Below are 57,191 nucleotides of genomic sequence, written 5' to 3'. Positions count from 1 at the left end.
AGGTCCGCCACCGCAGGTTTCGCCGCCGTAGTTCTCCAGCGTCGTGTCGGTGTCCGGCAAGGTGATCCGGGGGGCGGCGGTGAGCTGCTCGTCCGGGGTGGCGCCCTTGGCGAGCGCGGCCGCGGTGACCACCACCTTGAACGTCGAACCCGGTGGATAGGTCTGCGAAATCGCGCGATTGAGCATGGGTTTCTTGGGATCGGCCGACAGTTCGTCCCACGCCTCGGTGACCTTGGCGCCATCGTGACCGGTGAGCCGGTTCGGGTCGAAACTAGGCGTCGACACCATCGCGAGGATATTGCCGGTGCTCGGTTCGATGGCCACGACGGATCCGGTGTAGCCGTTCTTGGTGAGCTGGTCGTAGGCGACCTGCTGCATCACCGGGTTGATCGTGGTGATGACGTTTCCGCCGCGCGGGTCGCGGCCGGAGATGAGGTCGAAGAACCGTCGGCCGAAGAGCCGATTGTCGGAGCCGTTGAGGATCGAATCTTCGGCCCGCTCGAGACCGGTGCTGCCGTACTGCATCGAGTAGAAGCCGGTCACCGGTGCGTTGGCCAGCGGGCTCGACGGCGCCGACGGGTTGGCCGGGTAGGTGCGCAGGTACTTGTAGCGATCGTCGGTCGGCACAGAGATCGCGAGCACCTGGCCGCCGGCAGAAATCTGTCCGCGTTGGCGTGAGTACTCGTCGAGCAGAACACGGGAGTTGCGGGGATCGGCGCGCAGACTGTCGGCCTTGATGACCTGGACGTAGGTGGCGTTTGCCAACAGCGCGACGACCATCACCATGACGGCAACCGCGACACGACGAAGAGGAGTGTTCATGAGGCGGAGCCCTCCCGGAGCATCGCAGCGAGCACCGCAGCGGAGCGAGGAGCGCAGTGAGGAGCGGATGGGTGGGCGCAGCCGGAAAGCACAGTCATCCCACCGCACCCTTCGTCCGCTTCAGCATCTCGGTGGGCGCGTCAGCGATCGGCGCGGCGGCCTGGGTCTTCTTCGTTGGCGCCGGCGCGCGGGCTGAGTCGGAGATCTTGATCAGAATGGCCAGCAGCAAATAATTCGCAAGCAGCGATGAACCGCCGTACGAGATGAACGGTGTGGTCAGGCCGGTCAGCGGAATCAGCTTGGTGACACCACCGACGACGACGAACAACTGGATCGCGATGGTGAACGACAGACCGGCGGCGAGCAGCTTGCCAAAGCTGTCGCGCACCGCGAGGGCGGTGCGCAGCCCGCGTAGTACAAACACCAGGTAGAGCAGCAGAACGGCGGTGAGGCCGATGAGACCGAGCTCTTCGGCGATTGTCGCCACGATGAAGTCAGTCTTGGCGAAGGGAACTTGCGCAGGGCGCCCACTGCCGAGCCCGGTACCCGCCAACCCGCCGGTCGCCTCGCCGAACAAAGCCTGCGAGATCTGGTAACCAGTGTTGCTGTAGTCGTCGAACGGGTGCAGCCAGGTGTCGGTACGGACCCGCACGTGCTCGAACAACTGATTTGCGAACGCGTAACCAGCGACGAGCAGAACGCCACCGATGACCAGCCAGCCCACCCGTTCGGTGGCGATGTAGAGCATCACCAAAACGGTGCCGAAAATCAGCAATGACGTGCCCAGGTCAGTCTCGAAGACGAGCACGCCGAGCGAGATGATCCAGGCAAGCAGGATCGGACCGAGGTCGCGGGCACGCGGGAAGTCCATTCCCAGCATGTGTTTACCGGCCGAGGTGAACAGCTCACGTTTGGCCACGAGTACCGACGCGAAGAAGATGATCAGCAGGATCTTCGCGAACTCGCCGGGCTGCACACTGAAACCGGGCAGGCGAATCCAGATCTTGGCGCCGTTGGTCTGAGACAGGCTCGCCGGAAGAACGGCGGGGATGGCCAGCAGGACGATTCCGGCGAGGCCGAGTGTGTAGCTGTACCGGGCCAGCAGGCGGTAGTCGCGCAGGAACATGAGTACGCAGATGAAGCCGATCAGCGCGAGGCCGGTCCACAGCACCTGGTGGCTCGCGTCCGGCGAGGGGATCGGCTGGTGGTTGTACGCGGCGTCCTGGGCGTCGGCCAGATCCAACCGGTGGATCAGTACCAAACCGAGGCCGTTGAGCAGGGCGACGATCGGCAAGAGCAGCGGATCGGCGTAGCGGGCGAACCGGCGCACCGCCAGATGCGCGATCGCGAACAGCGCAAGGTAGGCGAGTGCGTATTTGCCGAGATCCCAGGTGATCTGCTGTTCCTGGCTGGCCTCGACCAGGATCAGCGACACCGTGGTGATCACCACGGCGAACGCCAGTAAGACCAATTCCACGTTGCGGCGGGTCGGCGGGACCGGGGCGGGAGCGAATCCGCCGGGCGGGTTGGGGAACGACTGCGCTTGTCCGACCGACATCAGCGTTCCGCCCTGCAGTTCTGGCCCGGAACCTGCATTGATGAGGTGGTCGGTGGCGCTGGCGTCGTTGTCGGCGAAGCCGGAGCTGCTGGTGACGACGTCTCCGGAGGCGGTGGTGCTGGCGGGCCCGGCGGAGGCAGCGGAGTGGTGGGCGCGGGTTCCGGCTTGCGGCACACCGGTAGCAGGTCGTATTTGGCCAGCCGATCCATCTGCGAACGGGCATCACTGTAGGAGCCGGACGGCAGGCCGGCGTTGACCTGCGCACGAGCGCTCGGCTGCAGATCCTCGACCTTGAACGTGGTGCATGACGCGTGCTGCTCGTCCGTCCCAACGAGCTCCAACGTGCCCGTCTTGCTGATGCAGCCGAGCTTGTCCACCGCCTGCAGCGAATATCCGAGAACCGATCCCGGAACGCCGCGCAGGATGGCGACGCGGCCGTTATCGGCGCCGACGTAGTAGTTGCTGCGAACCATTTTCGCGGTAATGAGTAGCCCCACGATCACCACGATGATGATCGCCAACGCAACCAAGGACCAGCGAAGTTTGTGGCTTTTGCGTTCCGGCGGTGGCGGAGCGGCGACGGCCCGCTGCGGCTGTGCGGCGGGCCTACGGAGTGCTGCGGCGCGACCGGCCGCCGTGTTGGGCGCAGGGGCGTGGTCGTCGCCGTCACCCGATGCCGCACCGGCGACGATGGGGTGGCTCTGGCCGTAGTCGAGGTCGATGACATCGGCGACGACCACTGTCACGTTGTCGGGACCGCCGCTGCGCAGCGCGAGTTCGATCAGCCGGTCCGCGCACTCGTCGGGAGTGTTCATGGACGCCATGGTGTTGGCGATCGTTTCGTCGCTCACCACATCGGAAAGGCCGTCGGAGCACAGCAGGTACCGGTCGCCGGCCCGGGCTTCGCGCAGGTTGAGGGTCGGCTCGATCTCGTTTCCGGTCAGGGCACGCATGATGAGCGAGCGCTGCGGATGCGAATGCGCCTGCTCAGGGGTGATCCGGCCCTCGTCGACGAGCGATTGGACGAACGTGTCGTCGCGAGTGATCTGGGTGAGTTCGTTGTCGCGCAACATGTACGCGCGCGAATCACCGATGTGGACCAGGCCCAGTTTGCTGCCGGCGAACAGGATGGCGGTGAGGGTGGTGCCCATCCCGTCAAGTTCCGGCTCGGCCTCGACATGGTCGGCGATTGCCGCGTTGCCCTCGCGGGTGGCGCGTTCGAGCTTGCCGAGCAGATCGACGCCCGGCTCGTCGTCGTCGAGGTGGGCCAGCGCGGCGATCATCAGCTGCGACGCGACCTCGCCGGCCGCGTGACCGCCCATTCCGTCGGCAAGTGCGAGCAGTCGGGCACCCGCGTATACCGAGTCTTCGTTGTTGGAGCGAACGAGGCCGCGGTCGCTGCGTGCGGCGTACCGGAGGACGAGGGTCACGAGGCGACGTCCTTCCGGAGCATCGCAGCAGGGTTCACTGTCACGAGCGCAACTCGATCACGGTCTTGCCCACCCGCACCGGGGTACCGAGCGGAACGCGGACGGCCGTTGTCACCTTGGAGCGATCCAGATAAGTGCCGTTTGTGGAGCCCAGATCCTCGACATACCAGTCGGACCCGCGTGGTGAAATTCGGGCGTGCCGGGTCGAGGCGTAGTCGTCGGTAAGTACCAGCGTGGAGTCGTCGGCCCGGCCGATGAGCACCGGCTGGGTGCCGAGCGAAATTCGAGTTCCCGCGAGCGATCCCTGGGTGACGACGAGGTAGCGCGCGCCCTTGACTTTATTGAAGGACGGCAGCATCGCCGCGCTGCGGGAGCTTCGTGGCGCGAGCCGGATGCCGGACGCCGCGTAGATGTCACTGCGCAGAGTGCGCAACACCGCCCAGACGAACAACCACAAAAGAAGGAGAAAGCCCGCACGGGTAAGTTGCAGAATCAACCCCTGCACGGCGATCCACCTCCTCCGGTGTCAGAACCTGCTTCGATGTCAGATCCAGCGTTGTCGGACAGCGCAACTCGGCAACGCGAGGCGATGATCCGGATAGCGAACTTGCTTGCTGAATCATAGGGCCCAGGCGTCGCCTTGCGATGAGGATAACTGTGCGCACACCACGCTACCGGCTGCGCGCCACCGGCCCGTCGCCTCAAGGGTGATTTGCTCCTGCTTATCCGGTGCGCGTCAGACGATTCTGATGAGAATCTCGGAGTGTCCGGCGCGGATGATGTCACCGTCGGCAAGCTGCCAATCCTGTACCGGCGCACCGTTGACGAGCGTGCCGTTGGTGGAGCCGAGGTCGGAGAGCATAGCGACCTGGCCGTCCCAGCGGATCTCGATGTGCCGACGCGACACCCCGGTATCGGGCAGCCGGAAGTGGGCGTCCTGACCGCGGCCGATGATGTTGGACCCCTCCCGTAACTGATAGGTCCGACCGGAACCGTCATCGAGTTGCAGCGTCGCGCTGTAGGTGGCGCCTGCCGGGGCGAAGTTGGGGTCGTAGCCGTCGCCGTAGGGCTGCCCGCCGTAGCGCGGGTCGGCGTAACCGGGCTGGGCACCGTAGTTGTCGTAGCTCGGCTGGTTGTAGCCCTGCTCGTAACCGCGCCCGTAGTTGGGGTCCGAATAGCCGTAGCCGCCCTGCTGCGGCGCGTGGCCGTAGTCCCGGTCGGAGTAGCCAGGTGGATAGCTGGCGGGCGGGTATCCCTGGTGCTGGTCTTGGTAGTTGGCGGAATACCCGCGGTTGTCGCCCCACTCGGGCGCGGCGGGGTATTGCGGCTCGTCGCGGCCGTTGCGGTATGGCGGGTAGTCCTGGGGCCGGCGAGGATCGCGACCCTGCGGCGCAAATCCAGCCTGCCGGTCGTTGTCGTCGGCGGGCTGCCCGGGCTCACGTGCCGGGTCGTAGCCGGGGTGCTGCGTCATGGGTCCAACTCCTGATCGAAACGAGGGACGGGCTTGGTGGGTCGGCTCGCCCCGACCGGCGTCCGGGTCTACGCGACCACGGGTGCGGAACTGGCCGGTGTGCAGAGTAGGTGACGCCTCGAATGCGACGTTTATCTCACCGTAGGTCTGCCAGCCCTGCTCGCGGATGTAGTCGGCGAGGTGGCGGGAGAACGCTCGGATGGTCAAGTCCTGGTCGGCGGCCAGCTGTTCGTGGTCCGACTCGTTGATGGTGATGATGTAGCTGTTCGGTGCCAGCAGGTGGCCGCCGTCGAGTTCCTGGATGTTGTCCGCGGCCTCGCGCTGCAGCGCTGATTCGACCTCCTGCGGAACGACGTTTCCGCCGAAAACCCTGGCAAACGCGTCACCAACCGCGCCCTGAAGCTTGCGCTCGAAACGGGAAACGATTCCCACGGCGTCCTCCTTTCGGCGGTTCGGTCCTTTGCGCTTCGTTGTATCTGGTCACGTCTATGTCAGCGTGTCTACCGCTGCACGCCTGCTCTGAATGATATCTACCAGTCTGCACACCCGTCACAATCCGTATAGAACGATCAGGTGACAGGTGCTTTCGCTGTGGGTGGGGAGTCGTGATAATGTCTGCGAGTCGCTCGGGCGAGTGGCGGAATGGCAGACGCGCTGGCTTCAGGTGCCAGTGTCCTTCGGGACGTGGGGGTTCAAGTCCCCCTTCGCCCACCAAATGGTTTCCCCTCAGTCAGCCTTTGTGGGTCCGAGGATCTGACTGGGCGTCCCCGTCGCGGGTCAGTCCGGCGCCCTGGCGAGCCAAGTAATCCTTTTCGGCGCCCTCGCCGTGGATCGACGCTTTTATCTGTTCGATGTTCTCGCGCACGAGATCAGAAACCAACTCGTTGGTGCGTTGATCGCGCAGGAGGTTGAGCACGATCCGATAGATCGTGTTTTCCATCAGCCTGACAAGCTCGTCGTGGAACGGCAGCAGCTTGATCTTTCCCGATGTGGGATCATTTCGGATCAACTCGAGAATCATTTCGTCGATCTGGGTTTTGTTCTCCTCGAGCGCCGCCGCGACGTTTCCGGTGTAATGCCCGTCCTTGAGCACAAGGGAGACCTGATCCAAAACGGCGATGGTGACCGGCCGTTTGATCACGTCGACAACGAACTCCGTAACGCCGCCCAGCACCTTGAGAACGAACTCGTCACCGAATATCCGGTTGACGACTCGAGCCAACCGGGCAAGGAGAATGACAACACCGATCGACCGCACGGAGTCAGGCAGGACGAGCGCAGGGATGAAGGCGGCGACATCGAAGAAGTTCCAGCCCAAGAACTGTAAACGCCACCTCGCTCCGCGCCAGCGCCACACGAAGTCGGCCACGAACAGGACACACACGGCAACGTCGGCGTACAGAACCGCGCGGAACCACGGATCCTGCAACGTCGGATAGCTGACCCAAATCGCCATGACGACAGCCGCGGCGATTGCAAGCGGCAACAACAGATAGTTCGACCGACCGAGTTTCATCTGGCGGTGACTCATTGCGGGCGCGAGCCTGGCCCGAAGGTCGGAATTTGCCGGCGTCGGCATGTGCGGATCTCTCACGGCAGCTATTCACTCACGAGCCGAAAAGGTCATCGTGGTGAATGACACATTGTTGTGGAATTCGAGTCCCGGCTGATGCCAAACACGTCCGACTTGTCGGACTCGACCCAATGCTGCCGCGTTGATCACGAATGAATGGCTCAAAATGTCGGCCGAAACGTGACCATTTATTCGGTGTCACGCGCGCGAGTTGCCGACGCGGCCCAGAGCGCAGCGAGGTTCACCGCTCGAAAATGTCTCCCCGCACTTTGCCCGGCTCGGCCGCCCGATCGACGAACCATTCGCGGCCCGCGAGCAAGCCGAACACCGGCGAAGGCAAGAGCGGCAACAGTTGTGGCGCGAACCTCGGGATCTGCGAGCGGTGTTGCGCCAGCGCCCGCTTCTTCTTGCCCAGAAATGGCCGCACGTCGATCCGATGCGTGATGGTCGCCTGCGGACTGTACGCGGTCGGGACAAGCGCGGGTTCATAGAAGTACGGCAGTCGCAGGCGATTCGCGACTCGCAGGCCGCGCATCAGCAACTCCCGCGGCATGGTCGCGTACAGCACCCTCGGAGTCGATGCCAACTGGGCGGCTCGTTCGCCGACCTCGTGGACCTTGACGTGATCGCGGTGACCGTAGCCGCCGTTGGCCTCATAGCTGAGCAAGACCTCCGCGTCCTCTTCGCGCAGAACCGCAGCGAGTCGTTGCGCGGCCTCCTCCGTGTCTGCGCGGGCGAAGCGCGTTCGGCCGGGCGGGTCGGGGTAGAACACCGGGCCGTATCCGCTATCGGCGTAGCCGAGGTGGACGACTCGGTGCACACCGAGCACTTCCGCGCTTGCCCGCAGCTCCGTCATCCGGTCGACCTCCGGTGCATAGTCCGGAGGTTCGCCGATGAACCCGTCCGTAGCGGAAACGACGACAACTCGGTGACCCTGGGCTGCGATGCCGGCAAGCGTTCCGCCGGTGAGGATCACCTCATCGTCCGGATGGGCATGGAATGCGACGACGGTGGCCATGGTGCACAGTAGCGCCGCGGCCCAGCAGCCGAAGATCAACTTGTGTTTTTACCAAATCTTTTGTTACACAAGGCCCGCACTAGACCATGCTCCCCAAGGACCAGCCCATGCCACGTTTCGCGCGCTTGACGCTCACTTCCGCCGCGGTCGCTTTCGTCTCGATCGGAGTCGTCGCGCCCGCTGTCGCGGCTCCCGTCGAGACCCCGTCGACACAATCTCAGTCGGAGGCCTACTACAAGAACTGCACAGCCGCTCGCCAGGCCGGTGTCGCGCCGCTGCACAGGGGCGACCCCGGTTACCGCAGCGCGCTCGATCGCGACGACGACGGAATCGCCTGCGAATAGGACTGAATTACTGCTCTACGTCGGCCAGGTGCGTTCCCTCGCCGCAGTTCGGGCAGTCGTCATAGCCGGTGAGGTTGTCGAACAGACAGCGGCAGTCGCCGCAAAGGGCGATGTGCGCGAGTTCGAAGGTTGCTTCGACGCTCATGCAATAGACCGTAACCTCTTGTGACACAACGACGGTGGCAGCGCTTGCGGCGTGTCGCAAAGCTACCGCGCGTGACGGACACGAGGCCGGCCTGAATCGGCGACCGCCGGCAGACCCGCCGACGGTGGCATCATGGCTGTGTGGACCAGGTGTTGCAGTTCGTCCAGCACTTCTGGTGGCTGATCTTTGTGTTCGGCGGCTCCATCGGCACCGGACTGAAGGCGGTGTCGGCGGCCCATCAGCGCCGTATCGAGCGCCGTCAGGAGCGGTTTCGGATCAAGCAGCAGACCAAGGTTGCGCTGGCGCAAGCCAAGGCGCGCAACGAAACCGACAAAACGACCCAACGGCGCGAGATCGGCAAGACGATCGATGAGCATGACCAGACCGACGCCCGCTGGTTCGCGTACGAATTGAACCCGGTGACACTGCTCGACTTCCCAATGATGACCGATATGCGCGAACCGCTGACGGTCGATTTCCATCGCGCCAAACGGCGCGCCGACCTCCTCCGGCCGTCGGATGTCGAGGCGCTCGTTGGCAATCGGCAAGCCCAGGCCGATTACCGGGAGGCCGTCCACGCCTACGCGATTGCCTTCGACGTAGCCGAGACGGAAGCGAAGCGGCGACGGCGACAAGGGTTTACCTGGGACGAGCAGCAGCGCCTCGTGCGCGCGCAAAGCCTGTTGCGGCTGGCGATGGATACCGGCGCCACGCCCGCCGAGCGTCAAAGTGCCTATCGGAAAGCGCAAAAGGAGCTCGAAGGACTCATCGTGCTCCCGACCAACGCCCGAATGGAGATCGAACGGCACATCGCCGGGCAGATCGAGGCGTAAGTCAGTACTGGCCGCGACGATGGACTGGTTGTGAGCGTGGTAGCCGTCCATCAGCAATCGGCCGAGCAGCTGCGGGCGCGCCGGGCACTGGGCGCACTGAACTTTTTCATGGCCGACGTGCAGGCCGGGATCGGGCCGTTTCTCGGCGTGTTCCTGCAGGCGCGTGGCTGGGCGACCGGCGCGATCGGCTCGGTGATGACGATCGGCGGCCTCACCGGCATGGCGGTGACCACTCCAGCCGGTGCCGTCGTCGACGCCACCACCCGCAAACGCGCGTGCGTAGTCGCTTCCGGCGTGTGCACGGTCGCCGCGTCCGGACTGATCTTTGTGTCCCAGCGGTTTTGGGTGGTGTCGGCTTCGCAGGTGGCCACCGCGGTGGCGGGTGCGCTGCTAGGTCCCGCGGTGCTCGGCATCACGTTGGGGGTGGTGCGCCAGAGCGGTTTCAACCGGCAGAACGGTCGAAACCAGGCGTTCAATCACGCCGGCAACATGTCGGGCGCGGCATTGTCGGGCGTGCTGGGCTGGCAATTCGGGTTCGCTGCCGTGTTCTGGCTGGCGGCTTTGTTCGCCGTGGTGTCGATAGTCTTCGTGCTGCGGATTCCCCGGTCCGCGATCGACGACAAGGTGGCCCGCGGCCTCGCCACGGGCGCTGACCACAAACAAGCCAGGGGCTTAGAGGTTCTCCTGCAATCGCGCCCACTGCTGGTACTGGCCCTGGCGTTGATGTTCTTCCACCTGGGAAACGGTGCAATGTTGCCGTTGTACGGCTTGGCGGTGGTGGCTGCCCACGGTGACCCCTTCCTCACGGTGGCGGCGACAATCGTGGTGGCGCAGGCGGTGATGGTGGTGACCGCACTCGTGGCGATGCGACTGGGCGAGCGGTACGGCTTTTGGGTGGTCATGCTGATCACGTTCGTGGTGCTACCGGTCCGCGGAGTGCTCGCGGCGAGCATCGTCACCGACTGGGGAGTGTTTCCGGTGCAGATTCTCGACGGCGTAGGCGCCGGAATGCAGAGCGTCGCCGTGCCAGGTCTGGTGGCACGGGTGCTGCACGGCACCGGCCGGGTCAACGCGGGGCAGGGCGCGGTGATGACCGTGCATGGTTTGGGTGCGGCGCTCAGTCCCGCGATCGGCGGCTATCTCGCGCAGGAGTTGGGCTACCACAGCGCATTCCTGGTCCTCGGCGCATTCCCGATCGTTTCCATCGTGGTGTGGTTGGCGTTTGGCAGCGTGGTGCGATCGGCCGACCACGTCGATCCCACCGGCCGCCCAGGCCAGCGCAACCGGTAGCTGATTTCGCCCCAGTTTCTCGATCGCTTCGCGGGGGAAACCACGCGGCAATTAGTCGGGGCGGGTTGCAACCGGTCGGGAGGTGTCGACGTGACATCGACGAAATCATCGAGCGGCCAGAACGTGCGAAGCCTGATCCCGGCGCGCATCGACCGGCTGCCGTGGTCACCGTTTCACACCAGGATGGTCGTCGCACTGGGCGTCGCCTGGATTCTCGACGGCTTGGAAATCACCATCGCCGGATCCGTCACGTCAGTGCTCACCAAGCCGGAGACTCTGCACCTGTCCTCGGCCGCGGCGGGATTCGTCGCAACCGTCTACCTCATCGGCGAGGTGGTCGGTGCGTTGTTCTTCGGCCGCATCTCCGACAGTCTGGGTCGCCGGAACTTGTTCATGGTGACGCTGGCCGTCTATCTGATAGGCAGCGGCCTAACGGCCGCGACCATCGGCAACAGCGGTGCCTGGGTGGGTTTTCTCTACCTCACGCGCTTCATCGCCGGCACCGGCATCGGTGGCGAGTACGCGGCGATCAACTCCGCCATCGATGAGTTGATCCCGGCTCGATACCGGGGACGGGTCGACATCGCTGTCAACGGCACGTACTGGGCCGGGGCGATTCTCGGCACGATCGGCAGTCTGATTTTCCTGCGGGTGTTGAGCCCGAGCCTCGGGTGGCGCCTCGCATTTTTGATCGGACCGGTGTTGGGCCTGGTGATCCTGTTCGTCCGCCGGCATTTGCCGGAGAGTCCGCGTTGGCAGGTGATGCACGGCCGTTCCGAAGCTGCCGAAAGCTCGATCAGTTACATCGAGGACGAGGTTCGGCAAAGCGGAAAGAAGCTCGGCAAGGTCGATGAGAGCAAGGCCATCGAGCTGCGCCCGACCAGCAACATCGGCTATGCCGCGCTACTGCGGGTGTTCTTCTCCGAATACCCCAGTCGGGCGATCTACGGGGCTACGTTGATGATCACCCAGTCATTTCTCTACAACGCGATCTTTTTCACCTACACCCTCGTTTTGACGAAGTTCTATGGGATCTCCACGGACAATGCGCCGCTGTTCCTGATCGCCTTCGCGGTCGGAAACCTGACCGGTCCCTTGACCCTGGGCCACCTTTTCGATACCTGGGGCCGCAAGCGGATGATCAGCGGAACCTACCTGCTGTCCGGCGTCCTACTCGCAATCACCGCGGTGCTTTTCGAGGCCGATGTGCTGAACGCCGTGACGCAGACCATCGCCTGGTGCATTATTTTCTACTTCGCCTCGGCGGGCGCGAGCGCCGCGTACTTGACCGTCAGCGAGATCTTCCCGCTCGAGGTTCGCGCCAAGGCGATCGCCGTGTTCTTTGCTATCGCCCAGTGCTTCGGCGCAATCGGTCCGGTGTTCTACGGCTGGCTGATCGGGTCCGGCGACCAACGCACACCGCTGTTTTACGGCTATCTGATCGGCGCGGCGGTCATGGCCTGTGGAGGGATAGTCGCAGCGATATTCGGCGTCGCGGCAGAAGGAAAATCATTGGAAGACATCGCGTTGCCGCTCTCGGCGCTGAACCGGTCAGAAGAATCGGCCAAATCGCCGACGTGACTGCCGCTCGGTGAACCCGACCGTGGCGGGCACGAGTTGGTGCCCGCACAGACCGCACTGGTCCGGTACCGATGGATCCATGGTGGCGTTGAGGGTTCCGCAGATCGGGCAGCGCCACTTGGTTGCGGCGGCAACACTTGGTTCGGGCACGACGAACGGGTCCTCCTTCCACCGGAAAGGTCCAATTTCGGCGAATTGTCTTGGGAGAAGCCAACTCCACGGCAGCTTCAGATTTCGACGGTAGCCGAAGATCACGGCCGGTGCCCGTGCCGGATGCTGTGAGTCCACGCACAGGCGTGCTCCATACTGGCGGGGTGCCCGCCTCGATGACATCGCCGCCAGGGAGTTCCGCTTGACCACTGCAGCGGAGCAATCGGGTGGTCGGGTGCTCGTCATCGAAGACAGCGAAGCGATGCGCCTGGCGGTGGAATCGGGCCTGCAGGAGGCAGGTCACCTGGTCTTGTCGCGTCCGGACGGGTCGTCCTTGGAGCGTGATGTGGGCGAATTCCGCCCGGACGTGGTGGTGCTGGATGTGATGCTGCCGGGGCGGGACGGGTTCGCGTTGTTGGAGGTGGTGCGCGCGCGGTCTCGCGCCGGGGTCGTGATGCTCACCGCTCGCGACGCCGTCGATGACCGGCTGCGCGGGCTGACCAGCGGTGCCGACGACTACGTGGTGAAGCCGTTCGTACTGGCCGAGTTGGTGGCGCGGGTGAGTGCACTGCTGCGCCGAATGGGCCGCATCCGCTCGACGCTCACGGTGGGCGATCTGATCGTGGAGCCCGACGCGGGTCTTGCCCAGCGCGGCAGCGAGACGCTCACCCTGACGGCCACCGAGTTCAAGCTGCTGTGCCACCTTGCCGAGCACCGCGGGCAGGTACTCACGAAGACGCAGATACTTTCTGCCGTCTGGGGGTTCGACGCCTACGACCCGAACTTGGTGGAGGTGTTCATCAGCGGGCTGCGGCGCAAACTCGAAGAACACGGCCCCCGGCTGTTGCACACGGTGCGAGGTCTCGGGTATGTGCTGCGAGCCGAGCCGTGACGACGCCGGCCCGGTTGGCGACGGGATCACTGCGTCGCCGGGTGACCATTGCCGCGGTCAGCGTGTTCGCCGTGGTGCTGGTCGCGGCGGTGTTCGCGGTCGGGGCCGCCTTCACGTTCATCACCAACAGCAGTATGACGTCGGTGCTCACCGACCATGTCCAGCTCGCCGAACAACTCGCTGCCGCCCACACGTCGCCTACCGAATTCGTGTCGCGGCTGGAGACGCACTCGGTGCGGTGTCGGCTCGTCCTGGCCGACGGCGAGGTGCTGGGCAATTTGCGACTGCACCCGGACGAGGGCGGCCCAACCAAGACGCGCCGAATTCTCCTACCTTCCAGTGACGGCGAGTTGGGCGATGCGCAGGTGACCCTCGAGGTCGATGGTCGCTTGCTGGCCGGTGCGCGGGCCCGGTTGGTCAAGGTGCTGCTCGTCGTCGCGCTGATCGCCGTCGCGGTCATCGCGCTCGGAATTCCGGTCGTGGTCCGGTACGCGCTCGCACCGCTGGACGCGATGACCAACCTCGCTCGCTCTATCGCCCGCGGCCGTCGCGGCCAACGCCTGATTCCAGCGCGTGGAGACACCGAGATCGGCCGAACTGCCAGCGCGTTCGACGAGATGCTCGACGCGCTCGAGGGCGCCGAACGCCATGCGCTCGAGGCCCAGGAAGCGATGCGGCGATTCATCGCCGACGCAGCGCACGAACTTCGTACGCCCATCGCCGGGATCAGCGCGGCCACCGAAGCGGTCCTGGCTCAGTCCGGCGATGACCCGCAGACGCAGCAACGACTCCTGTTGGTGCTCGGCCGCGAAGCACACCGCGCGGGCCGGCTGGTCGAGGATCTGCTGGATTTGGCGCGGCTCGACAGTGGCCTGCCGCTGCAGCCCGAACCCACCGATCTGCGCGAGTTGGCAGCAGCGCAACTGGAGCGGGCCCGATTGTTGCGCCCAGATCTGACCTTCGTGCTCGACGGGCCGGTGGTGCTGGTGACCGCCGATCCAGCGCGAATCGGGCAGGCGATCGCCAATCTGGTCAACAACGCCGCTGACGCCACGCCTGCGGGAGGGTCGGTGACCGTGACGGTGCGGCAGCTGATGGGCTTTGCGGAATTGGCGGTCGCCGACACCGGCCCGGGGGTCGACCCGGCCGACCGGGAACGCATCTTCGACCGGTTGGTGCGGCTCGACACCGCTCGGGGCCATGGCGCCGGTGCGGGGCTTGGCCTGCCCATCGCCCGAGGCATTGCCCGAGCTCATGGCGGAGATCTGACGTGCGAACCGCCGCCGGGGCAGGTCGGCGCGCTGTTCGTTTTGCGCCTGCCGACGAGCTGAGGATCGGCTGAAGAAGCGTGGTTCTTCAGCTTGGCTTCAGTTCCGCCGCTCACCGTAGTGATCATGAACGATCAACCCACCATGCCGATGCCCAACGGCGCGCCGCCGCCCATGCCTCCCGAGCCGAAGCGCCGGTACAGGCTCGGCAAACGCGGACGGATTGCGGCCGTTGGCGTCGCAGTCGTCGCGATAGTCGGCGCGGGAACCGGTATCGGATTGGCAGCCTCCTCCGGTGGCGGTTCGCAGGACACGCAGAACATGGCGATGTCGCAGCCCCAGCAGAAGCAGGCAACTACCAAGCATGCGTCCAAGAAGGGCGCCGCCGGTCGGGCGGCGCGACAAGCGTGGGCGCAGAAGTACGGCCAGGACTTCACGAAGATGCCGGATCTTCCCGATGTCGCCTCAGCGACACCGGAGCAGCAGGCGGCCGCTACCGACCTCCTCACGCGCACCGAGGCTGCCACGGCCGCCTATGCGGACACCAACAAGGCCCAAGCAGCTGGCTACGACATCGGTGCGGCCTTGAAGAAGGCCGAGGCCAAGCACCCCAAACTCGCCCAGGCGCTGGCCAATATCGATGCCGGGCACACGCCCAAGAAGATGCCGATGCTGCACGTCAGCAACGCGGCTACGCATCATGACGGCAAGGTGTTGGACCCCAGCGCGCCCGAAACGTTGATGTACGAATACACCGGGCACAACACGTGGAAGCTCGTCGGCGTGATGTACACAGCCAACGAGTCCTTCCCGCAGGCTCCGCCGGATCCCGGTGGCCCGATCACGCGCTGGCACTACCACGACCGCAATGGCGGAAGCGGGCTGATGATGCACATCTTCTTCGTGCCGGGCAACGACCTTGCGCACGCATACGCGCTGCGCATGACCTAGCTCGCGCGGGACATCAGGTGTCAATTTGTGAGCGGTTTTGACACCTGATGTCCCGTCAGCAGCTCAGATCGTCGGACGGAGTTCGGCGCTGTTGCGGAACAGCAGCCGACCGTCCTCGAGCGCGACGGCCCACCGTCGCGTCGTCGCCCAATCGCGGCCGAACGCCGACGGATCCGGGCCTTCACCGAAATCATCGACGATGTTGCCGGGAATCCATCGATTGTTGTCCAATACCGCGACGCGCATGCCGACCCGTAGTCGAGCTGGGTCGGACGGTTCTTCTGGCTCGGGACGCTTGCGCAGGGCCACTGTTTCACAGTAGCGAGCAATCGGTGAATCGTCTTGCTACGCGGGGAGTCCTTAACCAGATCGCGATGGGGCCGTGAGCATCTCGGTTTGCAAGGTAACGGTCAACGTGTTTCCGGCGACGTCCCGGTAGATCCGCTCTCGGAGGGAGTCGCCATGAAGGTCGGAATCGCGCTTGTGACCGCTGCCGCCGGAGCGGTCCTACTCGCCGGCGCGGCAACCGCGAGCGCGCTCCCGAATCCCTACGAGCCGGTGCCGGTCGATCCAAACCAGTACCTCGTCGGCGACACCGCTTACTTCGATCTCGGCGACGGCACCGAGTGCGCGATCTATCCCACCGGCAACGTCGGTTGCGCGTTTCCGCAGCCCATTGCGCTCACAATCACCGGCTCTCCGGTGCGGCCCATGGTGACAAACCTGGTGATCGACGTCCCGTGGCTCCCGGCACACCCGGAGCCGGGATTCACTGGTCGCTCCGGAAGTCGACAGCTAGGTGTGCCCGTGACCGATGCGAACGGGAACACGATCGGCTGGCGCGGGGCCGAAATCAGCTACGCCGGTGCCAGTTGCGGAAACGGTGGGGAGCGCGGCGGCTGGGGTTGCAGCTCCAAGGGCCACCATTTCGGCGGCGGCAATGGTTACTACTCCGCCAATTGACAATATCCTGTCATGATGACAGCATATTGACTATGGATAGGCGGGTCATCCACGTAGCGGTGTACGACGATTTCGCGGAACTCGAAGTCGGCCATCTCCTCACGGAATTGCGGACCGGACGGTTTACGGGTACGCCGTTCGAGATCGTGACAGTGGGTGAGTCGACGCACCCGATCACCACCATGGGCGGGTTGACGGTGGTGCCGGACGTAACCGTCGGCGATGTCGCGGACAGCGCCCTCCTGGTGCTGGCGGGTTCGACCATGTGGGACGCCGGCGGCGGCACCGCCTTTGTCGAACTGGCGCGGCGACTTCTGGATGCCGGGGTGCCGGTTGCGGCGATCTGCGGCGCCACCGCGGGCCTTGCCCGCGCTGGTTTGCTCAACGGCCGGCGCCACACCAGCGCCGCCACCGAATACCTTGCCGCCACCGGTTATTCGGGCGCGGACGAGTACGTCGATGAGCGCGCCGTTTCCGACGGGGACGTCATCACGGCAGGACCGCAGTCGCCGGTTCAGTTCGCCCGCACGACTTTGCAGACGCTGGGACTGATGTCCGCCGACGTCGCCGAGGCATACGAGGCCGTCTTCTACCGCGGCGATCCGACCGGCTTCCCGGTGCTGATGGCAACGCAGGCCAACGCGTGACACGCGTCCCGCCCCGTGAGCAATGGCCCGAGCCGCCGCCGCAGGACGACTCGGGGCGACTACTGACGGAACTGGTTATCGAAACGTTCCGGCTCAACGCGGCGCTGCTCGATGTCGCCCAGCAACTGGCATCGGCTGGCGGGTTGACGGCTGCGTGGTGGCAGGTGCTCGGCGGAGTGCTGGACCAGCCCCGATCGGTTGCCGACATCGGCCGGCGGATGGGCTTGACCCGCCAAGCCGTGCAGCGCATCGCTGACCTCTTGGTCGATCGCGGGCTCGCGGAGTACCGGCCCAATCCCGCGCACCGCCGGGCCAAGCTGCTGGCATGCACGGAGGCCGGATACTGGGCCGTGCGGCGGATCAGCGTCGCCCAGCATCCATGGTCGAATGCGCTCGGCAACGAGGTCGGGGCCGAGCATTTGCGCGCGGGACTGGCGGCCACGCGTCGGCTGTTGGCCACGCTGGAGACCGCGACTGCGCCAACGAAAGTTCCTGCTAGAGACGAGATTCCGTCTAAGGGGCAAGGACTTGTTCGTCGAGTCGCGGCGCATACCTGAGCTGTCGCAACAAGAGTGGCGTCGCCAACGCGAGCAACCCGGCAACCGCGACGGCGGTGCGCGGCCCGGTCACCGTCGCCAAAACTCCCCACAGCGCGGTGAACACCGCGATGGTCGCCTTGCTAGTCACCGACCAGGCCGCCAGCACGCGCGCGATGACGTCGTCGGCGGTGTGCTCGAGCCGGTAGGTCGCGAACACCGGATTGAACACGCCCGCGCAGGTGACCAGACCGAGTTCGACCAAGATCACCAGCACGATCCCAGCGGCGCCGGGCCGAACAAAGGCCAATCCGAGCAGCCAGCACGCGCGCAACGTTCCCGCGACGCGCAAGACGCGCTCAGTGCCGAACCGGGCGGTGAGTCCGCGAGCCAAACGTGAGCCGATCAAGCCGCCGACGCATGGCGCGCCGAACGCCAGGCCGTACTGCCAGGGCGCGAAGCCCAAGTCGCGCAACATCAGCACGGCCATCAGCGGAGCCGTCGCCATGATCAGCCCGTTGACGCTAATCGTGTTGGCCAGCAGCAGACGCAGCGACCGATGAGCAAGGATGTATCGCCAACCAGCGAGAACGTCTCGCGAATTCAACCGCTGCGAGTCTCGGGTAGGTACCGCTTCGCCATCCCGAATCGCTCGCAAGCCCAGGGCAGAGGCCAGGAAACTGCCGGCGTTGGCAAGCACGGTCGTGACCGGACCGAACATGCCGATGGCCGCCCCGCCCAGCGGTGGTCCCAGTGCGATCGAGGTCCACATGGTCGATTCGAAGCGGGCATTGGCCACCAGCAACTGGTCTTGGCGCACCAGCGATTTCACAAAGGCGCCGCTGGCCGCGTTGAACGCGATGTCGGCGGCGGCAACCACGATCGTGACCAACACCAACTGGACGAAGCTCAGCCAGCCGAAGGCGTACGCAATCGGCACACTGAGCATCGCGACACATCGGGTCACGTCCATCCAGATCATCACCGGGCGCTTGCGGCGGAATTCGATCCACGGCCCGAGCGGAATCGCCAGCAGAGCGCCCGCCGCCAGTCCGGCGGCCGCCAGCGCGGACACCGCGGCCGGTCCGGTATGCAGCACCAGCACCGCGATGAGGGGAAGAGCGTCGAAGGCCAGCCAGGTGCCCGCGGTGCTCACCGCATACGCACCCCACAGCCACCCGAACTGGCGGCCCAGCCTTGTCACTCTGCGATCCAAGCGGCCGGTGGCGGCCGGGACAAGCCGCCGCGCCGTCGGCGCAGCGCCGACTTCCCGGGCGCGTAACTGCGCGAACGAAAGTTCTTCCTACAGACTGGATCCCGTCGCGGCGACCAAGTTTTGTCGGCTCAGTACCGGTCCCGATACCGGGCGAGTCAGTGCGTAACGGCAACGTCCTCGGTATCCGACCCCCAGCCCACGTGCGATTCCTTTCGCATCCGCTCGACCATGTGCGGGTAGTGCAGCTCGAAGGCCGGCCGCTCGGAACGGATTCGCGGCAGCTCATAGAAGTTGTGCCGCGGGGGCGGGCAAGTCGTGGCCCACTCGAGTGAATTTCCGAAACCCCACGGATCGTCGACCGTCACCATCTCGCCATAGCGCCAGCTCCGGAAAAGATTCCATACGAACGGCAACAGCGATCCGCCGAGGACGAACGCGCCAATCGTCGACACGCTGTTCAGCACGGTGAAATTGTCGCTGGGCAGGTAGTCGGCGTAGCGCCTTGGCATTCCTTCGGCACCGAGCCAATGCTGGATCAGGAACGTGCTGTGGAAACCGATGAAGGTGGCCCAGAAATGCCACTTGCCCAGCCGCTCATCGAGCATGCGACCCGTCATCTTCGGGAACCAGAAATAGATTCCCGCATAGGTAGCGAACACGATGGTGCCGAACAGCACGTAGTGGAAGTGCGCCACCACGAAATAGGAGTCGGTCACGTGGAAGTCCAGCGGGGGGCTGGCCAAGATAACGCCGGTCAGCCCGCCGAACAGGAATGTCACCACGAAGCCGATAGAGAACAGCATGGGCGTTTCGAAAGTTAACTTGCCCTTCCACATGGTGCCGATCCAGTTGAAGAACTTCACCCCGGTCGGTACGGCGATCAGGAAGGTCATGAAACTGAAGAACGGGAGCAGCACCGCACCGGTCGCGTACATGTGGTGCGCCCACACCGCCACCGACAACGCCGCAATGCTGATCGTCGCGAAAACCAGTGCGGTGTAACCGAATACCGGCTTTCGGCTGAACACCGGGAACACTTCTGTCACGATGCCGAAGAAGGGCAGCGCGACGATGTACACCTCGGGATGACCGAAGAACCAGAACAGGTGCTGCCACAAAATCGCACCGCCGGAGGCCGGGGCATAGATGTGCCCACCAAGGCGGCGATCGTATTCGAGACCCATCAACGCGGCCGTCAGAATGGGGAACGCGAGCAGGACCAGGATGCTCGTGATGAAGATGTTCCAGGTGAAGATCGGCATCCGGAACATGGTCATGCCGGGGCAGCGCAGGCAAATCACCGTCGTGATCATGTTGACGCCGCCGAGGATGGTGCCGAGACCGGAGACGGCCAGTCCCATGACCCACAGGTCGGCGCCGACGCCGGGCGCGTGCATTGCGTCAGTAAGCGGCGAGTAGGCCGTCCAGCCGAAATCGGCGGCCCCGCCCGGCGTGATGAACCCTGCCGTGGCCATGGTGGCGCCGAACAGGTACAGCCAGTAGCTCAGGGCGTTCAGGCGGGGAAATGCAACGTCGGGAGCGCCGATCTGCAGCGGCAGAATGCAGTTGGCGAATCCGAACACGATCGGCGTCGCATAGAACAGCAGCATGATCGTGCCGTGCATGGTGAACAACTGGTTGTACTGCTCGTTGGACAGGAACTGCATTCCCGGCACGGCCAGTTCGGCGCGCATCAGCAGCGCCATCAGCCCGCCGATCAGGAAGAAGGCCAGCGACGAGGAAATATAGAGAATGCCGAGGGCCTTGGGATCGGTGGTGGTGATGTAGCTGTAGAGGTGGGAGCCTTTCGGCGCTATTCGGCGGGGATAGGGGCGTACCGGTTGCAACTCTTCGACGCGTTGCGTAGCTAGATCTGCCACAACCCCTCCTCACGCGAAACCCGTTAAGGCCGGTCGGCGAAACAGCCGCGACATACCCAACCGATAACGACTCAAACGTGTCGGCGGCCAACTCCGCTGCACGTAGTTTATACAAGTTGATGTTGTATAAATAGACCCGTGACATATGTGATCGGGGAAGCGTGCGTGGATGTCATGGACCGCAGCTGCGTCGAGGAGTGTCCGGTCGACTGCATCTACGAGGGTGGTCGAAGTCTCTACATCCATCCGGACGAGTGCGTCGACTGTGGTGCCTGCGTGCCGGTTTGCCCGGTTGATGCGATTTACTATGAAGACGACCTGCCCGCGGAGTGGGAGCAGTACCGCGACGACAACGCCGCCTTCTTCTTTCAGCCGCTGCCCGGTCACGACGAGCCGCTCGGGTCACCTGGCGGTGCAGCCAAACTCGGCCCGCTAGGGGTCGACGCCCCAGTGGTCGCGCGATTGGCGAAACGGAGCGTACAGACGTGAGTACTCCAGCGGAAAGTGGCGTGGAACTCGGTGGACGCCGCGCCGATGTCCTTGCCGTTCTACATAGTTCACGTGAGGCGTCGAGCATTCAGGAACTTGCCGAGCGGTTGGACCTGCATCCCAACACCGTGCGCTTCCACCTCGACGCGCTGGTCCGGAACGAGCAGGCCGAGCGCGTCGAGCTACCGCGCAGCGGGCCGGGCCGCCCGCCGCTGATGTTCCGCGCCAGGGCTGGTATGGACCCGGCCGGGCCGCGAAACTACCGATTGCTCGCCAATGTCCTGACGGCCAGTCTCGCCGCGGAACCCGATGTCGCCGCGCGCGCGACCGAGGCCGGCAAAAACTGGGGACGCCACCTGCTGCCCGAGCCGACACGACCGGCGACGCCAAAGCAGGCGGTCGGCAGCCTCGTCGAGGTGCTGGAACGGCTTGGCTTCGCCCCGGAACTGGACGCGGAGGCGAATATCCAATTGCGCCACTGCCCATTCCTGGAAATGTCGGAGACGCAGAGCACCGTCGTCTGCCCCATCCATCTTGGGATCATGCAGGGCGCCTTGGAGTCCCAGGGTGCGGCGGTGACGGTGGACAGACTGGACCCGTTCGTCGAGCCGGACCGCTGCGTGGCCCACCTGGTGACGCCTAGCGCTTGATCGCATCCACAAAGCTGGCGGCGGTCGGCCGGATCTGCCCGGCGTCGGGATCGACGGCGACCCCGAGTTCGGCGAGGTAGTCTGCCAGTTCGGTCCGATTGGCTGCCCAGTGGTGCTGCGAGAACCATTCGGAGGCTTCACTTTTCGGCTCGTTGTACAGCAGTGTTGCCCACTGGTTTCGCCCCGGCGCCTCCGCTGACGGCTTGGTCATCTGCGAGTACACGTCCGCGGGGATCGTGTCCATCTGCTCGATGGCCACCTGACTGCCGCTGGCGGACAGCGCGTCGACCGTCTCGAAGATCCGGTCCTGAGCGTCGGCCGGCAGGTAGAGCAACAGGCCCTCGATCAGCCAGGCGGTCGGGTTTGCGGCATCGAAGCCGTTCTGCTGCAGAGCCTTTGCCCAGTCGTCACGAAGGTCGACAGCGACCTCACAGCGCTGCGCTGTCAATTCCGCGCCGTGCTCAGCGAGTACCTCGCGCTTGAACTCGAGGACCGGGGCACGGTCGAGCTCGTAGACGACTGTGCCGGCAGGAAAGGGCAGTCGGTATGCGCGCGAGTCCAGGCCCGCGGCCAAGATCACCACTTGACGCACCCCGGCACCTACCGCCCGCGTCAGGTAGGTGTCGAAGAACCGGGTGCGGGCGGCCTGAAACTCCTGGAAGTTTCGGCCGAACGCGGTCGACACCAACGGGTGGTCCGAGGTGTCCGCGCCCGGCTCGAACAGCGCAGACCACTGCTCACCGGCCGCGCGGCAAAACACCTCCGCGAACGGGTCGACCGCCAGCGGATCCGGCTGCCGTGCGGCCAATCCACGCGCGGCCGCGACGAACAGGGCCGTCGCCCCCACGCTGGTTTTGATATCCCATGAATCACCATCGCTTCGCACGGGCTCAAGCTACTCGGGGCCACCGACAACCTTCTCGATCCGATGCTCGTCGTTGCACCGTCGGTTCCGGCGCCACCCGCGCGCGGTGTCGTACCCCGGTGCCATCATGGTCAAAAGCCGCCGAATTCGAGGAGACAGCGCACATGAGTCAGGAACGCAGGACTGCAATCGTTACCGGTGCCGCCCGGGGAATCGGTGCGGCCGTGGCAAAGCGGCTGGCCAGTGATGGTTACGCCGTGGCGGTCCTCGACCTCGACGAAGGATCGTGCGGTGACACCGTCGAGGCCATCAAGTCCACCGGCGGCGAGGCCCTCGCGGTCGGCGCCGACGTCTCCAACGAGCAGTCGGTGACCGAGGCCGTCGAGCGGGTGGCCAATGAACTCGGCGCCCCGACCGTGCTGGTCAACAACGCCGGCATCTTGCGCGACAACCTGCTGTTCAAGATGACTGTCGACGACTGGGACGCGGTGCTCGGTGTGCACCTGCGCGGTGCTTTCCTGATGTCGCGCGCCGTACAGAAGTACATGGTCGACGCGAAGTTCGGCCGCATCATCAACCTGTCGAGCACGTCGGCGCTCGGTAACCGCGGCCAGGCCAACTACTCCGCGGCCAAGGCCGGCATGCAGGGCTTCACCAAGACGCTCGCGATCGAGCTGGGCAAGTTCGGTGTCACGGCGAATGCCATCGCGCCCGGTTTCATCGAGACCGACATGACCGCGGCGACCGCCGCGCGGGTGGGTGTGCCGTTCGAGGACTTCATCAAGGCGGCCGCACAGCAGATTCCCGTCGCACGCACCGGGAAGCCGGAGGACATCGCCCACACGGCGTCCTTCCTGGCCAGCGACGGCGCAGGCTTCGTGTCCGGGCAGGTCATCTACGTGGCCGGTGGTCCCAAGGACTGACCCGGCACCGCCCAGAAACATGCAGCTGTGCCGGTACCATGCCCGTTATGGTCAGGTCACCGGCGGTGGTGCGTGCGCGCAGGACACAAGAGGAGCGCAGCGCCGAGACGCGCGCCAAGCTGCTCGATGCCACCATCGAGTGCCTTGTCGAATACGGCTATGCGGGAACCACCACACCGCGGGTCGCCGCGAAAGCAGGTGTGACCCGCGGCGCGCAGGTGCATCACTTTCCGTCGAAGGCGGATCTGGTGACGGCCGCGGTCCGGCATCTGGCTACCAAGCGGGCCGAGGAGGCCATTCGTGAGCTGAGCAAGGCGCTAGGCGCTGAGGACGCACTGAGCCGCGGGTTGGATCTGTTGTGGGAGATCCACCAGGGCCCCTTGTTCGTTGCGGCCGTTGAGCTTTGGGTGGCGGCGCGCACCGATCCGGAGTTGGCCGGGCATGTGGCCCAGGTGGAGAAGGTGGTCACCACCAATGTCACCGCGCTGGGTTCGACGATTGTGCCGGGCGTGGCCGAAGATGTGGTGCGGGACTTCACCTTTACCGCCATGGACACGATGCGCGGAATCCTCGTGAGCAACTACGTGCATTCTGATCGCTCGCGTGTCGACAGGCAGTGGCGTCGGGTGCGCGCGCAGTTGCTGCGGTTGGCGAAGGCGGAAATCGTCGCTGCCGGCGAGGGGACTGCTGCGATCGGATGAGTGCCGCCTGCCGACAACACTGTGCCAACCACGGCACTTGTGAGAAAGGTTCGCCGATGGGCTTCTTCGCCCGTGTTGCATGTGCCGGCTTCGCCGCGTTCGCCACGGTGACAGCTGGTTCCGGAATTGCCGCTGCCGCCCCGACGGTGACTTCCGGCCCGGTCATCGGATCGGTCACTCTCGGAACTGACACGCCGGGCGAGAACTGGACCTGTGGACTCGTCGGCTTCGCCACACCCTCGGGGCTGGTGTTCAACTCCGCGAGCACCGGTCAGACGGTGTCGAGCTTCGCGCCCGGTACGGCGGTGAGCGCGGCCTGTCTGAACCCGCAGGTGCTCAGCTTCCAGACCGCATATGGAACAGCCGCCGGTTCCTGACGGGTCGAAGTAGCGCTAGGTTCGGATGAAGACCGCACCACATCAGGAGCAGCGCATGAAGGCAGCCGTCTGTACGCGGGGGCAGTTTCACGTCGATGAGCGACCGGCATTGGTGCCGGGGCCCGGTCAGGTCTTGCTCGACGTGCTGCGCTGCGGCATCTGCGGGTCGGACCTGCATGCCCGCGTGCACTGCGACGACGTGGCGGACCTGTCGGCGGAGGCCGGATACTCCGGGTTCATGCGGTCGGATCAGTCGGTCGTTCTCGGCCACGAATTCTGCGGCACGGTAGCGGAATACGGCCCGGACTGCCGTAAGCGCTGGAAGGTCGGCACCCCCGTCGTTGCGCTCCCGATCGTGCGTCAGTCAAAAGGCGTTGAGCTGACCGGACTTTCCGAGGCCGCGCCGGGCGGTTACGCGGAACAGGTGCTGGTGCAGGAATCGCTGACCATGGACGTGCCCAACGGCCTGTCGGCCGAACATGCGGCGCTTACAGAGCCCATGGCGGTTGCCTGGCACGCGGTCCGCAAGGGTCAGGTCGGCAGGGGCGGAACCGCGATCGTAATCGGCTGCGGGCCTATCGGTTTGGCGGTCATCAGCATGCTCAAAGCCAGCGGCGCGGGCACGATCGTGGCCAGCGACTTCTCACCGAGTCGGCGTCGGCTCGCCACCGAATGCGGCGCTGACGTTGTTGTCGACCCGGCAGCGGAGTCGCCGTGGACCGCCTATCCGCAGGGCCGGGAGATCCGCAATGCGTCGGAGCTGCTCGACGTCGCCGTGGGTGCCATGGACAAGCTCCGTTATCTGCCCAAGGTGCCGTGGTGGCACCTCATGCGGATCGCGGAGACCGTCGGCGCAACGCCTTCCGGCCCGGTCATTTTCGAATGCGTCGGCATGCCCGGCGTGATCGAGAACATCATTTCCGGGGCACCGCTGCGCTCTCGCGTCGTGGTGGCGGGAGTGTGCATGCAAGCCGACACCTTCCGACCGGCCATGGCTATTAACAAGGAGATAGACCTGCGCTTTGCGTTCGGCTACGACCCGCGTGAGTTCCGCGAGACGCTGCACATGCTCGCCGACGGCAAGGTGAATCCGGCGCCGTTGATCACCGGAACCGTTGGACTCGACGGTGTTTCGAACGCCTTCGATGCGCTGGGTGACCCGGAGGTGCACGCAAAGATACTCATCGATCCGCAAAGCAGCGCGGTGACGCCATGATTCGCCGGTTTCTGGTGGTGGCCGCGGTGGTGGCGTGCGCGATTCTCGCCTCGACCGGGATGGCTGCGGCCCAGCCGATCGGCTTGACGCCCACCTGGACCCTGGGTGGTGGCGGCATCGGGTGCATCGGGCAGGTCGAGTCCTTCTATGACCCGCAAAACACCTTCTACGGCAAGAACCCGACCATCTGGGTGCGTGCCGAATTCACGTTTCTGGTCGCCGGATACTGCGGCGTCGACGCGACCCTGCACTGGCGCAACCTGGATACCGGTGCACAGGGCGTGGTGCCCGCGCAGGGAGTTCCATTGGGCGACAACACCCCGTTGGGTGAGACGAACGCGATGTGGGTGCCGTTGACGCCCGACACCGGACCCGGCCGGGTGGCCATCACCATCGACACCAACTTCCCGCATGTGCCCGGCGGCGGCCAGATCGTCGTTTCCTAACGATTCGTCAATTCGCACGACGTATTTCCGGTAATTTGACCGGCGAAGCGCCGGACGCTCGGCGACGCCGATCGACAGGGGGAGAGCGTGTCCGGGTTTGGCCGCAGATCATTCATCGGGGGCGCGGCCGGCGCCGCCGTCCTCGCCGGGCTAGGTGCCGCGATCGGACCCCAGCGCGCCGCGGCCGCCGGACGCAGTGCGCTACCGGCTCGACCGAACATCCTGATCATCATCACCGACCAAGAGCGTCAACCGATGTACTGGCCGCAAGGCTGGTCGCAACGCAATCTGCCGAACCGGCAGCGGCTGGCCGACACCGGCCTGACCTTCACTCGCAATTTCTGCAACAGCGCGATGTGCTCGCCCAGTCGCAGCACCTTCTTCACCGGCAAGTATCCGGCGCAGCATGGGGTGGTCAGCACGCTCACCACCGGCGGGACCGTCTCGCCGACCGAGCCACAACTGCCGTTGACCGAGCAGAACATGGCGAAGGTGCTGGCCGCGGCCGGTTACAACGTGCACTACCGCGGCAAGTGGCACATGAGCAAAGGTCCGGACGGCGCGGAACCGACCCCGGCGGATCTCGCCGCCTACGGGTTTCAGGGCTGGGTGCCACCCGAGGTCGCGCAAGACACCGAGCCGGCGCACTTCGGCGGCGGCTGCGCCAACCTGGACACCCCGATCGCGGAACAGAGCGCGGAGTTCCTGCGGACCGTCGACACCTCGCGGCCGTTCGCGCTGATCGTCTCGTTCGGCAATCCGCACGACATCCTCGCCTACCCGAAGACCTGGAATGCGAGCGACGGGCACTGCGACAATTACGGTTCGGCCGCGCCGGAGTGCTTCAACCAGGGCATCGACCTGCCACCGACATTCGGCGAATCGCTGCTGCTCAACCACAAACCGACCGCGCAGACGGAGTCGCAGGTGCTGCTGGCCGGCGGCCTCGGACCGCTGCTCGGTCCCGACGCCCCGCGCAACTACGTCAACCTGTATGCGTACATGCACAAGGTGGTCGACCAGCACATCGGGATGGTCATCGATGCCCTCGAGTCGCGGCCGGGGCTGCGCGAGGACACCCTCGTCTTCCGGATTTCCGACCACGGCGAGATGGGCCTCTCGCACGGCGGGCTGCGGCAGAAAATCTTCAATGTCTACGAGGAAACGCTGCGGGTGCCGCTGGTGGTGAGCAACCCCGTGCTGTTCCCGAAACCGGTTGAGACGCCTGCGTTGTCGTCCTTGATCGATGTGCTGCCGACGCTCGCATCGATCTCGCGTACGCCAGGCAACTGGGACTTTCGCGGCGTCGACCTGACGCCGGTCATCGACGACGCCGCCGCGCATCCGGAGAATCCGACCGCCCGGGTGCGGGACGCGGTGATGTTCACCTACGACGACCAGAACTGCGCGACGCCGAACGGTCAGGCCATCGTGACCGGGGCCAGCCACATCCGTTGCGTCCGCGACGACCGTTGGAAGTACGCGATGTACTTCGATCCCGCCGGTATCGCGCCGCCGCAATACGAGATGTACGACCTCGACAACGATCCGCAAGAGATGAACAACAGGGCGGACCCGCTGAACCTCGGCAACTACGACTCCGCGCAGGCCGGCGCGATGCACACCAAGCTGACGTCGATGATGGCCGCGACCGGCACCACGCCGGGGCAAGGCGCGATATAGCGCTGGCGTCATTTGACACTTTCCGGCTATGCTGCCTGTGTGCAATGTTTCCAACATATGTTGCACGTGAGGAGAACGCATGCGCCAGACCCCGCTTGCCCGGCAGCTGGCGATGCCGCCGAGTCGGCCGGATCCGCTGAGCGCGTTCCGGGTTGCGCGCCGCGCGTTCATCGAGGGTCGGCGAATCGAGATGCAGGAGCTGGCCGCAACGGTGGGCGTCAATCGGGCCACCCTTTTTCGCTGGGTGGGCGGCCGCGACGACCTGCTGGCCGAGGTGGTTTGGTCGGTGGCCGAACCGACTTTCCAGGACGCGGTGCGCGGCGCGAAAGGTGCGGGGGCTGCGCGGGTGGCCTCGGTGCTGGGCATCTTCTCGCAGGCGGTGATCGATTCGGAGTTCTTCGGGCAGTGGGTGCGCAGCGAGCCCGAGCGGGCGCTGCGCCTACTGACCACGAAGGCCACGCCGTTCCAGTCGCGGATGACGGCGGCGGTGGAGCAGTTGCTGGAAGCCGAGGCCGGCACCGGTCGGCTGGTCCTGCCGCTGCCGATGCATGACACCGCGTATCTGATCGTCCGCATCGCCGAGACGTTCATTTATGCCGACATGATCACCGGCGAGACACCGGACGCCGGCAAGGTCGAACAGGCCGTTGGGGCGCTGCTGCGGTGAACATCGGGGCGCAGGGGGAGGAGAAGAAGTGAAGATTCCGTCGCTGGTCGAAGCGTACGGCGCGATTCAGAGTCGGCTCGAGCCGAGACTGCAGGAACTGACCGCTTCGGGAGGGTTCTCGCAAGCGGTTGCGGTCACCACGACGATGCAGTCGGTGGTCGGTCGCACGATCGACGGCGTGAACGCGCGGATCCTGCATGCGCTCAATCTGCCGGCCGGAACCGACATCAAGCGCTTGCGCCGCCAGATCGGCGACCTCGACCATGAGGTCCGAACGCTGCGGCTGGAGTTGACTCGATACCTCGAGGAGCGCGGCGATGCCAGCACCTACTGAAGAGCTTTCGACGCTCGACCGGGTGCGCCGGGAGATCGAACGCAACGCGCTGCGGGCCCGCAACGGCATCAAACTCGCCGCCGGCATCTCGCGTCCTAAATACGGTCAGTCGCCCAAGGACGTGGTCTGGACGTTCGGACGCGCTGAGCTGTGGCATTACCGCAACGACGCCGTTAAGTTCAGTCCGCCGCTGCTGATCGTCCCGAGCCTGGTCAGCCGCAGCTACATCATCGATTTGGCCCCAGGCAACAGTCTGATCGAAGTCTTGGTCCGCACCGGATTCGACGTGTACATGCTGGATTGGGGAGCGCCCGACGAACGCGACGCTGCCAACCGGTTCGAGGACTACGTTGATTTGGCGATCCCCGCGGCCATCCGGCAAATCCAACGGCGTTCCAAGGCCGACGAGGTGAACCTCTTCGGATACTGCTTTGGCGGTGTGCTGACCCTGATGCATGCCGCACACAATCAGAAGTCGCCAATCCGCAGCCTGACCGTGCTCGCGTGCCCCGTCGACTTCAGTCAGCTGGGATCGCTCGTCGATGTCATCGGCCGCACCGAAATGGACGTGGACAAGGTCGTCGGCGACGACGGCAACATACCGGCGCGGGTGATCCTGCAAAGCTTCCGGTCGCTTGCCCCCATGGGGGACATCACCAACTACGTGAACTTGCTCGACCGGATGTGGAACGACGAGTTCGTGACCGCCCATCAGCTGATGAATGGCTGGGCCACCGACCACATCCCGTTCCCCGGAGCCACCGCACGCCAGGCGGCGAACATGCTAGTGCGCGACAACGCGTTCATGACCGGGCGCCTCGAGTTGGGCGGCGACCGAGTGAGCCTCTCGGACATCACGGCGCCGTTCCTAGCTGTCCTCGGTACCCGCGACACGGTCATCCCCGAACCGGCCTCAGCGCCGGTCATGGATCTGGTCGGCTCGGCGCAGAAGGAAGTGCTGCGCATGCAGGGCGGTCACGTCGGCCTCATAGTCGGAAGGTCAGCCCATCGGGTGACCATTCCCAAACTCATCGAATTCCTGCAGCAGCGAAGCGAGCCACTGTCATGACCATCCAGCCCGTCACCGTCGACAACATCGAGGCGCTCACTGGTTTCTTCGGGTCGCTGTCCGAGCGCGATCTGACCTTTGTCCGCGAGGACCTGTCCGACACAGCGGCTGTCTCGGCGCTGGCCGGTGACCCGCTGCGGTGGGTCGACATCGACGATGAACGGGTCGATGGCTATGTGGCGGTCGAGCGATTGCCCGGCTGGTCGAGCCATGTCGGCGAGCTGCGACTCGTGGTCGACCCGGCGCGGCGTGGGAGCGGTCTCGGTCGGGGGCTTGCCCAGCATGCGCTCACCGAGGCGTTCAAGACGGGAATCCGCAAGGTGGTGGTCGAGCTCGCCGTCGACCAGGAAGGCGCGGTCGCCATGTTTTCCCGTCTCGGCTTCACCGGCGAGGCCTTGTTGCGTGACCACATCAGAGACCGCGACGGGCACCTGCACGATCTGCTCGTTCTTGCCCACAACGTCGATGAAAACTGGTCGACGATCGACGGCGTGGGGCTGTCCGACGCCCTGATGTCCTGACAAGGAGACACTAAATGAGCTCTGTACTCGACCAATTCCGCCTCGACGGCAAGGTCGCCGTGGTGACCGGCGCATCCAGCGGGCTCGGCGTGCAATTCGCCGAGGCATTGGCCCAAGCGGGCGCCGACGTGGTCCTTGCCGCCCGACGCCTAGACAAGCTCGCGGAGACTTCCAAAGTCGTTGAAGCACAGGGCAGGCGGGCACTCGCGGTCAAGTGCGACGTCACCAGTCCGGAGGAATGCACATCGACCGTGCAGGCGGGGATGGACGAATTCGGCCGCATCGACCTTCTCGTGAACAACGCCGGCGTCGGCACCGCTGTCCCGGCGACCAAGGAAACGCCCGATGAGTTCCGGTCGGTCATCGACCTCAACCTCAACGCGTGCTACTGGATGGCGCAGGCGTGCGGGCGGGTAATGCAGCCCGGCAGTTCGATCATCAACATCGCCAGCATCCTCGGGCTCACCAGCATGGGGCTGCCGCAGGCCGCATACACGGCCAGCAAGGCTGGCGTGATCGGCCTGACCCATGACCTGGCGCAGCAGTGGACCGGCCGCAAAGGGATTCGCGTCAACGCCATCGCCCCCGGCTACTTCGCCTCCGAAATGACCGATCAGATCGACAACGACTGGATGCGCAACACGCTCATTCCGCGCACCGTGCACGGCCGCCTCGGGAAGCCGGGAGAACTCAACGGCGCCTTGCTGTTTCTGGCCAGCGACGCCAGCAGCTACGTCACCGGGATCACCCTGCCGGTCGACGGCGGGGTGTTGCTCACATGAGCACCACCCGCGCTCCCAATGCCGCGCTGCTGTGGACCGACTACTCGCGGTCGCTGGCCGAGTTCGGTTCGCTGACCCTCGCTTGGCCGATCCTTGCGCGCGCGCCCCGCGGCGACGGTCATCCGGTGCTGGTCATCCCGGGACTCGGCGCGAGCGACGCCTCCACCGTTGTGCTGCGCCGGTTCCTGCGCCAACTGGGATACGCCGCGCATGGCTGGGGACTGGGCACCAACCTCGGCCCGACAGCCAAGGCTGTGCAGGGCATGCCGGATCGGTTGCAGTCGCTCGCAGCGAAATACGGGCAGCCGGTGACGGTGATCGGGTGGAGTCTCGGTGGCATCTTCGCTCGTCGGCTGGTCCGCTCGAACCCCGAGTCGGTGCGGCAGGTGATTACCCTCGGCAGCCCGATCCGGCTGCAGAAGCACCGGCACAGCAACGCCCGCCGGTTCTACAACCTGTGGCGCACTCGGCATGTCGAGCCGCTCATCATGCCCCTCGAGGATGGTCTCGGCCCGCTGCCGGTGCCGGCGACGTCCATTTACAGTCGACTCGACGGCATTGTCGCCTGGCAAGCGTGTCTTGACATCTCTAGCGACACGGCCGAGAACATCGAAGTATGGGGCAGCCACTTCGGGTTCGGCCACCACCCGGCTGTTCTTTATGCGGTCGCGGACCGGCTCGCGCAGCGGCCGGGCGCGTGGCGGCCGTTCCGCGCTCCGGCCCGGCTCAGATATGCGTTCCCACGCCGCTAGCTGGCGGCCAGGAACCGACCATGTTGCCAGCCGGCTCAGCCGATGCCCGCGAGCGCGAAGAATTCCTGTCGCGAACTAGCGTCGGTGCGCAGCCTGCCTAGTAGCGCCGATGTCAACGTGGTCGAGCCCGTTGCCTGCACCCCGCGCAGCGTCATGCACGTGTGTTCGGCGCGGATCACGACGCCCACCGCTCGCGGATTGAGTTCGGTGGTGAGCCAATCGGCTATCTGCTTGGTCAGCCGCTCCTGAACCTGCGGTCGGCAGGCAAAATGCTCGACAACGCGCGCCAGCTTCGAGAGTCCAAGAATTCGCTCTCCGGGTAAATAGCCGACGCACGCGGTCCCAGTGAACGGCAGCAGGTGGTGCTCGCACACCGACCGTAGCGGGATGTCACGTGCCACAACGAGTTCGTCGTAGCCCTCGTCATTAGGAAACGTGGTCGGTTCGAACGGGTCCGAGCTGAACAGTTCGGCATACGCGCGGGCCATCCTGGCCGGTGTCTCGCGCATGTTCTCGGTGTCTGTGGCGACGCCGAGAGCGCGCAGAAATGCGGCCGCTGCCTCCTCGGCCGCAGCGAGATCCGGCAGGCCGCAGTCGAGGAGGTTCAGAACGGTCTGCGTCATCATCGCGCCCGCGCTGCGGTTGAGTGCCGGAACCACGACGGGTCGTACACCGATGCCAATCGCGCCAACGTGAGTGCACCGAGCAGCAAACCGAAGTCGCGCAGGGCGACGTCGTAGAAGCCGGGATAGGTGAGCAGGTTGACGATGATGCCGGCGAGCCAGGCGGCGACGATGTAGCTGGCGTAGCGGGGCTTGATCGCCACCGCGAAGCCCGCGACTACCTCGATCGCGCCGACCACGTACATCGCGGTCTGCGCCGTGAACGGAAGCAGATCGGTGATCCACGGCGCCAGGTAATGCGGCCAGTAGGTCAGTTTGTTGAGGAACTTGTCGATGCCCATCCAGAGCGGCAGGACGGCGAAGCCGATGCGTAAGAGCAGGAACGCTCCGAACGCCGGGTCGTTGCACACTCGGTCGCGCGCCACGGCAAACGATGGTGCTGGATTACTGCGCAGAGCGGTGGTGATCATCTCCGACTCCTTCTATCAACAATGAATATTGTCTTTAGAGTGAGCGCCTCGGCAGTGGTTGTCAAGATATATTGGTTATAGATATGGAGGTCGACATGAGCACCGATCCCGTTGCGGGGCTGAGCAGCCTCGATGATCCGGTGCGCCGTCGGCTGTACGAATACGTGGCGTCGCGCGACGAGCCGGTTTCGCGCGAGGACGCTGCGGCCGCGGCTGGCATCGGCCGGACGCTCGCGGCATATCACCTGGACAAACTCGCCGACGCCGGCATCTTCAGCGTCAGCTATGCCCGCGACGACGGGCGCGGCGGCCCGGGGGCGGGGCGACCGGCGAAGCGCTACACGCGCACACAGGATGAGCTCACCGTCTCGGTACCCCCGCGCAACTACGCATTGTTGGGTGGCCTGCTGGCAGATGCCGTAGCTGCCGACGAGACAGGCGCGGTGCGCGCCACTGTCGACGCCGCGGCGCGGCGGGCCGGCCGTGCGGCAGCATCCGGGCGGGACGTGACGTCTGCGCTACGGGACTGCGGCTACGAACCGGTCGAGGACGCCGACGGGCGCATCGAACTGCGAAATTGTCCCTTCCACCAACTGTCGCGCCGGCACACCGAATTGGTGTGCGGTCTCAACCTTGAGCTCATCCGAGGGATGCTCGACGGGGTTGGGGAGGCGCCGCAGCGGGCCGTCCTGGTGCCGCGAAGTGGTCGGTGCTGCGTCGTGGTCCAACCGAAGGCGGGCTCGCAGCGCGGCTAACGTTGGTGGCGTGCGTGTGGCCACCTGGAATGTGAACTCAGCCAAGCAACGCTTGCCCCGTCTTCTCGACTGGCTCGACCAGCGTCAGCCCGACGTGGTGTGCCTGCAGGAAATCAAGCTCACCAACGACGCCTTTGCCAACGTGCTCGGACCGGAATTCACCGACCGTGGCTACGAGATCGCCGTCAACGGCGAGGCGCAGTGGAACGGCGTCGCCATCCTGTCCCGCGTCGGCCTCGACGATGTCGTGGTGGGGATTCCGGGCGGACCCGGCTTCCCGCAGGTCGAGTCGCGGGCAATCTCCGCTGACTGCAATGGGATTCGGGTGCATTCGCTATACGTGCCGAACGGCCGCGTGCCGAATTCGGAGCACTATCACTACAAGCTCGCGTGGCTCGAGGCGTTGCGTGCGCAGGTCGCCGCCGGTCCCGACGAGGTCCTGGTGTGCGGTGACATGAACATCGCCCCCACCGATGCCGACGTGTTCGATCCGGCCGCGTACATCGGACAGACGCACGTCACCGCGCCGGAGCGGGCGGCGTTGGCCCGATTGCAGGAGCTTGGCCTGCGCGACGTGATCCGCGATCGCTGGCCCAACGAGACCGTGTTCAGTTACTGGGACTACCGCGCCGGTATGTTCCACAAGAACCTCGGCATGCGGATCGACCTCATTCTCGCCGGCACGCCGGTGGCTGCGCGGGTTCAGGCTGCCTGGGTGGATCGCTTGGCGCGCAAGGGGACTGGCCCGAGCGACCACGCCCCCGTCATGGTGGATCTGGATGCGGCGCCCGACGGCGACATCGGGCCAATGGTGCCGCCGCCCTCGGCGAAGGCCCCGCGGCGCGGGTCGCACAAGCTCCCGCAGGCCTAGGAGGTGTAGGTCGGGTGAGCATCGCAGCGTAGCGAGGAGCGGAGCGCGACCGGAACCGACGATGGGCACCGAGGTGTAGGTCGGGTGAGCATCGCAGCGTAGCGAGGAGCGGAGCGCGACCGGAACCGACCAATGATTCCGAATAACGAGCTTCGACCTTAAAGCGTCGCGCAGTTGCTCGGAGCCGGTTCGCCGCGGAACCGGGCCTCCATCCAGTCCAGCGCGGCCGGGAAACCGAGCACCGCGGCAGATAGATGGTCCGGCGTCGGCGTCAGGATCGACTCGACGCGCACGCCGTCCCGACAGTAGCGATGCAGCGTGTTGTCGATCGCGTCGACCGGAATGAGTCCGTCAATTGGGCTGTGCCACTCGAAAATTGGTGCTTTTGGCACACCCGAGTAGAACTCCAGGCTGTTCTCCCGCAGCACCTCCCACGCCGCCGGGTTGTCCATGAAGTCGCGATTGTCGGTGAGTTCCGGCGCTGAGTGGAACAGACCCCAGAACATGATCAGGTTGGTGCACTCGTTGGCCACCCGGTCTTCCAGGAAGCGACCAGTGCCGTTGAGCTGATCGGTCAGGTCGACCTTGTCCGGGTATTCGCGCTCCAGCCCGATCGCCGCCGCCAGGGCCAGACCGAACGCGACATGCCGGTTCGGCCCGAGCACCTTCGCCATGGTGACCAGGTTCATCGGCACGCCGCCCTCGACTGCGCCGATGATGTTCAACTCCGGCGCATATGTCGGCGCGAGTGCCGCAGCCCACGCGGTGGCCATTCCGCCGCCGGAGTAGCCGGCCATGCCGATCGGGCTGTGCATCACCTTCAACTGCGGGAGCTTCTGCACCGCACGAATGCCGTCGAGAGTGATCTGTCCGCCGAGCTTTGCGGCGCCGTAGGCCATTCGGGGCCCAAGATGGTCAGGCAGCGCGACCGCCCAACCGCGCAAGAGCGCGATGTTGAGCCCGGGTGCTTCCCGAATCTGCGTGGTCAGGTCGGTCGCGTACAACTCCGAGATGAGTTTGCACTTCTGTCCGAGCGCATTGATGATGTGCTGATACGACACCAGCGGGCCGTCCGGTGCGTGATTCGGCGGCAGTATGAAGGTGGTATTAGCCGCGATCGGCTTGCCCTCGGAATCGTTGGTCCGGAACAGAATCTCCCACACCTCGCTGGTGGGAAAGTACAGATTCCACGGCATTTGCCGGAATCGAATGACGTCACCGGGTTTGTAGTTGCCGATGTCCGCGGGCGCCAGATACCACGCATCCGGATCGGCCGCCGGCATGACTGGCTGTGCCTTGGCGCGCGCCTGTCCCGTAAGGGCGGTCGCGAGCGCGAACAAAAGCACCAACAGACCGACAACGAATCGCCGTTCCCCCATAAAACTCATTCCCCACCAATACATCGTCGTACGCTGACGGCTGACCCCCGCGAGTGAGGCTACCGGTCGGATCGGCGTTAGACACGTCAACGAACGACTTTGGGTGAAATGACCGAAGAATCCCTAGCAGAGATGTTTCCTTTTAAACCACTTTGTGGGTTACAATTTGGTCACACTGGCCGCAGCTGAGACCGCTCGTTGCGGCCAGTTGTTTCCAATCGTCCGCTGCCTGGCGGCAACTACTCTGCCTACCCGTCAGTTGCCTGGCGGCAGCTACTTGTGCTTATCGGTCAGTTGCCTGGCGGCAACTGACGCGGCCCCTTGGCCTCCGTCAATTCCGGCTCGCCGACCCGGCCGATCAGGCCCGGAGTCAGATCTTCGAACGGCGCATCGATCGGGTCCGACGACCAGGACCGGTTGATCTGATGGTGGTACTGAGGCGTTTCGACGCGGGTCGAGTCGATCCACGACCGGCCGAGCTCGGCCGGATCTGCAGGCGCGAGCGGCTCCTGCGGCCGCGCAGGCTCATCGACCTTGTGCTCCTCGACCACCTTGCGGCGGCGAGTGAACGAGAACCGAACTTCATCGAACTCCTCGATCACCGAGCGCGCGGTGCGAACCGTGTTGTTGCCACGCTCGAAAGTCTTCGAGATCACCGGTGGCACGAACGGGCGGACAAATCCGCCGACCGCCTTGGTGAGATCCGGCAGCGGGTTGCTGACCTGCATCGCGGCCGGCAGCACACCGAGCGGACCGCCACGGCGCGGAGCGACCTCGGCTGATTTCGCCGGCACCGGCAAGTTCCTGCTTTCGGGCTGGCTGGGCGCGGAATCGTTGAGCCCGGTGGCCGCGGCGACATCGCGCGCGATCGGCGGATCCTCGACCTCGGCTTCCACCACCGGCTCGTCGAACCCTACGGCCGGCTCCGACCGATCCAGCCGAAGCGGATCGCTCGTGCGGTGCCGAATGCCCGGCGCGGCGCCGATTGCCCGCTGCCGCTCGTTCTCACGGTCGATCGTGGTCTGCGCCTCGATCGCATACCGCGCCGACGCGAGTTTCTGGTCGGCCCACAGTGTCTCTGCCTCAACCCGCACCTCGGCGCGCTTGATGGCGATCGCGGTGTCGGCGTCGAGCTCCGCTCGGGTGCGGGCCAACTCCGCCGCGGTCCGTCGGTCCAGCCCGGTTTCGCCGCGCCACAGCTTGAGCAGCAACGGAAGCAGACTCAGTAGCGCGAAGAACGCGGTGGTCAGCAGTCGAAAGATCAGCGCGCCCGCGTTGTGGATCGTGTAGTTGTGCATCGCCGTCCAACGCGCTGCGAGGCCGCGGTCGACCTGGGCGGGAGCGGCAGCCTGCGCTTGCGCCAGCGTCGTCTCGGCGTCCTGGATTTCCTTGTCGAGACCAGGCGCCTCACGATCGCGGGTGGCCGCGGCAACGTCGAACTCCTGCTGCGCGCTGGCCAGCAGTTCGTTGGCAGTCTTGGTTTCCGGACCGGCGCCGGGGACGCCGGTGATCTTCTGCGGCGGGCAGGCCGGATTCGGGTTGAATTCGCAGCGCGCTACCACCAACGCGTCGTCGCGGTGCTGACGAGCGTCGCGCACGTCGTTGTCGAGGCGCGCGCGGTCGGCACGAAGCTGATCGAGCGCCGAGGAAGCGCGGGTGACGGCAGGATTGTCGGCGACCTGATGCGCCGCCTGATCGTTCAACGCCTGGTTGATGGAGCCGGAGAACAGAGCGATCGAGGCGAGCTCACCGAGAACGGCGCCCAGGAAGAGCGCGACAACACCCCGAGCCACGTAGTCATACCAGCGGATTTGGGAACCGCTCGCGATCGCGCGGGACACGGTGGCGGCGACCAGACCGACGAGCAGCGTGCAGGGCAGGATCGCCCACACTGACCACGACGTCGCGCTCGCGATGGCTAAGGTCGCGACGAGCCAGGCGAGTAGTCCACCGAGCAGCACCACGACGCCGCCCACTTGGTAGGCGGCATGTTCATGCCTTGTATTCTCCTCGTCAGCATGCCCGCCCCCCAGCCAGACCAGGGTGTCGCCGATCGTGGATCGGACGGTTTGCGGGCCAGACGACTTGCTGTGTACACCCATAAATCTCGACCTGTCCTTCCAGCGGAAGTCCCAGCGTGACAGATCGCCGACGTGCTGCGCGAATCTTTACTGACGACTTGTGCTTAGTTTCACAATCGCCAATTCGGCCCTGAACGGCGGGTCACCAGCTGCAGCCACGATGTCTGCATACGGCGACGTTCAGCTACACTGGCGACGAGTCGATGAGCGGCGAAACTACGCCGAGAAGCCCAGCTAGACCACCTAATGAGCAAGCCCTGAGTTGGTACTGACACCCAGTTCTGACTTATCGTTTCTTCTTATGCCGAACGTAGGGGTTGCACCGGCCGGACTTCTCGCGAGTCCTGCACTGATGCTCCTCGGCGGCGTTCGGCACACAATGTTGATGAAACGGCGTTGTCGAAAGCGACGTTGTTGAGCACGCGAAGCTTCGGCGCGTCGGAGTCCTAGCCTAACGGCAGGCCCGCACAGACGCCGCAGGACGCGTGCGCGTGTCGGTGACCACGCTCGTCGTGGCCAGGCCAGCAAAGTTGCTGGAAATCGAGAAGATTGGCAGTCGTCTTGGCAGGGCACCAACCCGCTAACCGAAGGCCGCTGATGTAAAGGCAGTTGATGAGGGAAGAGGCATGAAGGGCATGAAGCAGCTTCCAGGCCACCGGGTACCCGGTCCGCAAGGCCTCTATGACCCCGCGTACGAGCACGACGCCTGTGGCGTGGCATTCGTCGTGGACATGCATGGTCGCCGCAGCCGCGACATCGTCGACAAGGCGATCACCGCCCTGGTCAACCTCGAACATCGCGGCGCTGCCGGAGCCGAGCCGAACACCGGTGACGGCGCGGGAATCCTGATCCAGGTTCCGGACAAGTTCTTCCGTGCCGTCGTCGACTTCGAACTGCCGCCCGAAGGCTCTTACGTCACCGGCGTCGCATTCCTGCCGCAGGCTCGCGCCGAGGCCGCCAAGGCCGCGATCGGCGTCGAGCAGATCGTCAAAGAAGAAGGCATGGAGGTCATCGGCTGGCGCGAGGTGCCGGTCGACGATTCCTCGCTGGGCGCCCTCGCCCGGGACGCGATGCCGACGTTCCGTCAGGTGTTCATCGGCTCCCGCTCCGGATCGCGCGCGCCGTTGACGGGCATGGAGCTCGAACGCCGCGCCTACGTGATCCGCAAGCGCGCCGAACACGAACTGGGCACTGATGGCGCCGGCCGCGGTTCCACCGGCCGGGAGTCCGTTTACTTCCCGAGCCTGTCTGGCAAGACGTTCGTCTACAAGGGCATGCTCACCACGCCGCAGCTCAAAGGCTTCTACCTCGACCTGCAGGACGAGCGCCTCGAGAGTGCGCTCGGGCTGGTGCACTCGCGCTTTTCCACCAACACCTTCCCGTCGTGGCCGCTGGCGCACCCGTTCCGCCGCGTCGCCCACAACGGTGAAATCAACACGGTCACCGGCAACGAGAACTGGATGCGCGCCCGCGAGGCGCTCATCGAGTCCAACGTGTTCGGCGAAGGCAAGCTGGAAAAGATCTTCCCGGTCTGTACTCCGGGTGCCAGCGACACCGCCCGCTTCGACGAGGTGCTGGAATTGCTGCACCTTGGCGGCCGCAGCCTCCCGCACGCCGTGCTCATGATGATTCCCGAGGCGTGGGAGCGCCACGAGAGCATGGACCCGGCCCGCCGCGCCTTCTACCGCTACCACTCGACGCTGATGGAGCCGTGGGACGGCCCGGCGTCGGTCACCTTCACCGATGGCACGGTCGTGGGCGCGGTCCTCGACCGTAATGGCCTGCGCCCGAGCCGGATCTGGGTCACCGACGACGGCCTTGTGGTGATGGCCTCGGAGGTCGGTGTCCTCGACATCGATCCGTCCAAGGTGGTCAAGAAGATCCGCCTGCAGCCGGGTCGGATGTTCCTCGTCGACACCGCGCAAGGCCGCATCGTCGACGACGCCGAGATCAAGGCCCAGCTCGCCGCCGAGCATCCCTATCAGGAGTGGCTGGACCGGGGCCTGTTGCACCTCGACGAGCTGCCGGACCGGCCGCACGTGCACATGACGCACGACAGGGTGCTCATTCGGCAGCAGATCTTCGGCTACACGACCGAAGAACTGAACATCCTGGTGTCGCCCATGGCTAAGACCGGCGCCGAGGCAATTGGTTCGATGGGTACCGACACCCCCATTGCCGTTTTGTCGGCCCGCTCACGGCTGCTGTTCGACTACTTCCAGCAGCTGTTCGCGCAGGTCACCAACCCGCCGCTCGACGCCATTCGCGAAGAGGTGGTGACCAGCCTCGGCGGCACGGTCGGTCCCGAGAGCGACCTGCTCAACCCGGGCCCAGAGTCGTGCAAGCAGATTGTGGTGTCGCAGCCGATCCTGCACAACGACGACCTGGCCAAGCTGATCCACATCAACGATGACGGAGAGCAGGGCGCGCTCCGGTCGGTGGTGGTTCGCGGCCTGTACCCGGTCGCCGAGGGCGGCGCGGGTCTGCGGGATGCCCTGCAGGCGGTGCAGGCTCAGGTGAGCGCCGCCATCGAGGGCGGCGCGCGGATCGTCATCCTGTCCGACCGGGAGTCGAACGAGAAGCTGGCGCCGATTCCGTCGCTGCTGCTGACTGCGGCGGTACATCACCACCTGGTCCGGGAGCGCACGCGTACCAAGGTCGGCCTGATCATCGAGGCTGGCGACGCCCGCGAAGTGCACCACATGGCCACGCTGGTCGGCTTCGGCGCCGCGGCGGTGAACCCGTACATGGCCTTTGAGTCGATCGAGGACATGTTGGAGCGCGGCCAGCTGAGCGGTGTGGACTACGACACCGCGGTCAAGAACTACATCAAGGCCGCCGGCAAGGGCGTGCTCAAGGTGATGTCCAAGATGGGCATCTCGACCCTGGCCTCCTACACGGGCGCGCAGCTGTTCCAGGTGCTCGGCCTGTCCCAGGAGTTGGTGGACGAGTACTTCACCGGGCTGCGCTCGCATCTCGGCGGTATTGGTCTCGACGAGATCGCCGCGGATGTGGCGAAGCGCCACGCGACCGCGTACCTCGAGAACCGACAGGAGCGCGCGCACCGCGAGCTCGAGATCGGTGGCGAATACCAGTGGCGCCGCGAGGGCGAGTACCACCTGTTCAATCCGGACACGGTGTTCAAGCTGCAGCACGCGACGCGCACGGGCCAGTACAAGATCTTCAAGGAGTACACCAAGCTCGTCGACGATCAGTCGGAGCGCTTGGCGTCGCTGCGTGGGTTGTTCCGGTTCAAGACCGAAGACCGCAAGCCCATCCCGATCGAGGAGGTCGAGCCCGCATCGGAGATCGTCAAGCGGTTCTCCACCGGTGCGATGAGCTACGGCTCCATCTCGGCGGAGGCGCACGAGACGCTCGCGATTGCCATGAACCGCCTGGGTGGCCGGTCGAACTCCGGTGAGGGCGGCGAGAACCCGCTGCGTTTCGAGCCGGACGAGAACGGTGACTGGCGGCGCAGCGCGATCAAGCAGGTGGCTTCGGGTCGCTTCGGGGTGACCGCGCACTACCTGACCAACTGCACCGACATCCAGATCAAGATGGCCCAGGGTGCCAAGCCCGGCGAGGGCGGTCAGCTGCCGGCGCACAAGGTGTACCCGTGGGTGGCCGAGGTGCGACACTCGACGCCGGGTGTCGGCCTCATCTCGCCGCCGCCGCACCACGACATCTACTCGATCGAGGACCTGGCGCAGCTGATTCACGACCTGAAGAACGCGAACCCGGCTGCTCGGATTCACGTGAAACTTGTCGCGGAGCCCGGTGTCGGCACTGTTGCCGCCGGTGTTTCCAAGGCGCACGCCGACGTGGTGCTCATCTCCGGGCACGATGGCGGCACCGGCGCGTCGCCGCTGACCTCGCTGAAGCACGCGGGCGGACCGTGGGAACTCGGCCTGGCCGAGACGCAGCAGACGCTGCTCCTCAACGGCCTGCGCGACCGCATCGTCGTGCAGGTGGACGGCCAGATGAAGACGGGCCGCGACGTCATGATCGCCGCACTGCTCGGCGCCGAGGAGTACGGCTTTGCCACTGCGCCGCTGGTGGTTTCGGGTTGCATCATGATGCGCGTGTGCCACCTCGACACCTGCCCGGTGGGCGTGGCGACCCAGAACCCGGTGCTGCGCAAGCGGTTTACCGGCAAGCCGGAGTTCGTCGAGAACTTCTTCCTGTTCATCGCCGAGGAGGTGCGAGAACTGTTGGCACAGCTCGGTTTCCGCACCTTGAACGAGGCGATCGGCCAGGTGCAGCTGCTCGACACCACCAAGGCGAAGGAGACCTGGAAGGCGTCCAAGCTCGACCTGTCGCCGATCCTGGACGACCCGGAAACCGCGTTCATGAGCCAGGACCGCTACTGCACCGGCGTGCAGGACCACGGCCTGGACAAGGCGCTGGACCAGCAGTTGATCGTGCAAAGCCGCGACGCGCTCGACCGCGGTCAGCCGGTGAAGTTCGAAACAAAGATCACCAACGTCAACCGCACCGTCGGCACGATGCTCGGTCACGAGGTGACCAAGCTCTATGGCGGTACCGGACTGCCGGACGACACCATCGACATCACGTTCACTGGGTCCGCCGGTAACAGCTTCGGTGCCTTCGTGCCGGCCGGTATCACGCTGCGGGTGTTCGGTGACGCGAACGACTATGTGGGCAAGGGGCTTTCGGGCGGACACATCGTGCTGCGCCCGCCGCTCGACGCGCCCGCAGACTTCGTCGCGGAGCAGAACATCATCGCGGGCAACGTAATCGGCTTCGGCGCCACCAACGGTGAGATGTTCATCCGTGGTGTGGTGGGCGAGCGGTTCTGCGTCCGCAACTCGGGTGTCACGGCGGTAGTCGAGGGCGTGGGCGACCACGGCTGCGAGTACATGACCGGCGGCAAGGTTGTGGTGCTGGGCTCGACGGGGCGCAACTTCGGCGCTGGCATGTCCGGCGGCGTGGCCTACGTGTTCAATGCGGACCGGACGTTCGAGGCGAACCTCAACACCGAGTTGGTGGACCTCGAGGATTTGCAGAGCGAGGACTACAGCTGGCTCAAGTCGATCATCACCCGGCACCGTGACGAGACCGGTTCCGTTGTGGCCGACCGCATTCTGAGCGACTGGTCGCAGCAGGTGAACCATTTCGTCAAGGTGATGCCGCGCGATTACAAGAAGGTTCTGCTGGCGATTTCGGACGCGGAGAAGACGGGCCGGAACGTGGACGAAGCAATCATGGAGGCGGCACGTGGGTGACCCGAGCGGATTTCTGAAGCACGCGTCGCGTGAGTTGCCGGTTCGCCGGCCCGTCCCGCTGCGTTTGCTGGACTGGAAAGAGGTCTACGAAGACTTCGCCACCGATACGCTGCGTGACCAGGCCAGTCGTTGCATGGACTGCGGTATCCCGTTCTGCCACAACGGTTGCCCGCTCGGCAATCTGATTCCGGAGTGGAACGACCTGGTCTACCGGGACAACTGGCGCGAGGCGATCGAACGGTTGCACGCGACCAACAACTTTCCGGACTTCACCGGTCGGCTGTGCCCGGCGCCGTGCGAGGCATCCTGCGTGCTGGGGATCAACCAGGATCCGGTGACCATCAAGCAGGTCGAGGTCGAGATCATCGACCGCGCCTTCGATGAGGGCTGGGTGCAACCGGTGTACCCGACGCGGTTGACCGGCAAGAAGGTGGCAGTTGTCGGTTCGGGTCCCGCGGGTCTGGCGGCCGCGCAGCAGTTGACGCGCGCCGGCCACACGGTGACCGTCTTCGAGCGTGCAGACCGCATCGGCGGACTGCTGCGCTACGGCATCCCCGAGTTCAAGATGGAAAAGCGCCACATCGAGCGTCGGTTGGCGCAGATGAAGGCCGAGGGCACGGTGTTCCGCACCGGCGTGAATGTAGGTGTCGACATCACGGCTGCGCAACTACGCGAGGAATTCGACGCGGTTGTGCTCGCCGGTGGTGCGACCGAGGCGCGCGACCTGAAGATCCCGGGCCGGGAACTGGACGGCATTCACCAGGCGATGGAGTACCTGCCCTGGGCCAACCGCGTGCAGGAAGGCGACAACGTCACCGACGAGAACGGCCTGCCACCGATTCACGCGCACGGTAAGCGCGTGGTGATCATCGGCGGCGGTGACACCGGTGCCGACTGCCTGGGCACCGCCCATCGGCAGGGCGCGGTAAGCGTGCACCAGTTCGAGATCATGCCGCGGCCACCGGAACAGCGTCACGAATCCACCCCGTGGCCGACCTACCCGCTCATGTACCGGGTGTCCTCGGCCCACGAGGAGGGCGGCGAGCGGGTGTTCTCGGTGAACACCGAGCGTTTCGTCGGCGAGGACGGCCACGTCACCGGGCTCGAAGCGCATGAGGTAAAGATGGTCAACGGCCGCTTCGAGAAGGTCGAGGGCTCCGATTTCACCCTCGACGCCGATCTGGTGTTGTTGGCCATGGGCTTCGTCGGACCGGAGAAGCCGGGCCTGCTCGACAGTCTGGGCGTCGAGTACACCGACCGCGGCAACGTCCAGCGCGACAATGATTGGCGCACAACGGTCGACGGCGTGTTCGTCGCGGGTGACATGGGTCGCGGCCAGTCGCTGATCGTGTGGGCCATCGCGGAAGGCCGGGCGTGCGCGGCAGCGGTGGACTCATACCTCGAAGGTGTGACCGCCTTGCCGGCTCCGATCGTGCCCACTGCCGCGCCGCAGCGGTAAATGAGATAGCGAAATAACCTGCCGCCGTGGCGGTCCGACGTTCTGTCGGCGAGCCACTATATCGTTATGTTGCCGACGCGAGATCTCGGTAACGTTTGGCTATCGCGCGTTCATAAACAGGTATCAATACGGGCACTAAGCGTCGGCTGGTTGGTTATTCGTGCAGGGATTTACGCACCTGGAGGGCGGATGCGACCAAAGTCGTTAGCGGGGGCTGTGCTGGCCCTGCTTTTGATGACCACGGGACTCGTTGTAGGCGCCGCGTCCGCGCAGGCGCAACCGGGTTGCCCCAGTTTGTATGTGGTGGCGATTCCGGGCACGTGGGAGACCTCGGACCGGGGGCCGTCGAAACCGGGAATGTTGACCTGGGCCACCAACGGGCTGCCGCCGAACATCGAAGTCGGCTACGTCAACTACGCGGCGACCGCTTTCCCGTGGGAAGGTGAGATTTACGGCCGTTCCAAGCGGGAAGCGACCGACAATGCGAGCGGCATGATCGCCGCGATGGCCCAGCGCTGTGCGAACACCAAGATGGCGGTGATCGGCTACAGCCAGGGGGCCGACGCGGCCGGGGATCTCGCAGCCGAGTTGGGTTCCGGGCTCGGTCCGGTGCTGCCGAATCGGGTTGCCGCCGTAGGTTTGGTCTCCGATCCGCGTCGCTCGCCCGCCGATGTGCTGGTGGGTCCGCCGGTCGGTGGCGCCGGTGCGGGCGGGCCGCGGATCGGCGGGTTCGGCTTTCTCAGCGGTGTAGTCAAGACCTTCTGCGCGCCCGGCGACCTGTACTGCTCGACCGCACGGGATGACTTTGTGATGCGGTTCGCCGGATTCCTCGCCCAGACCTCCGATCCCAACCCAGCCCAGATCTGGCGCTACCAGTTGGAAGCGAACGCGATCTATGGCGATTTGCAAGCCAGCGGTGGGATTCCGGTGCTGCAGAACCAATTGACGGACCAGGCGAATCAACAGCGCGGACGGCAATTGGAAGCGTTCTACCGGTCACAGGTCCATCAGGATTACAACGCGTTTGTGGTGGATTCGTACGGCGAGTCGGCAACTACCTACCTGCACAACTGGTTGATTCGGGTCGCCTGACGGCCGCGGGCGAGGTTGTGATCTCGACACGGATCGCGCCGATTCTGCTGTGCGTGTCGCCGCCGGATGCTACTAGTCGAGAAGCAAGCTCGAGCCAGGATGGTGACGATGACCAATGCAGGGCCGGATCCGGCGGCGCCGGAACCGCGGGAGCCGGCGCGCCGGCGAACGACGATCACGCGCTACTCCTCGCGGATGCTCTGGTTGCCGCTGCTGCTCGCCGCCATCATCGTGCCGCTGATTCTTGCAGCTCTTGCCACCTTTTCGCCGATAGGCGTTCGTGACCACGTCGAGTCACAGCTGACCGACAAGAGCAAGCAGGCGCTGGCCGCGGCCGGCTTCCCGCAAGGGCAGGTGAGCTTCGACGGGCGGGACGCGACGATCACGAACGTGCCGCGGGGCCGGGCCGCCGCGGCCGTCGATGCCGTGGCGCACGTGGACGGTGTCCGGAACGCGCAGGTCCAAACCGGGACCAAGGCGGCGCCTGTCGATATCGCTCTCACTGGCAACCAAATTCTGCTCATCGGCGCGGTGCCCGACCAGGCCGAGCGCGACGCCCTCGTTGCGGCGGCGCAGCACAATGCGTCTGGACGCGAGGTAGTCGATCGACTCGCTGTTTCCCCGGACGCGGCGCCGACAGCGGGTGCTGGGCCGATCGGCGAGATCGTGGCCGCCATGTCCGGGCCAGGTGATCGCAGCATCCGCATCGGCGCGAACACGATGACCCTGACCGGCACGGTGGGATCCGACCAGGAGAAGGCAACCATCGCGGACAAGATCCACCAAGTCCTGCCCGACTCCACGGTGGACAACCAGCTTGCGGTCACTGCGGGCCAAGCGCCCGCGCCGTCGAAGCCCGCGGCCGCCGCACCTGCGCCGCCCGCCACCCCGCCGCCGCCCCCACCAGCGGCCGGCTATGACAAGGCCGCCCTGCAAAAGCAGATCAACGACGCGATAGCCGGCGGTGCCATCAGCTTCCAACCCGATACCGCGACGCTCACCGCATCGGGCAACGCGGCGGTGCAACGAGTCGCTGACATCCTGCGTGCCACGCCCGCCGCGCGGATCGAGGTCGACGGTTTTGTCGCCGACACCGGTGGCTCGGAGAGCGAAGCAAAGTCCTTGAGCGAGCAACGCGCCGTTGCGGTCAAGGATCGACTTGCTTCGATGGGTATCGACCCGAACCGGATGACCGCCCTGGGCTTCGGCACCAGCCGACCGATCGCCCCGAACAACACCGCCGCCGGGCTAGCGGCCAACCGCCGCGTCGAGATAGTCGTTCTGTAGGAAGGCGTCCCACATGGGTTACCTATTCGGCCAGATCTGGGTCTGGATCGTCATTGCATTCGTGCTAGGCCTGCTCATTGGGCTTGGCCTCGCACTGCTGTTGCGTCGCAAGACAGTCGAAGTGCACGACGAAGAATTGCCCTTCGTCGGCGGGGATGACAGCGAGCCGACGCGGCGATTGAGCGGAACCGATTGGGGCGAGGGCTATCCCGGGCGTGAAGGGCAGCAGGAGTCGTCCGGCGCGCACATTCCCGAGCCCAATAGGCCCGCCCCGCAGGCAGAATCGTTCGACCTGTTCGGCGCGGGACCCGAATCACGGGCGGCGGCCGAACCCGCGGCGGTGCCCGCTGAGTCGTTCGGTCCGCGCCACGACTTCACCGAGCGTCAACCGCACCAGCCGGTTCCGGAGCCGCGCGCTGGCGACGCCAGACACCAAGCGCCACAACAAGAAGCGCGGTCCATGTTCGATCCGTTCCCGTACGACCCCACCGCTGAGCGAGGCGAGGAAGGCGAACCGTTGCCGTACGACGCGCAGACCGGGCCGATCGGGCGGTATCCGCCGGAGCAATCCGGTCCGCGAGAGTAGGGGTTAGTCGCGCCGCAGGGCAGTGCTGACGGCTCGGCTCCCGCTCGCTCCGGTCCAGCGCTGATTGGTCGATTCCGCACCGGCTCCGGTCCTCGCTTCGCTGCGGGTCCTCACCGTTGCTACATCTCCTCGCTTCGCTGCGATCCTCACTCGCTTCGCCGAGCGTTGCGGGGTAGCAAATCCCACACGTGGGCCGTTTCGTTGACCGCCGCGACGGTCCGTCTTCCGTTGCGGGAGAACAGCAGTCGAGTCACCGAGCAGTAGTCGATCGGGAACGCTAGCGGGTCCCGATTACCGAGCACATTCTGGATGTAGGTGTTGATCACCCCGCCGTGGGTGAAGCCGACTACCGTGTCGAGGTGGTCGGTCTCGGCGACGAGGTCATTGACCGCGTCGACGACCCGCTCGACGAACTGCCCGGCATCGATGGCCGCGGGCAGTTGGCCACTTTTGATGCGCGCGTAGGCCTCTGGGAATTCGTCCTTGGCCACCTCGATGGGGATGTAGGCGTGGGCGTGCACGTCGTATTCGGCTAGCCCGTCGACGACATCCACGGGCAACCCTAGTTCGGCGGCGACCGGTTCGGCGGTCTGACGAGCGCGTAGCTGCGGACTGCTGACGACGCGTGTCACGCGGTGCCGGGCAAGGGCCGGCCCGACACGGCTGGCCTGCTGCAGTCCCAGGGGAGCCAGCGCTGGATCGGCGCCGTCGGCCGCGTTGTCCACGCGCAACGGCAGGGCGTGGCGAATCAGGATCAGCTGCACGCCAAACAGCGTCGCACACGCGCGCTATCGTCTGGAGATATGTCGGATATGGCCGAGGCGCAGACACGGGAATACATCGCGGCGGAGCGCCGCGAACTCGCCGAAGTCTTCTCGGCGTTGAGTCCGCAGCAGTGGGAAGCGCCCACACTGTGCGCCGGTTGGCGCCCGCGGGAGGTCCTCGCCCACATCACGATGCAGTACCGCATGTCCATGCCCAGGTTCGCGCTCGAGATGGTGCGCGACCGCGGCAACTTCAACCGGATGGCTGACCGAACCGCCCGGCGCGACGCCGGGCAGTACACGTCCGAAGAACTGGTGGCGCTGCTCGATGCCAATGCCGAGCACCCGTGGCGGCCGCCGGGCGGCGGGTTCGCCGGCGCCCTTTCCCACGATGTGATCCACGGCCTCGACGTCACCGAGGCGCTGGGCCTGGGTCGCAAGGTGCCGCCCGAACGGTTGGCCGTGGTGCTCGGTGGCCTCGGTCAACGGCAGCTGAAGTTCTTCGGCGTCGACCTCACCGGCGTCCGGTTGGAAGCGACCGATATGGACTGGTCGTACGGCGAAGGCGAGCCGTTCAGGGCTCCGGCGCAGCAACTGTTGCTCAAAGTTTCCGGGCGCCGAATTCCGTGACCGGGCGGTTTTCGAGCCAGCAGCGACCGCGATAACCGCAGGGTCAACGACCGGCTAGCGCGGCTTGGCAAGCGGGAATGCCAGGCTGTCGCGGATGCTGCCGCCGGTGATCAGCATGACGATCCGGTCCACACCCATGCCGAGACCGCCGGTGGGCGGCATCGCGTGTTCGAGCGCGCGCAAGAAGTCCTCGTCGAGCTCCATGGCCTCGGCGTCGCCACCGGCGGCGCGCAGCGATTGTTCGGTGAGCCGCTGGCGCTGGTCGACGGGATCGGTCAACTCGCTGTAGGCAGTGCCCAGCTCCATGCCCCACGCCACCAGATCCCACTTCGCGGCGACGCCGGGAATGGTCGGGTGCGGTCGGGTCAGCGGCGACACCGAGGTTGGGAAGTTGGTGTAAAAGGTAGGCAACTCGGTGACAGCCTCGACCAGGTGCTCGTAAAGTTCCTGCACCACCTCGCCCGCATCCCACGTGGATTGGTAGGCAATCTCGTTCGCGTCGCAGAGCCTGCGCAGTTCGGCCAGCGGCGTCTCCGGCGTCACCTCGACGCCGAGCTTTTCCGAGATCGCTTCGTGTACGGGTTTGACCGGCCATTCGCCGGAGATGTCGACCTCGACCAGCTGGCCGTCCTGGCTCGGCCGCATGATCACCGCACGACCGTGCGCGGCCACGGCTGCAGCCTGGATCAGCTCTCGACACAGCACCATCATCCGTTCGTAGTCGCTGTGTGCTTCATACGCCTCGAGGATGGTGAATTCGGGGTTGTGCTTGAAATCGACTCCCTCGTTGCGGAATACCCGACCGATCTCGTACACCTTCTCCATGCCGGCCACACACAGCCGCTTGAGGTACAGCTCGGGCGCGATGCGCAGGTACAGGTCGAGATCGTAGGCATTGATGTGGGTGTGGAACGGTGCCGCGTTGGCTCCGCCGTGTACCTGCTGCAGAATCGGCGTTTCCACCTCGATGAAGGATCGGGCCGCGAGCGTGTCGCGCAGCGACTTCACCACCGCGCTGCGGGCCACCAGCAGCTTGCGGGCATCGGGACGGATCGCAATGTCGACATAGCGCTGCCGCACCCGAGTTTCCGGATCCGACAGGCCTTTCCACTTGTCCGGCAGCGGGTGCAGGCACTTGCCGGTCATCCGCCAATCGGTGGCGAGGAGGGACAGCTCACCGGACTTGCTGCGACCGATGGTGCCGCTGATCTCGATGAGATCACCGAGGTCGAAGGTGTCGGTGAAGGCAGCGCACTTCTCTGCGCCGACCGCCTCCCTTTCGATGAGCAACTGAATGTCGCCGGACCAGTCCCGCAGCAGGGCGAAGACCACGCCGCCGTAGCCGCGGATGCGCAGGATGCGCCCGGCCAACCGCACTCGCGTGCCGACGGGCGCCTGGCACGCTTCAGCCACCGAGTGCGTCGGCGGGTACGCAACGGGATACGGGTCGACGCCGGCCGCGGCGAGTTTGTCCAGTTTGCTCAGCCGGACCCGGACCTGCTCCGGCCGGCGTGGGCCACGCGCCGCCTGCGGCAGCGGCGGCAGATCTGGTGCACTGCCGTCGGCATGCAGCAGCTTGACGGCGGGGAGGTCGGCTGGCACGGCGTTGTGGGTGCCGGTGTGCTTGGTCGCACCGTCGCTTTCGAAGCGGGGGATAAAGCCCTCGGCAATTCCGGAAGCGATACCGACCCGCGGCAGCTCGCGATTGTCCTCGAAGCAGATATAGCGCGGTACCCATGTCGGCTGGTACTTCACGTTTGACCGGTACAGCGCCTCGAGCTGCCACCAGCGCGAGAAGAACAGCAGGATGCTGCGCCACATCCGCAGGATCGGGCCGGCGCCGATGCGGCCGCCCTCTTCGAACACCGAGCGGAACACGGCGAAGTTCAGCGAGATCTTGTTGATGCCGATGTCGCCGGCTGAAAGCGCCAACTCCGACACCATGAACTCCATGACGCCGTTGGGCCCCTTCGGATCGCGGCGCATCAGATCGAGCGATATTCCGGTGCGCCCCCAGGGCACGAACGACAGCATGCCCAGCACCCGCTCGCCGTCGGGAGTGTTCGCCAGGCACTCGACGAGCAGGCAGTCACCGTCCAGGCTGTCGCCGAGGCGGCCGAGTGCCATCGAGAAGCCACGCTCCGTTTCGGTGTCGCGCCAGGCGTCGGCGCGGCCGATGACGGTCGCCATTTCCTCCTTGCTGAGGTCGCGGTGGCGGCGAACGCGGATCGAGAAGTTCTGCTTGCGCAGCCGGTTGACGGCTTGGCGCACCGGCTTCATTTCCGCGCCGTTGAGGTTGAACTCGCGCGGATAAAGGATGGCCTCGTCACCGAGTTGCAAGACGGTCAGCCCGGCACGCTGATAGACCTGCGCGCCGAGCTTGCTGGCGCCCATGACCGCCGGTGCCCAACCGTATTTCTTGGTCAGCGCCAGCCAGGCTTCCACCGCGTGCGGCCAGGCCTCGCGAAGTCCGATGGGGTCGGCGCTGGCCAGACACACCCCGAGCTCGACTCGGTAGGTCACCGCCGCCTTGCCGCTGGGCGCGAAGACAACGGCCTTGTCGCGTCGAGTTGCGAAGTAACCCAGCGAGTCTTCGACGTCGGATCGTTCCAGCAGACCGCGAATGGCTGACTCGTCGGTTCCGGTCAGCGCGTTGGTTGAACGCTGCGACCTGAAGAGGGTGATCACCGCGGCCAGCAGCGCGGTAGCGCCGAACAGGCCGAGCAAGAAGTTCACGAAACCATGCGTGCGGCCGTCGAATTGCTCGTTCTCGATGAACGACAGGGCGGTGACGCGGTTGAGTGCCCAGAAGACGCGTTGCCCCGACGGCAGGGTGCCGGGGAACAATTCGACCAGTCCCCAGCCGAGCAGCGAGCCGATGGCCAGGCCGACGACCAACACGCCCAGCGCTTTCCAGCCCGCGCCGGGACGAACCCTGGTGTAGAACTCGCCGCGGGCCAGTACCAGCAGGCCGATCACCAGCAAGTGCACAGCGAGGGCTATGCCGGCATTTACGTTGTGTTCGGTGACCATTTCCAAGGCGTTGACCAAGGCCAACAGCGCCAGGTAGATGGTCAGCAGCCACCAGGCGATGCGTTTGCGGCTCGACAATGCGCCAGCCAGCAGGACGAGGACCAGCGCCCACGCCAGGCTGGTGTCGGGAGCGTCGAAGTAGTAGTTGTCGATGAACTCGCGCGGCACCCGGGTGAGGTAACGCAGACCGGGCGAGAGGCTCCACAGCAGGCAAACGACCGCGTAGATACCCATGATCGAGCCCGCGATGTGCGGGAACTGCGTGAGGTTGGACCAGCGCCGGGTGCTCGGCTTGGTGGGCTTCGATGTTCTCTGTTGGTCCACTTCTGCGGCAGCGGGTTCGGTCGGGGCGTCGACGATGCTCGGTTTGGGCTCGTCGCTTTTGACGACGCGCGCCCGGACGCCTGGTTGGCTGGAGTTCACGTCCTAGACGTTAGCGCCGGTTCCTGACAATGATGAGGTCATGGCTCGCGAAATAATCCCGATCTCCGGTGATTCGATTCGATTGGGGCAATTTCTCAAGCTGGCCAATCTGATCGACAGCGGAGCGGCGGCAAAGGCCGTGATAACCAGCGGCAATGTGCGGGTCAACGGTGCGGTGGAGACCAGGCGGGGCCACCAGTTGCAGCGAGGTGACGTCGTCACGGTGAGCGGGACGTCCGTCGAGGTTGGCGGCTGATCGCTGGGCGTTCGTTCCGGTTCCGTAACGACAAGCGCGGCCAATTTGCGTGGCTGCACCAAGAATCGCCACACTTGACAGCAATCACAGATGTCACATCAGCAACATCGAGCGCTGTCAGGAGTGCGAATGCTCACGTCGAGGAAGACCCGGTTGACCGCCTACGCCGTTGCGCTGGCAACAAGCGTCGCGATCGCGCTGCCGGGCCTGGCGTCGGCTGACACGCCGAATCCCTCGCCGTTGGCCGCCGCAATCAGCACGCTGACCAGCAACGGTGGTGACAGCTTGAGCCTGCAGGCCGCCGAAGCCATCGACGCTATCGGCAAGAAGAACGCACTCGGCGACGTCCCATCGACGTCTGCGGCGTCGCCCACGGACCTGATGGGCGCTTATCAAACGGCGGTCAAGGCCTTGCAGGCGATGGGCATCAACCCGTTCCTGTACCCGACTGCCGCACCGTTCTGTTCCGGCGGCTCGCCGTTGGGTCTCGCGCCGGCCGTCGCGGGCGCGGTGCCCGGGCCGTGGCCGAACATGCAGGTACTGGGCCAGCCGCTGAACGCCGTCTCCTCGGGGCAAACCCTGTTTGCCTTCGTGCCCGGCGGCATCGCGAAGGACGGCGCCGATACCTCAGGCATGCAGGTCGCGTGGTTCAACGTCAACACATTCCAGGGCGGTTTCGTGCCGATGGGCACGCTGGGCGATGTGGCCAAGAGTGCTGTGCCGGGTGGGATTCCGGCCGAGCTGCAGCCTGTGGTCGCCGGGGCGATCAGCAACTTCCTGAACTCGGTGGTGCCGCTCGGCGGTGTGCGGGCGGTTCCGGTGCAGACCGGCTCGGGCACGGTGCTTGCGGCGATCTTCGGGACCGTCCAGAACGGTGCCAGTTCCTGCTTCTTCCTGCCGACGGTGGGCATCACCACCGTCAAATAGGTCTTCGGGCGAGTGGCGCGGGTCCGGGCTGATGGCCTTGGCCCGCACCACGACCTATAACTCGCCGATGCTCAATCTGGCGCACCCACCGCACCGAACTCCCCTCTGTCACAGTATCAGTGAGGAGCATTCGATGGCGGCACAGGTTCGAAGCCGGGCGGCCGGTGTCATCGCCGGACTAGCGGCCGGTGCGGTGGTACTCGGCGTGGGGCAGTTGGTGGCGGCGCTGATAGATCCCGCCTCGGCGCCGTTTTATGTCCTCGGTGCGACCGTCATAGACCGGACTCCGCAGGGGGTGCGGGAAGGGATCATCGGGCGCTTCGGCAGCAAAGACAAGCTCGTGCTGTACTGCTGCCTCGGAGTCGGCGCGGCCGTTTTGAGCGCGGTGGTCGGTCTCGTGGAGCGGCGTCGCCCGGCGGGCAGTGCCATGTTGGCTGTTCTCGGCATCGCTGTCGCCGTCGCAGCGCTGATGCGCCCGGCGGCCACGGGGTGGTTCGTCGCCCCGACAGCGCTCGGCGTTATGGCGGGTATCGGCACATTACGGATCCTGACTGCGGCCGCGGGTCAGGCCGAACCCGCAACCGCCGGGCTCTCGCGCCGCCGCTTCCTTGGACTGTCTGCGGCGGCAGTGACGGTCGCCGTGGCGGCAACAGCCGGCGCGCGCTACGTCGGGAAAACAGCGCGGGATCTCGCCGCTGACCGGCGACGATTCGCCGTGCCCAGCGCAACCGCACGACAGGTACCGCCGGGTGCACGGTTGTCCGTGCCCGGAATTACCAGCTTCCAGACGAGCAACGACGCGTTCTATCGCGTCGACACCGCGTTGCAAATACCGGCCGTGACAGCGGACGACTGGCAGCTACGTATCCACGGACTGGTCGACCGGGAATTGCGGCTGACATTCGACGATCTGCGCCGACACCGCGCGATCGCCCGGATGATCACCTTGACCTGCGTCTCCAATGAGGTCGGCGGCGACTTGGCCGGCAACGCCGTGTGGACCGGGTACCCGTTGGCGGACTTGCTGCACGACGCGGGTGTACGGCCGGACGCCGACATGTTGCTGTCGCGCAGCAGCGACGGCTTCACGGCCGGGACACCGGTCGAGGCCGTGTTGGACGGTCGCGACGCGATGCTGGCAGTGGGGATGAACGGCGAGCCGCTGCCGCTGGAACATGGCTATCCGGCACGACTCGTGGTGCCTGGGCTGTACGGCTACGTATCGGCGACCAAGTGGGTCGTCGATCTAGAACTGACCCGGTTCGACCGTGCGAACGCCTACTGGACCAGTCGGGGTTGGGCCGCGAAGGGGCCGATCAAGATTGCATCACGGATCGACGTCCCGGCCGCGTTCGCGACCGTCGCACCCGGTCGGGTCACCGTCGCGGGTGTGGCCTGGGCGCAGCATCGCGGAATTCGCGCGGTTGAGGTGCAGGTGGACGACGAGCCGTGGCGGCCTGCGGAGCTGGCGCAGGAGTACTCGACTGACACCTGGCGGCAATGGAAGTGGAGCTGGGACGCCCGGCCAGGAACGCACACGTTGCGGGTTCGCGCCACCGATGGCACGGGCACGGTGCAGACGTCCAAGCGTGCGGCCCCGTTCCCAGATGGTGCAAGCGGATGGGCGTCGCGGGTGATTACGGTCGGCTGAGAACTTCGCGGCCATCCGTACGCGCGGTCGCGCCGAATCACTCCCCGACGTCACACCTGCATGGCCTGCACCTACCTCCCCATCCCGAAAACCCAAGGAGCGCAACCTCATGCGTTTACATCGCGGCAGCACTCTGATCGGCATCGCAGCGCTGGCGGTGCTGAGCGTCGCTGGCTGTTCCAGCAACGACAATTCCAGTTCGACGCCGTCCTCGATGCCAGCCGCATCGTCGGCTGCGGCCAGCCCGGCCGCAGATCTGGTGGGTCCCGGCTGCAAGGACTACGCCGCCAACAACCCCAGCGGCCCTGGATCAGTCAACGGCATGGCCCAAGACCCGGTGGCCACCGCCGCCTCGCACAACCCGCTGCTCACCACGCTGGTGGCGGCGTTGTCCGGCAAGGTCAATCCACAAGTGAACCTGGTGGACACCCTCAATGGCGGCCAGTTCACCGTGTTCGCCCCCGTCGACGATGCGTTCAAGAAGATCGACGCAGCGACCATGGACAAGCTGAAGACGGATTCGGCGCTGCTGACCAAAATCCTCACCTACCACGTGGTTCCGGGTCAGCTCTCGCCCAGTCAGATCGACGGTGAACACAAGACGGTCGAAGGCGCCAGCGTCAACGTCACCGGTTCCGGCGACGACCTCAAGGTCAACAACGCGTCGGTGATCTGCGGCGGAGTGAAGACCGCGAACGCCACCGTGTACCTCGTCGATACCGTCTTGATGCCGCCCGCCAGCTAGGACGCTGGAACGGTCCGGGCGCCTAGCCCTCCGCCCGGACCACCACGCCGTCGGGGTCGCTGTACACGATGTCTCCAGGATTGAAAGTCACGCCGCCGATCTCGACAGGGACGTTCTTCTCACCCGAACCGGTTTGGGTGCTCTTGCGGGGGTTCGTGCCGAGCGCCTTGATGCCGATGTCCAAGGTCTGCAGAATCGCCGAATCCCGCACTGCGCCGTTGATAATCACGCCGGACCAACCATTGCTCACTCCGCGGCCGGCAATGATGTCGCCGACCAGCGCAGTGTGGATGCTGCCGCCGCCGTCGACCACCAGTACGCCGCCGTCGCCCGGTTCGCTCAACGTCTGTTTGACCAGCAAGTTGTCCTGGAAGCAGCGAATGGTGGTGATCCGCCCGGCAAAGGTGGCGCGGCCGCCGAACTGGCGAAATTGCGTATCACAGCTGCGGATTTCGGGTCCGATTTCGTCGGCGAGGTCGGCGGTGGCGATGGTTTCGGTCACGGGTCAACATTAGAGGACGTGATACATGGACTCCCCGCACCCAGTGTCCATTCTTGAGCGTTACGTCGAGGGATCCGGGCTGTTGCGCAATTCGGGGCGGGGTGTGATGGGCTGGTGTCGATGGTGCGGGTGTGTGTTCGTCGTCGTGCCCGGTGGGGGCTGGCGGGTTATGCAGTCGCTGGGGTCAGTGCGCCGGTGGTGATGGCTTTGAACAGGTTGTGCACGAGCGCGTGGAAGCTGAATTCGGCTGTGGCTCTGGTTGTTCGGCGGGATGTGAAGCGTTTGAATCCGAGGTTGTGTTTGGCGTGGCCGAACGGGGTTTCGGCGATGTGGCTGCGCTGGTTGTAGAGGGCTTTGCCTTCGGGTGT

57 protein-coding genes and 1 tRNA gene (1 of these 58 running past the window's edge) are annotated in these 57,191 nt (G+C 65.4%); 37 read left to right on the top strand and 21 right to left on the bottom strand.

All coding sequences use genetic code 11. The features are described from left to right. The 5 genes from FOS14_RS12730 to FOS14_RS12710 all read right to left on the bottom strand — a co-directional run. Positions 1-822, bottom strand: the 5' portion of a protein-coding gene (locus FOS14_RS12730; RefSeq protein WP_143771100.1) for a penicillin-binding protein 2. It extends 669 nt beyond the left edge of the window; 822 of the gene's 1,491 nt are visible here — the first part of the coding sequence; the start codon lies at positions 820-822; the stop codon falls past the left edge of the window. Positions 823-916: 94 nt separating this feature from the next. Next, the gene (locus FOS14_RS12725) at positions 917-2,380 is read right to left on the bottom strand and encodes an FtsW/RodA/SpoVE family cell cycle protein (protein WP_143771295.1); all 1,464 of its coding nucleotides are present in this window, start codon (positions 2,378-2,380) and stop codon (positions 917-919) included. Beyond that, complete coding sequence (locus tag FOS14_RS12720; RefSeq protein ID WP_143771098.1) at positions 2,380-3,810, bottom strand: PP2C family serine/threonine-protein phosphatase; 1,431 nt, start codon at positions 3,808-3,810, stop codon at positions 2,380-2,382. The genes FOS14_RS12725 and FOS14_RS12720 overlap by 1 nt, the downstream gene beginning before the upstream one ends. Before the next feature lie 40 nt (positions 3,811-3,850). Continuing rightward, positions 3,851-4,315, bottom strand: coding sequence for an FHA domain-containing protein (locus FOS14_RS12715; RefSeq protein WP_143771096.1), 465 nt, complete (start codon positions 4,313-4,315; stop codon positions 3,851-3,853). A gap of 231 nt (positions 4,316-4,546) precedes the next feature. Further along, positions 4,547-5,713: an FhaA domain-containing protein gene (locus FOS14_RS12710; protein ID WP_143771094.1), complete on the bottom strand. Its 1,167-nt coding sequence runs from the start codon at positions 5,711-5,713 to the stop codon at positions 4,547-4,549. Positions 5,714-5,909: 196 nt separating this feature from the next. On the opposite strand from FOS14_RS12710, the gene FOS14_RS12705 reads away from it, so the two are divergent. Beyond that, positions 5,910-5,995 (top strand) — tRNA-Leu (locus FOS14_RS12705). 16 nt (positions 5,996-6,011) lie between these two features. Here FOS14_RS12705 and FOS14_RS12700 read toward each other — a convergent pair. Both FOS14_RS12700 and FOS14_RS12695 read right to left on the bottom strand, forming a co-directional pair. Continuing rightward, positions 6,012-6,797, bottom strand: coding sequence for an ion transporter (locus tag FOS14_RS12700; RefSeq protein ID WP_185981750.1), 786 nt, complete (start codon positions 6,795-6,797; stop codon positions 6,012-6,014). Between the two features lie 298 nt (positions 6,798-7,095). After that, positions 7,096-7,872, bottom strand: coding sequence for a PIG-L deacetylase family protein (locus tag FOS14_RS12695; protein WP_143771090.1), 777 nt, complete (start codon positions 7,870-7,872; stop codon positions 7,096-7,098). 107 nt (positions 7,873-7,979) lie between these two features. Here FOS14_RS12695 and FOS14_RS25505 point away from each other — a divergent pair, with 107 nt between their 5' ends. Beyond that, complete coding sequence (locus FOS14_RS25505; RefSeq protein WP_370512226.1) at positions 7,980-8,216, top strand: excalibur calcium-binding domain-containing protein; 237 nt, start codon at positions 7,980-7,982, stop codon at positions 8,214-8,216. Positions 8,217-8,223: 7 nt separating this feature from the next. On the opposite strand, the gene FOS14_RS24745 is transcribed toward FOS14_RS25505, so the two are convergent. Further along, positions 8,224-8,361 carry a hypothetical protein gene (locus FOS14_RS24745; RefSeq protein ID WP_185981749.1) on the bottom strand — a complete coding sequence of 46 codons (138 nt, stop codon included), beginning with the start codon at positions 8,359-8,361 and terminating at the stop codon, positions 8,224-8,226. Positions 8,362-8,501: 140 nt separating this feature from the next. Between FOS14_RS24745 and FOS14_RS12685 the strand changes: the two genes are divergently transcribed. From FOS14_RS12685 to FOS14_RS12675, 3 genes are all read left to right on the top strand, one after another. Beyond that, a complete protein-coding gene (locus FOS14_RS12685) occupies positions 8,502-9,194 on the top strand; it encodes a hypothetical protein (protein WP_143771086.1) in 693 nt (230 codons plus the stop codon). A 30-nt stretch (positions 9,195-9,224) separates the two neighbouring features. Then, the gene (locus tag FOS14_RS12680) at positions 9,225-10,484 is read left to right on the top strand and encodes an MFS transporter (RefSeq protein WP_255450295.1); all 1,260 of its coding nucleotides are present in this window, start codon (positions 9,225-9,227) and stop codon (positions 10,482-10,484) included. A gap of 90 nt (positions 10,485-10,574) precedes the next feature. Then, the gene (locus tag FOS14_RS12675) at positions 10,575-12,065 is read left to right on the top strand and encodes an MFS transporter (RefSeq protein ID WP_255450294.1); all 1,491 of its coding nucleotides are present in this window, start codon (positions 10,575-10,577) and stop codon (positions 12,063-12,065) included. On the opposite strand, the gene FOS14_RS12670 is transcribed toward FOS14_RS12675, so the two are convergent. Beyond that, positions 12,036-12,215 carry a hypothetical protein gene (locus FOS14_RS12670; protein ID WP_143771084.1) on the bottom strand — a complete coding sequence of 60 codons (180 nt, stop codon included), beginning with the start codon at positions 12,213-12,215 and terminating at the stop codon, positions 12,036-12,038. The two genes, FOS14_RS12675 and FOS14_RS12670, sit on opposite strands and share 30 nt — an antisense overlap. A 262-nt stretch (positions 12,216-12,477) precedes the next feature. Here FOS14_RS12670 and FOS14_RS12665 point away from each other — a divergent pair, with 262 nt between their 5' ends. The 3 genes from FOS14_RS12665 (at position 12,478) to FOS14_RS12655 (ending at position 15,326) form a co-directional block, all read left to right on the top strand. Continuing rightward, on the top strand, positions 12,478-13,107 hold the full coding sequence (locus tag FOS14_RS12665; RefSeq protein WP_221936710.1) for a response regulator transcription factor: 630 nt from the start codon (positions 12,478-12,480) through the stop codon (positions 13,105-13,107). Further along, positions 13,104-14,438, top strand: coding sequence for a HAMP domain-containing sensor histidine kinase (locus tag FOS14_RS12660; RefSeq protein WP_221936706.1), 1,335 nt, complete (start codon positions 13,104-13,106; stop codon positions 14,436-14,438). The genes FOS14_RS12665 and FOS14_RS12660 overlap by 4 nt, the downstream gene beginning before the upstream one ends. 63 nt (positions 14,439-14,501) lie before the next feature. Further along, a complete protein-coding gene (locus tag FOS14_RS12655) occupies positions 14,502-15,326 on the top strand; it encodes a hypothetical protein (RefSeq protein ID WP_143771080.1) in 825 nt (274 codons plus the stop codon). A gap of 63 nt (positions 15,327-15,389) precedes the next feature. Here FOS14_RS12655 and FOS14_RS12650 read toward each other — a convergent pair whose 3' ends face one another. Next, the gene (locus FOS14_RS12650) at positions 15,390-15,635 is read right to left on the bottom strand and encodes a hypothetical protein (RefSeq protein ID WP_143771078.1); all 246 of its coding nucleotides are present in this window, start codon (positions 15,633-15,635) and stop codon (positions 15,390-15,392) included. A gap of 153 nt (positions 15,636-15,788) precedes the next feature. On the opposite strand from FOS14_RS12650, the gene FOS14_RS12645 reads away from it, so the two are divergent. The 3 genes from FOS14_RS12645 to FOS14_RS12635 are packed head-to-tail and all read left to right on the top strand — an operon-like array spanning position 15,789 to position 17,493. Beyond that, positions 15,789-16,289 carry a hypothetical protein gene (locus FOS14_RS12645; RefSeq protein WP_143771076.1) on the top strand — a complete coding sequence of 167 codons (501 nt, stop codon included), beginning with the start codon at positions 15,789-15,791 and terminating at the stop codon, positions 16,287-16,289. A gap of 32 nt (positions 16,290-16,321) precedes the next feature. Further along, positions 16,322-16,936: a DJ-1/PfpI family protein gene (locus FOS14_RS12640; protein WP_143771074.1), complete on the top strand. Its 615-nt coding sequence runs from the start codon at positions 16,322-16,324 to the stop codon at positions 16,934-16,936. Then, complete coding sequence (locus tag FOS14_RS12635; protein ID WP_370512225.1) at positions 16,933-17,493, top strand: MarR family winged helix-turn-helix transcriptional regulator; 561 nt, start codon at positions 16,933-16,935, stop codon at positions 17,491-17,493. The genes FOS14_RS12640 and FOS14_RS12635 overlap by 4 nt, the downstream gene beginning before the upstream one ends. On the opposite strand, the gene FOS14_RS12630 is transcribed toward FOS14_RS12635, so the two are convergent. Both FOS14_RS12630 and ctaD read right to left on the bottom strand, forming a co-directional pair. Then, positions 17,450-18,676 (bottom strand): MFS transporter, encoded by a 1,227-nt coding sequence (locus FOS14_RS12630; RefSeq protein ID WP_143771072.1) that lies wholly within the window; start codon positions 18,674-18,676, stop codon positions 17,450-17,452. The two genes, FOS14_RS12635 and FOS14_RS12630, sit on opposite strands and share 44 nt — an antisense overlap. Before the next feature lie 167 nt (positions 18,677-18,843). Beyond that, positions 18,844-20,568 (bottom strand): cytochrome c oxidase subunit I, encoded by a 1,725-nt coding sequence (gene ctaD, locus FOS14_RS12625; protein WP_143771070.1) that lies wholly within the window; start codon positions 20,566-20,568, stop codon positions 18,844-18,846. A gap of 138 nt (positions 20,569-20,706) precedes the next feature. On the opposite strand from ctaD, the gene fdxA reads away from it, so the two are divergent. Together fdxA and FOS14_RS12615 are read left to right on the top strand one after the other, a co-directional pair. Then, positions 20,707-21,057 (top strand): ferredoxin, encoded by a 351-nt coding sequence (gene fdxA / locus FOS14_RS12620; RefSeq protein ID WP_143771068.1) that lies wholly within the window; start codon positions 20,707-20,709, stop codon positions 21,055-21,057. Continuing rightward, a complete protein-coding gene (locus FOS14_RS12615; RefSeq protein WP_255450293.1) occupies positions 21,054-21,707 on the top strand; it encodes a metalloregulator ArsR/SmtB family transcription factor in 654 nt (217 codons plus the stop codon). Before fdxA ends, FOS14_RS12615 begins: the two co-directional genes overlap by 4 nt. Here the strand turns inward: FOS14_RS12615 and FOS14_RS12610 are convergent. Further along, a complete protein-coding gene (locus FOS14_RS12610; RefSeq protein WP_143771066.1) occupies positions 21,697-22,593 on the bottom strand; it encodes an SAM-dependent methyltransferase in 897 nt (298 codons plus the stop codon). The genes FOS14_RS12615 and FOS14_RS12610 overlap by 11 nt on opposite strands. Before the next feature lie 143 nt (positions 22,594-22,736). On the opposite strand from FOS14_RS12610, the gene fabG reads away from it, so the two are divergent. From fabG to FOS14_RS12550, 12 genes are all read left to right on the top strand, one after another. After that, entirely contained in the window at positions 22,737-23,495 is a 759-nt protein-coding gene (fabG, locus tag FOS14_RS12605; RefSeq protein ID WP_143771064.1) for a 3-oxoacyl-ACP reductase FabG, read from the top strand. A gap of 47 nt (positions 23,496-23,542) precedes the next feature. Continuing rightward, a complete protein-coding gene (locus tag FOS14_RS12600) occupies positions 23,543-24,196 on the top strand; it encodes a TetR/AcrR family transcriptional regulator (RefSeq protein ID WP_143771062.1) in 654 nt (217 codons plus the stop codon). A 56-nt stretch (positions 24,197-24,252) separates the two neighbouring features. Continuing rightward, complete coding sequence (locus FOS14_RS12595) at positions 24,253-24,573, top strand: hypothetical protein (protein WP_143771060.1); 321 nt, start codon at positions 24,253-24,255, stop codon at positions 24,571-24,573. 55 nt (positions 24,574-24,628) lie between these two features. Then, positions 24,629-25,789 (top strand): zinc-binding dehydrogenase, encoded by a 1,161-nt coding sequence (locus FOS14_RS12590; RefSeq protein WP_143771058.1) that lies wholly within the window; start codon positions 24,629-24,631, stop codon positions 25,787-25,789. Next, positions 25,786-26,235 carry a hypothetical protein gene (locus FOS14_RS12585; RefSeq protein ID WP_143771056.1) on the top strand — a complete coding sequence of 150 codons (450 nt, stop codon included), beginning with the start codon at positions 25,786-25,788 and terminating at the stop codon, positions 26,233-26,235. Before FOS14_RS12590 ends, FOS14_RS12585 begins: the two co-directional genes overlap by 4 nt. 87 nt (positions 26,236-26,322) lie before the next feature. Next, positions 26,323-27,918, top strand: a complete 1,596-nt coding sequence (locus FOS14_RS12580) for a sulfatase-like hydrolase/transferase (RefSeq protein ID WP_143771054.1) — start codon at positions 26,323-26,325, stop codon at positions 27,916-27,918. Positions 27,919-27,997: 79 nt separating this feature from the next. Further along, entirely contained in the window at positions 27,998-28,585 is a 588-nt protein-coding gene (locus FOS14_RS12575) for a QsdR family transcriptional regulator (RefSeq protein ID WP_255450291.1), read from the top strand. A gap of 28 nt (positions 28,586-28,613) precedes the next feature. After that, positions 28,614-28,919 carry a hypothetical protein gene (locus FOS14_RS12570; RefSeq protein WP_143771052.1) on the top strand — a complete coding sequence of 102 codons (306 nt, stop codon included), beginning with the start codon at positions 28,614-28,616 and terminating at the stop codon, positions 28,917-28,919. Then, entirely contained in the window at positions 28,903-29,988 is a 1,086-nt protein-coding gene (locus FOS14_RS12565; protein ID WP_143771050.1) for an alpha/beta fold hydrolase, read from the top strand. The genes FOS14_RS12570 and FOS14_RS12565 overlap by 17 nt, the downstream gene beginning before the upstream one ends. Further along, a complete protein-coding gene (locus tag FOS14_RS12560) occupies positions 29,985-30,509 on the top strand; it encodes a GNAT family N-acetyltransferase (protein WP_143771048.1) in 525 nt (174 codons plus the stop codon). The genes FOS14_RS12565 and FOS14_RS12560 overlap by 4 nt, the downstream gene beginning before the upstream one ends. Positions 30,510-30,523: 14 nt before the next feature. Beyond that, complete coding sequence (locus FOS14_RS12555; protein WP_143771046.1) at positions 30,524-31,291, top strand: SDR family NAD(P)-dependent oxidoreductase; 768 nt, start codon at positions 30,524-30,526, stop codon at positions 31,289-31,291. Next, positions 31,288-32,043 (top strand): triacylglycerol lipase, encoded by a 756-nt coding sequence (locus FOS14_RS12550; protein ID WP_143771044.1) that lies wholly within the window; start codon positions 31,288-31,290, stop codon positions 32,041-32,043. Before FOS14_RS12555 ends, FOS14_RS12550 begins: the two co-directional genes overlap by 4 nt. Before the next feature lie 35 nt (positions 32,044-32,078). On the opposite strand, the gene folE is transcribed toward FOS14_RS12550, so the two are convergent. Next, positions 32,079-32,666 (bottom strand): GTP cyclohydrolase I FolE, encoded by a 588-nt coding sequence (gene folE, locus FOS14_RS12545; protein ID WP_143771042.1) that lies wholly within the window; start codon positions 32,664-32,666, stop codon positions 32,079-32,081. Beyond that, positions 32,666-33,136, bottom strand: a complete 471-nt coding sequence (locus FOS14_RS12540) for a DoxX family membrane protein (protein WP_143771040.1) — start codon at positions 33,134-33,136, stop codon at positions 32,666-32,668. Before FOS14_RS12540 ends, folE begins: the two co-directional genes overlap by 1 nt. A 95-nt stretch (positions 33,137-33,231) precedes the next feature. Here FOS14_RS12540 and FOS14_RS12535 point away from each other — a divergent pair, with 95 nt between their 5' ends. Then, on the top strand, positions 33,232-33,891 hold the full coding sequence (locus FOS14_RS12535; RefSeq protein ID WP_255450290.1) for a metalloregulator ArsR/SmtB family transcription factor: 660 nt from the start codon (positions 33,232-33,234) through the stop codon (positions 33,889-33,891). Between the two features lie 10 nt (positions 33,892-33,901). Beyond that, the gene (locus FOS14_RS12530; RefSeq protein ID WP_221936705.1) at positions 33,902-34,762 is read left to right on the top strand and encodes an exodeoxyribonuclease III; all 861 of its coding nucleotides are present in this window, start codon (positions 33,902-33,904) and stop codon (positions 34,760-34,762) included. 158 nt (positions 34,763-34,920) lie between these two features. On the opposite strand, the gene FOS14_RS12525 is transcribed toward FOS14_RS12530, so the two are convergent. Together FOS14_RS12525 and FOS14_RS12520 are read right to left on the bottom strand one after the other, a co-directional pair. Further along, a complete protein-coding gene (locus tag FOS14_RS12525) occupies positions 34,921-36,150 on the bottom strand; it encodes a lipase family protein (RefSeq protein ID WP_370512224.1) in 1,230 nt (409 codons plus the stop codon). 281 nt (positions 36,151-36,431) lie between these two features. Continuing rightward, a complete protein-coding gene (locus tag FOS14_RS12520; RefSeq protein WP_143771035.1) occupies positions 36,432-38,243 on the bottom strand; it encodes a DUF4407 domain-containing protein in 1,812 nt (603 codons plus the stop codon). 614 nt (positions 38,244-38,857) lie between these two features. Here FOS14_RS12520 and gltB point away from each other — a divergent pair. The 5 genes from gltB (at position 38,858) to FOS14_RS12495 (ending at position 47,892) form a co-directional block, all read left to right on the top strand. After that, a complete protein-coding gene (gene gltB, locus FOS14_RS12515; RefSeq protein WP_143771033.1) occupies positions 38,858-43,468 on the top strand; it encodes a glutamate synthase large subunit in 4,611 nt (1,536 codons plus the stop codon). After that, the gene (locus FOS14_RS12510) at positions 43,461-44,927 is read left to right on the top strand and encodes a glutamate synthase subunit beta (RefSeq protein ID WP_143771032.1); all 1,467 of its coding nucleotides are present in this window, start codon (positions 43,461-43,463) and stop codon (positions 44,925-44,927) included. Before gltB ends, FOS14_RS12510 begins: the two co-directional genes overlap by 8 nt. A 189-nt stretch (positions 44,928-45,116) precedes the next feature. Further along, positions 45,117-46,019, top strand: coding sequence for a cutinase family protein (locus FOS14_RS12505; protein ID WP_143771030.1), 903 nt, complete (start codon positions 45,117-45,119; stop codon positions 46,017-46,019). 108 nt (positions 46,020-46,127) lie between these two features. Then, positions 46,128-47,306: an OmpA family protein gene (locus FOS14_RS12500; RefSeq protein ID WP_185981747.1), complete on the top strand. Its 1,179-nt coding sequence runs from the start codon at positions 46,128-46,130 to the stop codon at positions 47,304-47,306. Positions 47,307-47,319: 13 nt separating this feature from the next. Next, entirely contained in the window at positions 47,320-47,892 is a 573-nt protein-coding gene (locus FOS14_RS12495) for a hypothetical protein (RefSeq protein ID WP_143771026.1), read from the top strand. Positions 47,893-48,038: 146 nt separating this feature from the next. On the opposite strand, the gene FOS14_RS12490 is transcribed toward FOS14_RS12495, so the two are convergent. Further along, positions 48,039-48,656, bottom strand: a complete 618-nt coding sequence (locus FOS14_RS12490) for a histidine phosphatase family protein (protein WP_143771024.1) — start codon at positions 48,654-48,656, stop codon at positions 48,039-48,041. A 48-nt stretch (positions 48,657-48,704) separates the two neighbouring features. Between FOS14_RS12490 and FOS14_RS12485 the strand changes: the two genes are divergently transcribed. Continuing rightward, positions 48,705-49,286 (top strand): maleylpyruvate isomerase family mycothiol-dependent enzyme, encoded by a 582-nt coding sequence (locus FOS14_RS12485; RefSeq protein WP_143771287.1) that lies wholly within the window; start codon positions 48,705-48,707, stop codon positions 49,284-49,286. Positions 49,287-49,340: 54 nt separating this feature from the next. Here the strand turns inward: FOS14_RS12485 and lysX are convergent, their stop codons facing one another. Then, positions 49,341-52,553, bottom strand: a complete 3,213-nt coding sequence (lysX, locus tag FOS14_RS12480) for a bifunctional lysylphosphatidylglycerol synthetase/lysine--tRNA ligase LysX (RefSeq protein ID WP_370512230.1) — start codon at positions 52,551-52,553, stop codon at positions 49,341-49,343. Between the two features lie 229 nt (positions 52,554-52,782). Between lysX and FOS14_RS12475 the strand changes: the two genes are divergently transcribed. From FOS14_RS12475 to FOS14_RS12460, 4 genes are all read left to right on the top strand, one after another. Further along, entirely contained in the window at positions 52,783-52,998 is a 216-nt protein-coding gene (locus tag FOS14_RS12475) for an RNA-binding S4 domain-containing protein (protein WP_143771022.1), read from the top strand. A 129-nt stretch (positions 52,999-53,127) separates the two neighbouring features. Next, positions 53,128-53,925 (top strand): hypothetical protein, encoded by a 798-nt coding sequence (locus FOS14_RS12470; RefSeq protein WP_143771021.1) that lies wholly within the window; start codon positions 53,128-53,130, stop codon positions 53,923-53,925. Positions 53,926-54,058: 133 nt separating this feature from the next. Then, positions 54,059-55,576, top strand: a complete 1,518-nt coding sequence (locus FOS14_RS12465) for a molybdopterin-dependent oxidoreductase (RefSeq protein WP_143771019.1) — start codon at positions 54,059-54,061, stop codon at positions 55,574-55,576. Between the two features lie 109 nt (positions 55,577-55,685). After that, positions 55,686-56,321, top strand: a complete 636-nt coding sequence (locus FOS14_RS12460) for a fasciclin domain-containing protein (RefSeq protein WP_143771017.1) — start codon at positions 55,686-55,688, stop codon at positions 56,319-56,321. 22 nt (positions 56,322-56,343) lie between these two features. On the opposite strand, the gene rraA is transcribed toward FOS14_RS12460, so the two are convergent. Next, the gene (gene rraA, locus FOS14_RS12455; protein ID WP_143771015.1) at positions 56,344-56,823 is read right to left on the bottom strand and encodes a ribonuclease E activity regulator RraA; all 480 of its coding nucleotides are present in this window, start codon (positions 56,821-56,823) and stop codon (positions 56,344-56,346) included. 167 nt (positions 56,824-56,990) lie between these two features. After that, positions 56,991-57,191 (bottom strand): transposase (locus tag FOS14_RS12450; protein WP_185981746.1); only part of this gene is annotated, 201 nt, incomplete at its 5' end.

The sequence above is a fragment of the Skermania sp. ID1734 genome (genome assembly GCF_007489285.1).
Lineage (GTDB): Bacteria > Actinomycetota > Actinomycetes > Mycobacteriales > Mycobacteriaceae > ID1734.
This window is presented reverse-complemented; position numbering and strand designations above follow the sequence as displayed.

Bases quoted from the DNA above. Each gene is read 5' to 3' on its own strand.
- FOS14_RS12495 (WP_143771026.1), top strand. From the start codon at position 47,320: ATGGGTTACCTATTCGGCCAGATCTGGGTCTGGATCGTCATTGCATTC.
- FOS14_RS12505 (WP_143771030.1), top strand. From the start codon at position 45,117: ATGCGACCAAAGTCGTTAGCGGGGGCTGTGCTGGCCCTGCTTTTGATG.
- FOS14_RS12565 (WP_143771050.1), top strand. From the start codon at position 28,903: ATGCCAGCACCTACTGAAGAGCTTTCGACGCTCGACCGGGTGCGCCGG.
- FOS14_RS12725 (WP_143771295.1), bottom strand. From the start codon at position 2,380: ATGTCGGTCGGACAAGCGCAGTCGTTCCCCAACCCGCCCGGCGGATTC.
- FOS14_RS12585 (WP_143771056.1), top strand. From the start codon at position 25,786: ATGATTCGCCGGTTTCTGGTGGTGGCCGCGGTGGTGGCGTGCGCGATT.
- FOS14_RS12575 (WP_255450291.1), top strand. From the start codon at position 27,998: ATGCGCCAGACCCCGCTTGCCCGGCAGCTGGCGATGCCGCCGAGTCGG.
- FOS14_RS12500 (WP_185981747.1), top strand. From the start codon at position 46,128: ATGACCAATGCAGGGCCGGATCCGGCGGCGCCGGAACCGCGGGAGCCG.
- FOS14_RS12600 (WP_143771062.1), top strand. From the start codon at position 23,543: ATGGTCAGGTCACCGGCGGTGGTGCGTGCGCGCAGGACACAAGAGGAG.
- FOS14_RS12485 (WP_143771287.1), top strand. From the start codon at position 48,705: ATGGCCGAGGCGCAGACACGGGAATACATCGCGGCGGAGCGCCGCGAA.
- folE (WP_143771042.1), bottom strand. From the start codon at position 32,666: ATGACGCAGACCGTTCTGAACCTCCTCGACTGCGGCCTGCCGGATCTC.
- fabG (WP_143771064.1), top strand. From the start codon at position 22,737: ATGAGTCAGGAACGCAGGACTGCAATCGTTACCGGTGCCGCCCGGGGA.
- FOS14_RS12555 (WP_143771046.1), top strand. From the start codon at position 30,524: ATGAGCTCTGTACTCGACCAATTCCGCCTCGACGGCAAGGTCGCCGTG.
- FOS14_RS12550 (WP_143771044.1), top strand. From the start codon at position 31,288: ATGAGCACCACCCGCGCTCCCAATGCCGCGCTGCTGTGGACCGACTAC.
- FOS14_RS12560 (WP_143771048.1), top strand. From the start codon at position 29,985: ATGACCATCCAGCCCGTCACCGTCGACAACATCGAGGCGCTCACTGGT.
- FOS14_RS12695 (WP_143771090.1), bottom strand. From the start codon at position 7,872: ATGGCCACCGTCGTCGCATTCCATGCCCATCCGGACGATGAGGTGATC.
- FOS14_RS12475 (WP_143771022.1), top strand. From the start codon at position 52,783: ATGGCTCGCGAAATAATCCCGATCTCCGGTGATTCGATTCGATTGGGG.
- FOS14_RS25505 (WP_370512226.1), top strand. From the start codon at position 7,980: ATGCCACGTTTCGCGCGCTTGACGCTCACTTCCGCCGCGGTCGCTTTC.
- FOS14_RS12520 (WP_143771035.1), bottom strand. From the start codon at position 38,243: ATGGGTGTACACAGCAAGTCGTCTGGCCCGCAAACCGTCCGATCCACG.
- FOS14_RS12665 (WP_221936710.1), top strand. From the start codon at position 12,478: ATGCGCCTGGCGGTGGAATCGGGCCTGCAGGAGGCAGGTCACCTGGTC.
- FOS14_RS12460 (WP_143771017.1), top strand. From the start codon at position 55,686: ATGCGTTTACATCGCGGCAGCACTCTGATCGGCATCGCAGCGCTGGCG.
- FOS14_RS12465 (WP_143771019.1), top strand. From the start codon at position 54,059: ATGGCGGCACAGGTTCGAAGCCGGGCGGCCGGTGTCATCGCCGGACTA.
- FOS14_RS24745 (WP_185981749.1), bottom strand. From the start codon at position 8,361: ATGAGCGTCGAAGCAACCTTCGAACTCGCGCACATCGCCCTTTGCGGC.
- FOS14_RS12700 (WP_185981750.1), bottom strand. From the start codon at position 6,797: ATGAAACTCGGTCGGTCGAACTATCTGTTGTTGCCGCTTGCAATCGCC.
- FOS14_RS12655 (WP_143771080.1), top strand. From the start codon at position 14,502: ATGAACGATCAACCCACCATGCCGATGCCCAACGGCGCGCCGCCGCCC.
- gltB (WP_143771033.1), top strand. From the start codon at position 38,858: ATGAAGCAGCTTCCAGGCCACCGGGTACCCGGTCCGCAAGGCCTCTAT.
- FOS14_RS12540 (WP_143771040.1), bottom strand. From the start codon at position 33,136: ATGATCACCACCGCTCTGCGCAGTAATCCAGCACCATCGTTTGCCGTG.
- FOS14_RS12640 (WP_143771074.1), top strand. From the start codon at position 16,322: ATGGATAGGCGGGTCATCCACGTAGCGGTGTACGACGATTTCGCGGAA.
- lysX (WP_370512230.1), bottom strand. From the start codon at position 52,553: ATGGGTATCTACGCGGTCGTTTGCCTGCTGTGGAGCCTCTCGCCCGGT.
- FOS14_RS12525 (WP_370512224.1), bottom strand. From the start codon at position 36,150: ATGAGTTTTATGGGGGAACGGCGATTCGTTGTCGGTCTGTTGGTGCTT.
- FOS14_RS12645 (WP_143771076.1), top strand. From the start codon at position 15,789: ATGAAGGTCGGAATCGCGCTTGTGACCGCTGCCGCCGGAGCGGTCCTA.
- FOS14_RS12590 (WP_143771058.1), top strand. From the start codon at position 24,629: ATGAAGGCAGCCGTCTGTACGCGGGGGCAGTTTCACGTCGATGAGCGA.
- FOS14_RS12470 (WP_143771021.1), top strand. From the start codon at position 53,128: ATGCTCACGTCGAGGAAGACCCGGTTGACCGCCTACGCCGTTGCGCTG.
- FOS14_RS12535 (WP_255450290.1), top strand. From the start codon at position 33,232: ATGAGCACCGATCCCGTTGCGGGGCTGAGCAGCCTCGATGATCCGGTG.
- FOS14_RS12595 (WP_143771060.1), top strand. From the start codon at position 24,253: ATGGGCTTCTTCGCCCGTGTTGCATGTGCCGGCTTCGCCGCGTTCGCC.